Origin of the sequence: Citromicrobium sp. JLT1363, assembly GCF_000186705.1 — a bacterium.
Lineage (GTDB): Bacteria > Pseudomonadota > Alphaproteobacteria > Sphingomonadales > Sphingomonadaceae > Alteriqipengyuania.
Window position 1 is genome coordinate 1 of sequence record NZ_AEUE01000010.1, and the last position, 57671, is coordinate 57671.

Annotated in this window: 42 protein-coding genes (1 of these 42 running past the window's edge); 28 read left to right on the forward strand and 14 right to left on the reverse strand. The window is 65.3% G+C overall.

Annotated features, from left to right (window positions below):
• The 5 genes from ADAD_RS0114295 to ADAD_RS16465 all read left to right on the forward strand — a co-directional run.
• Positions 1–932 (forward strand): FlgK family flagellar hook-associated protein (locus tag ADAD_RS0114295; protein WP_010415171.1); only part of this gene is annotated, 932 nt, incomplete at its 5' end.
• Positions 929–1849 carry a flagellar hook-associated protein FlgL gene (flgL, locus tag ADAD_RS0114300; RefSeq protein ID WP_010415174.1) on the forward strand — a complete coding sequence of 307 codons (921 nt, stop codon included), beginning with the start codon at positions 929–931 and terminating at the stop codon, positions 1847–1849. The genes ADAD_RS0114295 and flgL, both read left to right, overlap by 4 nt.
• Positions 1850–1876: 27 nt before the next feature.
• Entirely contained in the window at positions 1877–2740 is an 864-nt protein-coding gene (gene motA / locus ADAD_RS0114305; RefSeq protein ID WP_010415178.1) for a flagellar motor stator protein MotA, read from the forward strand.
• Between the two features lies 1 nt (position 2741).
• Positions 2742–3563 carry a flagellar motor protein MotB gene (locus ADAD_RS0114310; RefSeq protein ID WP_010415181.1) on the forward strand — a complete coding sequence of 274 codons (822 nt, stop codon included), beginning with the start codon at positions 2742–2744 and terminating at the stop codon, positions 3561–3563.
• 205 nt (positions 3564–3768) lie between these two features.
• Positions 3769–4419 carry a TonB family protein gene (locus ADAD_RS16465; RefSeq protein WP_010415183.1) on the forward strand — a complete coding sequence of 217 codons (651 nt, stop codon included), beginning with the start codon at positions 3769–3771 and terminating at the stop codon, positions 4417–4419.
• A 94-nt stretch (positions 4420–4513) separates the two neighbouring features.
• Here ADAD_RS16465 and ADAD_RS0114320 read toward each other — a convergent pair whose 3' ends face one another.
• On the reverse strand, positions 4514–5341 hold the full coding sequence (locus ADAD_RS0114320; RefSeq protein WP_010415186.1) for a flagellin N-terminal helical domain-containing protein: 828 nt from the start codon (positions 5339–5341) through the stop codon (positions 4514–4516).
• A 233-nt stretch (positions 5342–5574) separates the two neighbouring features.
• Here ADAD_RS0114320 and ADAD_RS0114325 point away from each other — a divergent pair, with 233 nt between their 5' ends.
• The 19 genes from ADAD_RS0114325 (at position 5575) to ADAD_RS0114415 (ending at position 21594) form a co-directional block, all read left to right on the forward strand.
• Positions 5575–6861, forward strand: a complete 1287-nt coding sequence (locus tag ADAD_RS0114325; RefSeq protein ID WP_010415188.1) for a sigma-54 interaction domain-containing protein — start codon at positions 5575–5577, stop codon at positions 6859–6861.
• Positions 6858–7226, forward strand: coding sequence for a flagellar hook-basal body complex protein FliE (fliE, locus tag ADAD_RS0114330; protein WP_010415189.1), 369 nt, complete (start codon positions 6858–6860; stop codon positions 7224–7226). The genes ADAD_RS0114325 and fliE overlap by 4 nt, the downstream gene beginning before the upstream one ends.
• Before the next feature lie 3 nt (positions 7227–7229).
• Positions 7230–8858: a flagellar basal-body MS-ring/collar protein FliF gene (fliF, locus tag ADAD_RS0114335; protein WP_010415191.1), complete on the forward strand. Its 1629-nt coding sequence runs from the start codon at positions 7230–7232 to the stop codon at positions 8856–8858.
• Positions 8855–9874 (forward strand): flagellar motor switch protein FliG, encoded by a 1020-nt coding sequence (locus tag ADAD_RS0114340; protein ID WP_010415192.1) that lies wholly within the window; start codon positions 8855–8857, stop codon positions 9872–9874. Before fliF ends, ADAD_RS0114340 begins: the two co-directional genes overlap by 4 nt.
• Positions 9861–10451: a FliH/SctL family protein gene (locus ADAD_RS0114345; RefSeq protein ID WP_010415195.1), complete on the forward strand. Its 591-nt coding sequence runs from the start codon at positions 9861–9863 to the stop codon at positions 10449–10451. The genes ADAD_RS0114340 and ADAD_RS0114345 overlap by 14 nt, the downstream gene beginning before the upstream one ends.
• A 10-nt stretch (positions 10452–10461) precedes the next feature.
• On the forward strand, positions 10462–11793 hold the full coding sequence (locus tag ADAD_RS0114350; protein ID WP_010415197.1) for a FliI/YscN family ATPase: 1332 nt from the start codon (positions 10462–10464) through the stop codon (positions 11791–11793).
• On the forward strand, positions 11783–12169 hold the full coding sequence (locus ADAD_RS0114355) for a hypothetical protein (RefSeq protein WP_010415200.1): 387 nt from the start codon (positions 11783–11785) through the stop codon (positions 12167–12169). The genes ADAD_RS0114350 and ADAD_RS0114355 overlap by 11 nt, the downstream gene beginning before the upstream one ends.
• 73 nt (positions 12170–12242) lie before the next feature.
• A complete protein-coding gene (locus ADAD_RS0114360; protein WP_010415201.1) occupies positions 12243–13718 on the forward strand; it encodes a hypothetical protein in 1476 nt (491 codons plus the stop codon).
• 30 nt (positions 13719–13748) lie between these two features.
• Positions 13749–14336, forward strand: coding sequence for a flagellar basal body-associated FliL family protein (locus ADAD_RS0114365; protein ID WP_010415204.1), 588 nt, complete (start codon positions 13749–13751; stop codon positions 14334–14336).
• Positions 14333–15229, forward strand: coding sequence for a FliM/FliN family flagellar motor switch protein (locus tag ADAD_RS0114370; RefSeq protein WP_010415206.1), 897 nt, complete (start codon positions 14333–14335; stop codon positions 15227–15229). Before ADAD_RS0114365 ends, ADAD_RS0114370 begins: the two co-directional genes overlap by 4 nt.
• A gap of 3 nt (positions 15230–15232) precedes the next feature.
• Positions 15233–15604 carry a flagellar motor switch protein FliN gene (gene fliN / locus ADAD_RS0114375; protein WP_010415208.1) on the forward strand — a complete coding sequence of 124 codons (372 nt, stop codon included), beginning with the start codon at positions 15233–15235 and terminating at the stop codon, positions 15602–15604.
• Positions 15604–15915, forward strand: a complete 312-nt coding sequence (locus ADAD_RS16135; protein ID WP_010415209.1) for a flagellar biosynthetic protein FliO — start codon at positions 15604–15606, stop codon at positions 15913–15915. The genes fliN and ADAD_RS16135 overlap by 1 nt, the downstream gene beginning before the upstream one ends.
• The gene (gene fliP / locus ADAD_RS0114385) at positions 15912–16688 is read left to right on the forward strand and encodes a flagellar type III secretion system pore protein FliP (protein WP_010415210.1); all 777 of its coding nucleotides are present in this window, start codon (positions 15912–15914) and stop codon (positions 16686–16688) included. The genes ADAD_RS16135 and fliP overlap by 4 nt, the downstream gene beginning before the upstream one ends.
• 8 nt (positions 16689–16696) lie before the next feature.
• Positions 16697–16969 carry a flagellar biosynthetic protein FliQ gene (locus ADAD_RS0114390; RefSeq protein ID WP_010415211.1) on the forward strand — a complete coding sequence of 91 codons (273 nt, stop codon included), beginning with the start codon at positions 16697–16699 and terminating at the stop codon, positions 16967–16969.
• A gap of 9 nt (positions 16970–16978) precedes the next feature.
• The gene (fliR, locus tag ADAD_RS0114395) at positions 16979–17764 is read left to right on the forward strand and encodes a flagellar biosynthetic protein FliR (RefSeq protein ID WP_010415213.1); all 786 of its coding nucleotides are present in this window, start codon (positions 16979–16981) and stop codon (positions 17762–17764) included.
• Positions 17761–18891, forward strand: a complete 1131-nt coding sequence (locus tag ADAD_RS0114400; protein ID WP_010415215.1) for an EscU/YscU/HrcU family type III secretion system export apparatus switch protein — start codon at positions 17761–17763, stop codon at positions 18889–18891. The genes fliR and ADAD_RS0114400 overlap by 4 nt, the downstream gene beginning before the upstream one ends.
• A gap of 45 nt (positions 18892–18936) precedes the next feature.
• Positions 18937–20382, forward strand: a complete 1446-nt coding sequence (gene fliD / locus ADAD_RS0114405) for a flagellar filament capping protein FliD (protein WP_010415216.1) — start codon at positions 18937–18939, stop codon at positions 20380–20382.
• A gap of 2 nt (positions 20383–20384) precedes the next feature.
• Positions 20385–20765, forward strand: coding sequence for a flagellar export chaperone FliS (locus ADAD_RS0114410; RefSeq protein WP_010415217.1), 381 nt, complete (start codon positions 20385–20387; stop codon positions 20763–20765).
• Positions 20766–20934: 169 nt separating this feature from the next.
• On the forward strand, positions 20935–21594 hold the full coding sequence (locus tag ADAD_RS0114415; RefSeq protein WP_010415218.1) for a response regulator transcription factor: 660 nt from the start codon (positions 20935–20937) through the stop codon (positions 21592–21594).
• On the opposite strand, the gene ADAD_RS0114420 is transcribed toward ADAD_RS0114415, so the two are convergent.
• From ADAD_RS0114420 to ADAD_RS0114430, 3 genes are all read right to left on the reverse strand, one after another.
• Positions 21573–23327, reverse strand: a complete 1755-nt coding sequence (locus ADAD_RS0114420) for a BCCT family transporter (RefSeq protein ID WP_010415219.1) — start codon at positions 23325–23327, stop codon at positions 21573–21575. The genes ADAD_RS0114415 and ADAD_RS0114420 overlap by 22 nt on opposite strands.
• A gap of 189 nt (positions 23328–23516) precedes the next feature.
• The gene (locus ADAD_RS0114425; RefSeq protein WP_010415220.1) at positions 23517–24260 is read right to left on the reverse strand and encodes a Crp/Fnr family transcriptional regulator; all 744 of its coding nucleotides are present in this window, start codon (positions 24258–24260) and stop codon (positions 23517–23519) included.
• Positions 24261–24381: 121 nt separating this feature from the next.
• Entirely contained in the window at positions 24382–25182 is an 801-nt protein-coding gene (locus ADAD_RS0114430) for a Crp/Fnr family transcriptional regulator (RefSeq protein ID WP_050803778.1), read from the reverse strand.
• A 157-nt stretch (positions 25183–25339) separates the two neighbouring features.
• Between ADAD_RS0114430 and putA the strand changes: the two genes are divergently transcribed.
• Both putA and dcd read left to right on the forward strand, forming a co-directional pair.
• Positions 25340–28510 (forward strand): bifunctional proline dehydrogenase/L-glutamate gamma-semialdehyde dehydrogenase PutA, encoded by a 3171-nt coding sequence (gene putA, locus ADAD_RS0114435; RefSeq protein WP_010415222.1) that lies wholly within the window; start codon positions 25340–25342, stop codon positions 28508–28510.
• Positions 28511–28592: 82 nt separating this feature from the next.
• Positions 28593–29147, forward strand: coding sequence for a dCTP deaminase (gene dcd / locus ADAD_RS0114440; protein WP_010415224.1), 555 nt, complete (start codon positions 28593–28595; stop codon positions 29145–29147).
• A 42-nt stretch (positions 29148–29189) separates the two neighbouring features.
• On the opposite strand, the gene ADAD_RS0114445 is transcribed toward dcd, so the two are convergent.
• The 6 genes from ADAD_RS0114445 to ADAD_RS16885 form a co-directional block, all read right to left on the reverse strand.
• A complete protein-coding gene (locus ADAD_RS0114445) occupies positions 29190–29672 on the reverse strand; it encodes a hypothetical protein (RefSeq protein ID WP_139020479.1) in 483 nt (160 codons plus the stop codon).
• Between the two features lie 79 nt (positions 29673–29751).
• The gene (locus tag ADAD_RS0114450; RefSeq protein ID WP_139020480.1) at positions 29752–30657 is read right to left on the reverse strand and encodes a hypothetical protein; all 906 of its coding nucleotides are present in this window, start codon (positions 30655–30657) and stop codon (positions 29752–29754) included.
• A complete protein-coding gene (locus ADAD_RS0114455; RefSeq protein ID WP_010415229.1) occupies positions 30654–30980 on the reverse strand; it encodes a hypothetical protein in 327 nt (108 codons plus the stop codon). Before ADAD_RS0114455 ends, ADAD_RS0114450 begins: the two co-directional genes overlap by 4 nt.
• Positions 30981–31176: 196 nt before the next feature.
• On the reverse strand, positions 31177–33135 hold the full coding sequence (locus ADAD_RS0114460; RefSeq protein WP_010415232.1) for a sulfotransferase: 1959 nt from the start codon (positions 33133–33135) through the stop codon (positions 31177–31179).
• A gap of 85 nt (positions 33136–33220) precedes the next feature.
• Entirely contained in the window at positions 33221–35908 is a 2688-nt protein-coding gene (locus tag ADAD_RS0114465; protein ID WP_010415235.1) for a TonB-dependent receptor, read from the reverse strand.
• Between the two features lie 660 nt (positions 35909–36568).
• On the reverse strand, positions 36569–51178 hold the full coding sequence (locus ADAD_RS16885; RefSeq protein WP_010415237.1) for an autotransporter-associated beta strand repeat-containing protein: 14610 nt from the start codon (positions 51176–51178) through the stop codon (positions 36569–36571).
• Between the two features lie 245 nt (positions 51179–51423).
• Between ADAD_RS16885 and ADAD_RS0114475 the strand changes: the two genes are divergently transcribed.
• Positions 51424–52365 carry a LysR family transcriptional regulator gene (locus tag ADAD_RS0114475; RefSeq protein WP_010415240.1) on the forward strand — a complete coding sequence of 314 codons (942 nt, stop codon included), beginning with the start codon at positions 51424–51426 and terminating at the stop codon, positions 52363–52365.
• Here ADAD_RS0114475 and ADAD_RS0114480 read toward each other — a convergent pair.
• The 4 genes from ADAD_RS0114480 to ADAD_RS0114495 form a co-directional block, all read right to left on the reverse strand.
• On the reverse strand, positions 52334–52627 hold the full coding sequence (locus ADAD_RS0114480; RefSeq protein ID WP_029140169.1) for a hypothetical protein: 294 nt from the start codon (positions 52625–52627) through the stop codon (positions 52334–52336). The two genes, ADAD_RS0114475 and ADAD_RS0114480, sit on opposite strands and share 32 nt — an antisense overlap.
• Positions 52628–52697: 70 nt before the next feature.
• Positions 52698–54206, reverse strand: a complete 1509-nt coding sequence (locus tag ADAD_RS0114485) for a PepSY-associated TM helix domain-containing protein (protein WP_010415245.1) — start codon at positions 54204–54206, stop codon at positions 52698–52700.
• A complete protein-coding gene (locus ADAD_RS0114490; RefSeq protein ID WP_010415248.1) occupies positions 54203–54745 on the reverse strand; it encodes a hypothetical protein in 543 nt (180 codons plus the stop codon). Before ADAD_RS0114490 ends, ADAD_RS0114485 begins: the two co-directional genes overlap by 4 nt.
• Positions 54746–54761: 16 nt before the next feature.
• The gene (locus tag ADAD_RS0114495) at positions 54762–56963 is read right to left on the reverse strand and encodes a TonB-dependent receptor (RefSeq protein ID WP_010415251.1); all 2202 of its coding nucleotides are present in this window, start codon (positions 56961–56963) and stop codon (positions 54762–54764) included.
• Between the two features lie 234 nt (positions 56964–57197).
• On the opposite strand from ADAD_RS0114495, the gene ADAD_RS0114500 reads away from it, so the two are divergent.
• A protein-coding gene (locus tag ADAD_RS0114500) for a hypothetical protein (protein WP_139020481.1) crosses the window boundary here: on the forward strand, positions 57198–57671 show its 5' portion. The gene runs 369 nt beyond the window's last position; 474 of the gene's 843 nt are visible here — the first part of the coding sequence; it begins with the start codon at positions 57198–57200; its stop codon lies beyond the right edge, outside the window.

The window sequence follows — 57671 nt, forward strand, 5'->3', positions numbered from 1 at the left end:
CCGAGGCGGAAACGCTGGCCGCCAAATTCAACATCACCGCAGCCAGCCTGGCGTCCGTGGGCGAAGGCCTGCGGTTCGATTCACTCGCCAATGTCGAGAACATGAACACCTACGGCGCCGAACTGGCGCGGGTGAACCTGCGCCTCGCGCGTTCGGGCGTCGGCAGCAACGACCAGGCCGCCCTGCTCGACCAGCGCGACAACCTGCTCGAGAAGATGAGCGCTTTCGCCTCGCTCGACACGAAATTCGCCTCCGACGGGACGGTCGCCGTCGCCATCGGGCCGACGCCCGGTACCGCCTTCGTCAATGGTGGCACGGTCGGCACCATGACTTCCACGGTCGGGGCCGACGGAACGCTGTCCTTCGCCATCGACGGTCAGGCCATCACGCCGGGTTCGGGCAGCCTGACGGGCGCCGCGCTGGCCTTAAGCGATCTCGCCGCGATCCAGACGCGCCTCGACGATGCGGCGAACGCAATCGCAACCACCATGAACGCCGCCCAGATGAATGGCGCGGCGCTCGACGGAAGCGCGGGCCAGCCGATGTTCAGCGGAACCACCGCGAGCACGCTGTCGGTCGTCCTGACCAGCGGCGCGGGCCTCGCCACGGCGCCGGCAGGCTCTGCCGCCAACGAGCGCGACCAGCAGAACCTCGCCGACATGCGGCAGGCGCTGACCGCCGCCAATCCGGCGGAAGGCGTCAATTCGATCCTGTTCGATGTGTCGAGCAAGGTAGCCGGACGCGCGGTGACGCAAAGCGCGCTCGAAACGATCGCCTCGTCCGCACGCATCGCGCTGGAGGAACAGTCCGGCGTCGATCTCGACAACGAGGCCGCCAATCTCATCCGCTACCAGCAGGCATTCCAGGCGTCGGGCCGGGCCATGCAGGTGGCGAGCGACATCTTCGACACGCTGATGGGGATCGGCCGATGATCAATCTGAGCACAGGCGCGTTCTACGAGCGCTCCGCAACCCAGATCGGCGCCCTGCGCGCGCGCGCTGAAAACCTGCAGAAGCAGATCGGCACGGGCGAGCGGCTCGAGAAATCCTCCGACGATCCGGTGGCCGCAGCCCGGCTACGCATGCTCGACCGCGAGGAACGCATCAGCAAGGTCGACACGCGCAATTCCGAGGCGGCCGAGAACAACCTGAAGTTCACCGATCAGGCGCTGAGCCAGATGACGGTCATGATCAGCCGCGCGCGCGAACTGGCGCTGCACGCGGCCAACGCGACCACCAGCGACGAACAGCGCGCCTCGATCGCGACCGAACTGGACGGTCTGCGCGAAAACCTGCTCGGCCTTGCCAATGGCCGCAACGCCTCGGGCCATTCGCTGTTCGGCGGGCAGGCCGTGGGCAATGCCTACGATGTCGATCCCGTCACCGGCGTTGCAACCTATATCGGCACCGCGACGCTGGACGAGGTCGAGATCGGCGAAGGCCAGACCATCACGCCGGGAAATACCGGTCCGCAGATCTTCTCGCTGGAGGCGGCAGACGGAACGCAATCCGATATCTTCGCCGAGCTGGCGGCGCTTTCCACCGCGCTGCGCGGAGGTGGCCAGGCATCCGCCGACGCGGCGCGCGAAGGGCTGAGCACGCTCGACACGAGTTTCGAAAAGGTCACCACCGCGCAGACCGTGCTCGGTTCACGCATGGCGTGGCTGGAGCTCATGACCGACCGGCGTACCGATAATCTGGAGCGGATCGCAGACGAACGATCGGTCATGGGCGGCGCCGATCCGGCGGTGACGATGACCCGTCTGCAGGAAATGATGACCGTGCTCGAGGCGAGCCAGGCCAGCTTCGTGCGTCTCGCCAATCTCAACCTGTTCACGATGCTGCGCTGACCGCGCGACCTAGGGGGAATTTGATTCATGTACGCGATTATCGGCATCGTTGTCTTGCTGGTCCTCGTCTTCGGCGGCTTCGTGCTGAGCGGAGGCGCCATGGGCCCCGTGCTGCACGCCCTGCCCTACGAAATGCTGATCATCGGTGGCGCCGCGCTTGGCGCGACCATCGCGGGCAACTCGCTCGACAGCCTGAAGGCGATCGGCGGCGCGTTCATGAAGATCTTCAAGGGCCCGCAGCACACCAAGCAGGACCACATCGACGCCATCGCGCTGACCACGCAGCTGATGAAGGTGCTCAAGACCGAGGGGCCGGTGGCGCTGGAAAGCCATGTGAACGAGCCGGAAAACTCCACGATCATCAGCGCCTATCCCAACCTCCTGAAGAACAAGGCGCTGATCGGCCTCATTACCGATACGCTGACGCTGCTGGTCGTGTCGTCCGGCACGCTGGAAACCCACGCGGTGGAAGAGGTGATGGACAATGCGATGAAGACGCATTTCCATGAACTGCACGAACCGCAGCACGCGCTTCAGTCGCTGGCCGATGCGCTGCCTGCACTGGGCATCGTCGCCGCCGTGCTGGGCGTGGTGAAAACCATGGGCTCGATCAACAAGCCGCCCGAAGTGCTGGGCAAGATGATCGGCGCCGCGCTGGTCGGCACCTTCCTGGGCGTGCTGCTGGCCTATGGCATCGTCGGCCCGCTTTCGACCCGCCTCAAGCAGGTGCTGGAGCAGGACGAGCAGATCTTCCACGCGGTCAAGCAGGTCATCATCGCCTCGCTCTACGGCCATCCGCAGCCGCTGGTGGTGGAAAGCGCCCGCTCCGGGCTGGGCCACAGCGTGCGGCCCGGCCTGACCGAACTGCTCGACGCGCTGCGGGGTCGCTGACATGCCGGCCAAGGAAGGCGACAATCTTCCGCCCATCATCGTCAAGAAAGTGACGGTGATCGAAGGCGGGCACCACGGCGGAGCCTGGAAGGTCGCCTATGCGGACTTCGTGACCGCGATGATGGCGTTCTTCCTGCTGCTCTGGCTGCTCGGCGCGACGACCGAGGACCAGCGCAAGGGCCTGGCCGACTACTTCACGCCGACGCTGGTGAAGGTGAAGGACAGTGGCGCGGGCGCCAACGGCCTGCTCGCCGGAGCTTCGCTGACCGATGTCGACGACTATCCCAACCGCCAGGGGCAGACCGGCAACAAGGGCATCACCATTCCCAGGGACGCGAGCGGCGGGCCCAAGGAAGCGGCACGCATGATCCAGCGGATCACCGCGCGCACCAAAGAAAAGCTGGCCCAGAATGCCAAGCTGGCCAAACTGATGAGCCAGGTGAAGATGGTCGATACGACCGAGGGCGTACGGATCGATCTGGTCGACGACGCCGATTTCTCGATGTTCAACCTCGGCACCACGGTGCTGACCGGCGAGGCCACGGCCCTGCTGGGCGCCATCGCCATCGCCATCGAGCCGGAAGAGCGCAAGATCATCGTGCGCGGCCACACCGACAGCCTGAAATGGAAGCATCCCGGCCGGGTCAACAACTGGTCGCTCTCCGCCGGACGCGCGGAAGCCACCCGGCAGACGCTGATGAACGAAGGCATTCCCGATGCGAGCTTCCGCCGGATCGAAGGCGTCGCGGATACCGAACTGCTGATAAAGGACGACCCGTCCGACCCGCGCAACCGCAGGATCTCGATCGTCCTCGCGCACTGATCGCATCGCCAGCCGGATTGGCGGCCGGGGTATCCCGACGGTTTCCGGACGCGAAGAACAGCCGCTCTCCCAAACTCCCTTTCCAAGGATGGTTACCATTCTTGGTGAATGCGCGCGGGCCTGAGGGCTGATGCAAGGCCATCGCTCTTGCCCCGGACGATCCATTCCGCAAATCTCGTGCGGAAGGTCGAGCTGGGAGATCGCAATGAGCTCAGGCAAACGGATCGCTGCGCTGGCTGCGGGGGCCGCCATGTTCGCCGCAGGGCCGCTGCTCGCACAAGACGAGGCGCTGCCCGAGGCCGAACCGCGGACCGAGCCGAACCGCTGGTTCTCTTATCCCATCCGGTCGATGAGTACCGATGAACAGGGCCAGGTCGGATATCGCCTTCTCGTAGGCCCCGGCGGCCGGGTGGAAAGCTGCGAGATTACACACGCCAGCATCTATCCCGCCCTGAACGAGGCGACCTGCGCGCAAGCAACGCGCCGTGCAAGGTTTCAGCGCTTGCCCGCCGACGCGAAAGAACCGGGATTGCGCGTATTCGAGAGCCGGGTCTCCTGGGCCATCGCCCCCGAACTTGTCTCGGGCCGCAGCGTAACCTCGCAAGACCTGCCACGGCCGCAATCGGAAGATGGCGCGAGTCAAATCTGGTATCGGCTGACGATCGATCCCGAAGGCAACGCGACCGCCTGCGCGATCGGGACGGGAGGGCAGGATGAGCTCTTCAAAGCCGCCGCATGCGAAGCGATCATGCAGGTTGCGAAGGACAGCCGCTTCAGCCCCGGATTTTACGGCATTGATGGCGAGCCGGTGATGCGTACCTTCGCCGATCTCGTGGTCTGGCCGCAGAAGCCCTGAAGGCCGCAGCTTTCTGCCCCAAGGTCATATGCAAATGGCCCGCCGCTCGGAAGCGACGGGCCATCTGCCTTGTTGTTGATTGGGAAGCTGAAACTTAGCGCAGCAGCGACAGGACGTTCTGCTGGCTCTGGTTGGCCTGGGCCAGCATGGCGCCCGAAGCCTGGCTGAGGATCTGCGCCTTCGCCAGCGCAGTCGTTTCGGCCGAGTAGTCGGTATCTTCGATCCGCGAACGCGCATCGGAGAGGTTGGTGATGTTGTTGTTGAGGTTGGTCACAGCCGATTCCAGCTGGTTCTGCGAGGCACCCAGACCCGCACGCACGGTCGAGATCGTTTCGATCGCGGTGTCGAACAGGGCGATATCGCCAGCTGCCAGAGCCGTCACGTCAACCGCAGCGGCGGCAGCCAGATCGGCGTCGCTGGTGAGATCGGTCGACAGGTCGATGTCGACCGTATCGGATTCGTTCGCACCGGCCTGGATCGTCACGGTGCCGGCGGTACCTGCAGACGCGTCGAACAGCTTCTGACCGTTGAACTCGGTGTTGCCGAGGACGTTGCCGATCTGCGTGTTGAGGGCGTCCATTTCCGACTTCAGGTTGGCAAGGTCGCCAGCCGAGTAGGTGTTGTTCGAAGCCTGGACCGTCAGTTCGCGCTGGCGCTGCAGCATGTTGGTCACTTCGCTCAGCGCGCCTTCGGCGGTCTGAGCCATGGAGATGCCGTCGTTGGCATTGCGGATGCCCTGGCTCATGCCGCGGACCTGTGCGGTCATGCTGGTGGCAATGGCGAGGCCGGCCGCATCGTCCTTGGCCGAGTTGATGCGCTTGCCGGTGGAAAGGCGCTCCATGGCAGTGCCCAGGGCCTTGTTGGCCTGCGACGACGCATTGGCCGCCTTCATCGCGCTGATGTTCGTGTTGATAACGCTCATTTCAAAGTCTCCCTGACAAAAAAGATCACTGCCGTGGGTAGGATCGGTTCGCAGCAGCTGGGACACAGACCGGCAGGGTGCGCGGGGAATTAAGGGCTTAGGCCGAAAACATTTCTCGAATGGGTATTTATACCCATGGGGAAAACACGCCGACTAAAAGTAACCAAGTTTTGTACGTCCACCGGCAAAAACGTGCCTAACGAAAGACGTTAAAGGCTGAACGGGGGGCCGACATGATTGGGGTTGACGAGAGCGCGCGATTCAGGCGGCAACATGGTGCCGTCGCATCGCGGCTCACAGGGATCGCCACATCGCTCTTCTTCGACCGGCCGGTTCAGCTGGTCGACGCGGACGATCCGAAGGCCAGCCACAGCGGTCGCACGATCGTGCTCGAACGGGCAGAAAAAAACGCCATCGAGCTTGCCGGCAAGGGTGGTACCATCCGCTACGCCGATCCATCGGGGGAAACGACCACCGCCGCGCTGGTCGCACTTCTCTGCGCCAATGGCGGGCCGGTGGCAGCCGACCCGGTTTCGCTTGCGGTCATCTCGCTCGCCGACCGGCTGGCGCAGACCGACATTCCCGTGCTGATCCACGGGCCGACCGGCACCGGCAAGGAAGTGCTGTCCAAATTCATGCACCAGCGCAGCGCGCGGTCGGACAAGCCGTTCATCGCGGTCAATTGCGCCGCCATTCCGGAAACGATGCTCGAAGCCCTGCTCTTCGGTCACGAGAAGGGCGCCTTTACCGGAGCCAATTCCTCGGGCGAAGGCTTCTTCCGGGCGGCCCACGGCGGCACGCTGCTGCTCGACGAAATTGCCGAAATGCCGCTGCCGCTGCAGGCGAAACTGCTGCGCGCGCTGCAGGAAGGCGAAGTCGTGCCGATCGGTGCGACCAGCCCGATCAAGGTGGATGTACGGGTGATCGCCTGCGCCAACCGCGATCTGCCATCCGAAGTGGCCGCCGGTCGCTTCCGCGAAGACCTGTTCTATCGCCTCAACGTGTTCCCGATGACGCTTCACCCGCTGGCAGAGCGCACGGGCGACATCGCTCCGCTCGCCTTCGCGATGATCCTGCGTCATCACACGAAGGGCCAGCCGATTCCCTGGCTCTCCGAAAGCGCGCTCGCCGTGCTGCGCGCCCACAAGTGGCCGGGCAACGTGCGCGAACTGGAAAATGTGATCCGCCGCGCGCTGCTGCTCGCATCGGGCAAGACCGCTATCACCACAGAACACATCGTGTTCGACACCGCGGTCCGCTCGGTCGCCGCGAGCGAACGTGCGGCTGTGGTTCCGATTGCCGAGACGGTGGCCCAGCCGGTTGCCTTGCCCGCCAGTGGCTCGCGCAAGCTGTCCAAGATCGTGAAACAGCACGAAGCCAACGCCATCATGGAGACGCTCGACGCGTGCAACGGACGCCGCGCGGAAGCCGCGCGCCAGCTCGGCATCAGCGAACGCACGCTGCGCTATCGCCTCGCATCCTTCCGTGAGGCCGGGATCGCCGTGGGAGGCTCCCGATGAACCCGCTTTCCGGGGCCGGAGGAGCCGGCTCGATCAATCAGGTCATGGCGCTGCGCCAGCAGATCATCGACCGTTCCAGCGTGCTGCAGGAACTGCACCAGAACAAGGACGCCGCCCCCGCAGAGGCCAAGCCCGCGCAGGAAGCCGGTGGCTTTGCGGATTCGCTCAGAACCGCGCTGGACGGCGTCAACGCCGCGCAGCAGCGTTCGGGCGACATTACCGCCGCCTACGAGCGCGGTGAAGTGACCGATATCGCCAAGGTCATGCTGGCCCGCCAGGAAGCGGGCGTTGCCTTCGAAGCCACCCTGCAGGTGCGCAACAAGCTGCTCAGCGCCTACCAGGAAATCATGCGGATGGGGGTTTGATAAATGGCCGGTCTGGTACCCGCTAACGGCGCCCCGCAAGGGCCTGCGCCGGGCCAAGGCTCCATCCTCGAACCGCTTACCTCGGGCACGGGCAACGTGGGCGAGCGCGCCCGCGCCTTCGCCGCACAGCCGCTTGTCCGGAAGGTGCTGCCCTGGTTCGTCGGAATGGCGGGCCTGGGCATTGCAGCGCTGCTCTGGGCGACGCTCGCGCCGGGGCCGCAGCGCGTCCTGTATTCCTCGCTCGACGATGCCAGCCGCGCCTCGGTGGTCGCCAGCCTCGACCAGGCGGGGATCGGCTACAGGATCGACAACAACACTGGCACGCTGACCGTCAGCGAAAGCGATCTGTATCGCGCGCGCATGCTGGTCGCCTCCGACGGCGCCATCGCTGCGCCCGAAACCGGCGCCGACATGATCGCAAACCTGCCGCTGGGTGCCAGCCGGACGCTGGAAGGCGATCGCCTGCGCGCCGCGCAGGAGCGTGAGCTGATGCTCACCATCAAGGAAATCGACGGTGTCGAGAGCGTGCGCGTCCATGTCGCCAAGGCCGAACGCTCCGTCTTCGTGCGCGACGACGTTGCGCCTTCGGCCTCGATCATGGTGCGCATGGCCAATGGCCGGCAGCTGGCCGACAGCCAGGTTTCCGCGATCGTCAATCTGGTTGCGGGATCGGTACCGGGTCTTTCCATCGACGCGGTGCGCGTGGTCGACCAGCACGGCAAGCTGCTGACCGGCAGGCGCGAAGGCGCGAACAACGAACGGCTGGATCTGCAGTCCCAGATGGAAGCCAAGCTGACCGCGCAGGTGGACCAGCTACTCGCCCCCATGATCGGCGCGAACGCTTTCTCCAGCCAGGTCCAGGTGGAGCTGGACATGAACGAGGTCACCTCGGCGCGCGAAAGCTACGACAAGGATGGCGTGGTCCGCCGCGAGACGACGCAGGAAACGCAGATGCCGCAGACGCAGGCAGGCGGCATTCCGGGCGCCACCGCGAACACTCCGCCCGCCGATCCCGAGCTGGCCGACCGTGCACCGCAGGATACCCCGCCCGAACAGGCCACGCAGGGGCCCGCCGATGTATCCGCCTCGCGCACCTACGAACTGGGCCGCGAAGTCTCGGTCTCCAACCTCACGCCCGGCGCGCTCAAGCACGTGTCCGTCGCGGTGGCGATCGACAAGAACGCGCTCGCCAATGCCAGCCAGGCCGATATCAAGAATATCGAAAAGCTGGTTTCCGCCGCGGTCGGCGCGCGCGAGGAACGCGGCGATATCGTCACCGTCGTGACCCGTCCCTTTACCGAGGTGACGGTGGAAGAGCCGCCGTTCTACGAAACCGGCTGGTTTGCCATGGTGGTCCGCAACGCGGTCGCCCTGCTGGCGGTGCTGCTGGTGCTGCTGCTGGCGGTTCGCCCGGCACTCAAGATGCTGCGCGGCAAGGGCGGCAAGTCCAAGAACGAGGAGAACGGCCCGGCGACCGCGCAGCTTCTGCCGCCGAATGGCGAGGTCGACCGCGAGGGGCTGGATGCACAGATCCAGCTCGCCCAGCGGATCGCGCACGAGCAACCGCAGGATGCGGTGATGGCACTGCGTCGCATGCTGGCCGAGCCGATGCCCGAAGGAGCCGCAAGATGAGCGATGTCGCCAGCGAACCGCGCGCCGGGATCGACCACGCGGCCATCATGGTCATGCTGATGAGCGAGGAGGACGCGACCGGCATCCTCTCCCAGCTCGATCCGAATGAACTGCGTCAGCTCGCCACGCGGATGTGCGCGCTGGGCGAAATCGATCCGCACGCGATTTCCGATGCGATCTCGGGTTTTTCCCGGTCGATAGACAACGGCGCGATCTCCGCGCACGGCCGGGTGGACAATGTGAAGCGCATGCTGACCAGCGCGGTCGGCGACATGAAGGCGGACAGCCTGATCCGGCAGGTCGCGCCCGATCAGAAGCAGGAACCCTCACCCACGCTCGCGGTGCTGCGGTGGCTTGATCCCGGCGTGATCGCGGAGATGCTGGCAGACGAGCACCCCCAGGCGATTGCCGTGCTGCTGCTGCAACTGGATACGGATACCGCAGCCGCCGCCCTCGCCGCGCTGCCGCGCGAACTGCACACGCCCGTGCTGCACCGGGTTGCGCGGCTGGGCCCCGTCTCGCGCCAGGCCATCGCGATTCTGGAAGACACGATCGAAGGCATGATCGAACGCCGTCACGGATCGGTTCCGCTGACCATGGGCGGCGTGAAGGAAGCGGCCGAGATCATCAACCGCGCGCATCGCAGCGTGGAAAAGGAGGTCATGCCGAAGATCAGCAAGATCGACAAGGCGCTCCACCAGCAGCTCGAACACGAGATGTTCAAGTTCGAGCACCTGTTCGTGCTCGACGCCCGGCAGATCGGCACGCTGCTGCGCGAGATCGAGAACGAGACGCTGATCAACTCGCTGCGCGGGCTCGACCCCGACGACCGCGAGATCTTCTACGGCGCCATGTCGACCCGCGCGGCCGACGGCCTGCGCGACGAGATCGAGACCATGGGCCGCATCAAGCGGGCCGAAGTCGATGCCGCCCAGCGCGAGGTTATCGCGATAGCCAAGCGCCTGATCGCGGACGGCGAACTCATCATGGGCGAAGCCGACGATGACTACGTATAGGCTGCCGGTCAACGAACTGCGCGAACGGCGCGGGTTCACCCCGAACGTCACCTTCCACGCAGGCTACGTTCCGTCCGAACCCGCCAATTCGGATGGTCCGGGCAAGGCCGATCCCCTGGCAGACGCTTTCGCCCGGGGCCGCGAGGAAGGGCGCGCGGAAGCAATGGCCGAAGCGGCGGCCCAGCGTGCGGAAGAGGATTCCGCGCGGGAGGCGATAAGCCTGGCCTTCGCGCGTTTCGATGAAGACAGCGCCCGGCAACTGCGCGAACGCCTGCAGGAAACCGTGCGCGCGCTGTGCGAAGACGCGGTGCTGCCGCTGGCCCTCGATATCGAAGGCCTCGCCCGCCGGGTCGAAGCCGCAGCCGCGCTGCTGCAGCGCAAGACCGATGAGCGCGTGATCCACCTCAACCCCAGCGACCACGCACTTGTCATGCCGCTGATTGATCCGGCGCTGACTTTGGTGCCCGATCCCACGATCGAGCGCGGCGGGCTGCGCATTGATACAGAGGACGGCGGCGTGGAAGACGGGCCGGCGCAGTGGCGCCAGGCCATCGCCGAAGCGCTCGGCCAATGCTGACACCGGCACCATGCTGAACCTGCTCGACGAAACCCTTGCCCCCCTATCCGGCGGATCGGTCGATCTGGCGCCGCGCCGCTTCGGCCGGGTGGTCGCATGCGATGGCGGGCTGATCGAGGTCAGCGGCCTCGGCGTGCCCGTGGGCAGCGTGTGCTCCATCGTCCATGGCGGCGGACAGCAGCACTACGCCGAAGCCATCGGCTTTCGTAACGGCCACACGATCATGATGATGCTGGGCGACACCGTGCTGCTGCGCCCGGGCGCCATGGTCCGGCCCGACGGCAAGCCGGGCATGCTCACCGTGGGGCCGGAATATCTCGGACGCGCGGTCGATGCCTCGGGCCAACCCATCGATGGCCGCGGCCCGGTGCGCGCCACGCGCGAATGGCCCGCTGGCGGGTGGCGCACCGGCGCACTCGACCGGACCAGCGTGACCCAGCCTTTCGATACCGGCATCCGCTCTCTCAATGCACTGACCACGCTGGGCATCGGCCAGCGTGTCGGTATCATGGCCGGATCGGGCGTGGGGAAATCCGTGCTGATGGACATGATCGTCGGCGGCGCGGAAGCGGACGCCATCGTGGTAGGCCTGATCGGCGAGCGCGCGCGCGAGGTTTCCGATTTCGTGGCGCGGCACATGAGCGGGCCCGAAGGCCAGCGCACCGCCATCGTCGCGGTACCGGCGGACCACGCCGCGAACCTGCGCCTGCGCGGCGCGATGCTGGCGACCTCCATTGCCGAGGAACTGCGCAGCCAGGGCAAGAAGGTGCTGCTGATCCTCGACAGCCTGACCCGCGTTGCGCACGCCGCACGCGAGATCGGCATGCTGCTGGGTGAACCGGGCGCAGCGCGCGGCTATCCGCCCTCTGCCCTTTCCACCATCACCAAGCTGATCGAACGCGCGGGCAATTCCGCGCAAAGCGGCGGCGCGATCACCGGCATCTACACCGTGTTGGCCGACGGGGACGACCAGAACGATCCGGTGGTGGACACCGCGCGCTCCATCCTCGACGGGCATATCGTGCTCTCGCGCGATATCGCGCAGCGCGGCCGCTACCCGGCGGTCGATGTGGGCGCATCGCTCAGCCGCGTGATGAACGACATCGTGCCCCCGGCCCACGTGGTCGCCGCGCGCAAGTTCCGTGCGCTGAACGCGGTCTACGAAGAGAACCGCGATCTGGTGCTCATGGGTGCCTACCGGCCCGGTCAGGACGCAAGCCTCGACAAGGCAATTGCCATGCACGAGCCAATGTCCGCCTTCCTGGGGCAGGATGTCACAGAACACGTTTCGCTGTTCGAAGCGGTCGGCCAGTTGCAGGACCTGATGACCGATGACGGCTGAGCAACGCCGCCTCAAACGCACCCGGCTGATCGAGCGTGTGCGCACGGTCGAGCAGCGGCAGTCCGCCCTCGCCGCCGCCGAGGCGGAGACGCAGCGCGCCCGGCTCGACGCAGTGTCCGCCAAGACCCGCGCACTCGCTGCGCACTACGCTGCGAGCAGGGATGCAACCGATGCCCAGAGCCTGCGCCGCAGCGGCACGATGAGCAGCCACCTGCGCGATCTCAGCCACATGGCGGAACGGCATGCGCAGGATGCGCGCGACCAGTCCGAAGCCTCGATGGCCGCGCTGGCCCGGAACGAGCGCCGTCGCCGCCGGGCCGAGGAAGACTATCGCGAAGCGGCCTCCGTCCTGCGCGAGAAACTCGCCGCGAGATAAGCGGACAGAGTGCCCGGACAGCCGGTTGGCACGCATCTTGAATAGCGGGATGCGATCAACCCACGGGGCCCTAATGACCGCGCTATCTCTCAATCTGTCCGCTACCGTATCCTCCGAACACGCGGGGCTCCCGCTTGAGGGGCTGCCTCCCCTGGAAGCGGGGCGAACGCTGCCGCAAGCCTTCGCGCAATTGCTCGGCCAGGCTGTCGGCACTGGCGGTAAAGAGGCCGGGGATGCGCAGGAAACCACCGATGCCGGGGCCGGAGATACAGCCGTCTTGCCACCCGCCTCCAAAGGCGCGGCGCAGAACGGGCAACCGGGCGCCGATCCGCTTGCGACGACCGGCAAGGCCTTGCCGCAAGCGCGGCCCGAAACTGCCGGTCTGGAGGCAAACGGCCGCGGCCATGTTCCGGGCCTGACGCGCGAGCAGCTTGCAGCGAACACCGAAGCCGATGCCGGATCGGCCCAGCCCGTCTCCCGCGAAGACGCGGAGACCGGGATTCTTCCGGAGAGCGACCCGTCGAGCCCGACTGCCGATGACGCTGAAACCCGGTCGCCGGAGGCAGGCGCGCAGGGCAAATCCGAACAGACGCCCGAACCGCCCCTGCCCGATGCCGCCTTGGTGCCCGGGCACCCTGCCCCGGCAAGCATCGTCGCACAGCTCGTGGCGCCCACCGCAGGCGCGCCGGCCAGTACGGGAGGGGGCATCCGGCCCGAGACAGGCGACAGCGCGGTTGCCAGAGTGCTTCCCGGGACGACCGGGCTCCAGAATATCGCTTCGCAGGAAGGTGGCGACTTCGCTCGCGGCGATGGCGGGGGCAGCGAAGAGGCTTCCTCCGGGAATGCCGAGCGTCAGGCCGCGCAGAGAACATCCGCCGCTCAACCCGCCAAGAACGATCGGGACGGCGCGCAGACCGGTATGAGCCTGCAGATCCGCGCGGCGGAAAAACCGGCCTCTGGCGTCGACCAGGCCCAGCCCGCCATGCTCTCCGCCGGTTCGAATGCGGGAGCGAGCCCTGCTTCCGCTACGTCGCCCCTCGCCGCGCCGCTACCGGGCGGCCCTTCACCAACCGCTCCGCTGGGAGTGGCAACCCCGTCCAGCTCCCTGCCCCATTTCCCCGAGCTTGCAGCGCTGGTGGACAGGATTGCCGCCGCGCGCGACAGCGCGGGCAGCGCGTCGGCCACCATCTCCGTTGCACACAAGGAACTCGGCAACCTGTCGCTGACCTTCGAGACGAGCGGGCGCACGCTCGACGTCGAAGTCGCGGCGCAGGACAGCGAGACGCAGCGTTCGGTCGCTGCGGCCATTGCTGCCGACCGGCCGCAGCTGCGCGGCAGCGAAGCGCAGGCGACCGGCTCCGCGCAAAATCAAGCCACCCAGTCAGGAAGCTCCGGCGCCGGCGCAGAGGCCGGGGCGCGCCAGTCCGGCGATGCAGGCGCCAGCCAGTCCGACCGGCGCGAACAGTCCCGCCAGGGGCGCAACCCGTCATCCGCAGGCGACCCGCAGGGCCAGCGCAATCCGAAATCCGACGGCGGAATTTACGCCTGATTAACCACCACCCCATAGACCGGATTAACCATGAGCAAAGACGCCGAAACGACTGACGACGCGCCCAAGAAGAAGAAGGGCGGTTTCATGAAATTCCTGCTGATCGGGCTCGTGCTGATCGGTGCGGGCGGCGGGGGCACCTATGCCGCCTTCGCCACCGGCATGATCGGCGGCGCGCACGAAGAGAAGGAAGACAAGGGCCCCCAATACGTCCTCAAGGGCGAGACGGACCCTTACGAGATCAAGAGCGAGAAGGATTCCAAGGGCGGCAAGGTCGTCCATGGATCGGGCGGCAGCAAGTACCGCACCGCCTATTACGAATTCCAGGAGGAGTTCACCTCCAACCTCGCCGGGGGTGCCAACCTCGTGCAGGTCAGCCTCGCCGCATCGACGCAGAAGGACGGCCGCGTGCTGATGTGGATCCACGATCACGAACTGGCGATCCGTTCGCGCATCCTCACCGAACTCGCCTCGACCGATATCGGCGCCATCTCCAGCGCCGACGGCAAGGCCAAGCTGCAGAAGCGGCTGGCGGCTGCGATCAACGAAGAGCTGATCGCGCATGAAGGCTTCGGCGGGGTCGACAACGTCTATTTCCGCTCGCTCATCGTTCAATGATCGAAACGTCCGCCCCTTCCGGCGCGGCACGCGCTGCGCAGCACTGCCCGGAGCTGCTGGCGAACACCGTGGACACGGTGGATCTCGCGGGCGAGTTCGCGCGCTTCGGCACGCGCTTCGCCCGCGCGCTGCAGCCGCGCCTCGCCAGGCTGTTCGACGCGCGCAAGCTCGAAACCGAAATGGTGGAGAGCGAGAAGGCGCCGGCTGCCGCACTGGGCGAAACGCTGGGCGCAGGGACGCACCACGCGCGCTTCGCACTGCCCGGCAAGGTGCTCGGCGTGCTGGCCAGCGCCCGGGTCGACGCGCTGATCGGTGAATTCGACCGGATGCTGGGCGGCAATGGCCAGGGTTTCGAAGGCGCAGCAACGCTGCCCGCATCGGCGGACCGCTTCGCCCGCCAGATCGAGGCCGAATTGCTCGGCGCGGCGGCCGAGGCAAGCGGGCAGGACAATCTCGTGGTGGCCGAGCGTGGCAGCAACCTCGCCGAGATCGTGCCGGACTCTGCGCGCGCACCGGTGCTGGTTGCGACCCTTGCGGTGAACCGGCCCGACGTCCCGACGCTCCACTTCAGGGTCGGCGTCTGCGAGGCGACCTTTGCCCAGTTCGCGACGCACGCTCCGGTCAAAAAGGCAGCCCGCCGCAGCATCGGCGAACGCGGGATCGAGAACTCCGCGCTTGCCCAGGTGGAACTGTCGACCACCGCCACGCTGGTCGACATGCCGGTTCCGCTGCACCGCATTGCAGGCCTGCAGGTGGGCGCGATGCTGCCGGTGTCGATCCACCGCAGCGTACCGCTTTCCGTTGCCGAGACGATCATCGCCCACGGCGCGGTGGGCGCGATCGACGATCGCGTCGCGCTCGAAATCCATCACACATCCCTGAGGAACACCTAAGCCATGACCATGCCATTCGATGGCTACGGCCTGATCCAGGAAATCGACGTCCGCCTGACGGTGGAGCTCGGCCGCAAGAACCTCCCCTTGCGCGAAATCCTCGCGCTGGGGGAAGACAGCGTGGTCGAACTCGACCGGCTGACCGACGAGCCGCTCGACATCATGGTCAACGGGCGCCTGATCGCGCGCGGCGAAGTGGTGGCGCAGGGCAATCGCTTCGCCATCCGCATTCTCGAACTGATCGGCGCGAATGCCGGGGCCGGCGCTTCGGCCGCCACCGCACCGCAGGTTCCCGCCCAGCCCGCAACGCAGGGCGATGGGCACGCGCAGATGGAAGAGCGGCGCGCACCGCCGCCGATCGTGGAACAGATCTGATGCTGCTCTACATCCTCAAGCTGCTGATCCTGCTGCCGCTGATCGGCCTGATGATCTGGGGCAGCCTGAAGCTGGCCAAGCGCATGCAGGGCCAGCTCGGCGGGCCGAGCGGCGGCGGCACCAAGGCGGTGCGCATCGTGGAGACGACCATGCTTTCGCCCACGCTGCGGCTCGCGGTGATCGAGTTTCACGGCAAGGAAATCCTCGTGTCGACGTCCAAGGGCGGGCTGACCCGCCTGGCAGAGGCCCCCGCACGCCCGAAGCCCGCCGCCACGGACCCGGTCCAGATCGCGCAGGATGAAGCCGCATGATCGCCAGACTGGGCAGATGGGCCGCCACGCTCGGCGCGCTCGCCTATACCGGCGCCGCGTCGGCTGCGGCTGCCGTACCCACGGATAGCGCCGCCGCAGGCGCGCTCGACCGGGCATTCGGCGAACTCGGCGGCGCAGGCGGCGAACCGCTGAGCCTGTCGCTCCAGCTGCTCCTTGTCATGGGGCTGCTGACATTCCTGCCTGCCCTTTTGCTGATGATGACCAGCTTCACGCGCATCATCGTGGTGCTGGCGATCCTGCGCCAGGCGCTGGGCCTGCAGCAATCGCCGCCCAATCAGGTGCTGATCGGGATTTCGCTGTTCCTGTCGCTGTTCATCATGGCGCCTACGCTCGACAACGTGAACAGCGCCGCGATCGAGCCCTATTCGGCAGGCGAGATCAATGCCGAGGTCGCGATCGAACGCGCCGGGGGCGAGTTTCACAAGTTCATGATCCGCCAGACGCGCGAGAACGACCTTCAGATGTTCGCGGACATCGCCGATGCGCCCAAGTTCGAAAGCCCGCAGGACGTTCCCTTCTCGATCCTGCTGCCCGCCTTCGTGACAAGCGAACTGAAAACCGCCTTCCAGATCGGCTTCATGCTGTTCCTGCCCTTCCTCGTCATCGACCTCGTCGTCTCCTCCGTGCTCATGAGTCTGGGCATGATGATGATGAGCCCGATGCTCGTCTCGCTACCCTTCAAGCTGTTGCTGTTCGTCCTGGTGGACGGGTGGTCGCTGCTGATGGGGTCCCTCGCCTCAAGTTTCATGTGAGCCGTTCGATGGACGAAATGTCTCTCCTGCTTTCCATGGCCGACCGCATGCTGTGGACCACCGCGCTGGTCGCCGCGCCGATCCTGCTTGCGGCGCTGGGCCTCGGCCTGGTGATCGGGCTGATCCAGGCAGCCACCTCGGTGAACGAACAGACGCTCACCTTCGTCCCGAAGCTGGCGGCGGTCGCCTTCGTCCTGGTCGTGCTCGGCGCGTCGATGATGGCGCTGGTGACGGATTTCACGCAGGACATCTTCGTCGAGATCGCCCGGATCGGGCACTAGAGAAGGCCGATGATCGCGCTCGACTTCGGGCTTGGCGGATTCGAGGCCGAGATATGGCGCGTCGTCTTCCTGATGACGCGGGTGGGCGCAGCGCTGCTCGCCGCACCGTTCTTCGGCGCAACCAACGTGCCCGTGATGGTCCGCGTGTCCTTCACCGGGGCGATGGCGATCTTCATCTCCATCTGGCTGCCCGAGATTCCCACGCCCGAGGCGCTACTGACGCTGGAAGGCATGCTGATGCTGGCAGGCGAGGCGCTGATCGGCCTGCTGCTGGGCTTCGTGTTGCAGCTCGCCTTTGCTGCCCCCACCATTGCCGCAGAGGTGATCGGCGGCGCCATGGGGATGAGCATGGCACAGACCGCCGATCCCGGCACCGGCGGCACCACCACCGCCTTCGGCCAGTATTTCATCATCGTGCTGACGCTGATCTTCCTGGCGACCGGCGCGCACCTGCACTGGATCGCGCTGGTGACGGAAAGCTATCGCGCATTTCCGCCGGGCGAGACATGGCTGGGGCCCGAGCGGTTCCAAGCGATTGCCGGTTTCGGCGCCGCCACCTTCGAAACCGCGCTGCGGATCGCACTGCCCGTCACGCTGATCCTGCTGCTGGTGCAGATCCTGACCGGCATTCTCAGCCGTTCGGCCCCTTCGCTCAACCTCTTCGCGCTCGGCCTGCCGGCGGGCGTTCTGGCGGGGATCGCCGCGCTCATCATCAGCGCGCCGCTGATCTATGACCAGTTCACCGATCTGGTCGAACTCGGCCTCGCGCAGGCGGAAAGCGTGGTGACGCCATGAGCAACGAGACCGCGGGCGAAAAGACATTCGCACCAACCGAAAAGCGCCTGAAGGACGCCGCCAGCAAGGGCGACGTGCTGCGCTCCAAGGATCTGGGCACGGCGGCGGTGATGCTGGTCGGCGCAGGCTGGCTCGCCTTCGGGGGGCCCTGGCTGCTGGGCGACATGTCCAGCCTGCTGCGCGAAAGCTTCAATTTCGATCACGGCGAGCTGACCGATTTCAGGCCCGGCCGGATGCTGATGCAGGGGCTGGCCGCCAGCTTGCCGCCGATCCTCGCGCTGGCCGTGCCGGTGATTCTGGTGACGCTGGCCAGCCAGCTGGCCTTCGGGCGCGGGCGCTTCGTGATGAAGAACCTGGAATTCAAGCACACGCGGATCAATCCCGCATCGGGCCTGAAGCGCATGTTCGGCCCCAACGGCCTGATCGAGATGGGCAAAGGCCTGCTCAAGATCACGCTGCTGGGCGGGATCGCGGGACTGTGGTGGTACTATTCGTGGGACAGCCTGCTGGGCCTGGGTCGCGGCAATCTCTCTGCGCAGCTCTCCACTGCTTGGTGGTCGGTCATCTCGCTGTTCGTCGCTCTGTGCGGCGGGCTGATCGTGATCGCGGCGGTCGACCTGCCGATCCAGTGGGTTCGCCGGAACAAGAAGCTCAAGATGAGCCACCAGGAAATGAAGGACGAGCACAAGGAAAGCGAAGGTTCGCCCGAAGCCAAGTCGCAGCGGCGCCAGCGCCAGCGCGATATTGCCGCAGGCTCCGTCTCCGGCGCGATGCGCGAGGCGCAGTTCGTGATTACCAACCCGACGCACTTCGCCGTCGCCATGACCTACGACCCGGAAAAGGCGTCCGCTCCCATCGTGCTGGCCAAGGGCCGCGGCGAAAAGGCGCTGGCGATGAAGGAACTGGCGCGCGAATTCGGCCTGCCGACGCTGGAATATCCGCAGCTTGCCCGCTCGGTCTATTTCACCAGCCGCGAACGGCAGATGATCTGCGAAGACCTGTATGGCGCCATCGCATCGGTGCTGGCCTACGTGCTCTCGCTCAAGCGGGGCGAACTGCCGCCGCTGCCTGCGATCGAGGTGCCGGTGGCCCTGCGCTTCGATGCGGATGGACGACTGGAAAACTGACATTTTCCCCTTAACCGCTCGCCCTCGCTGCCGTTCTAGGCGGTGATGGAAACGACCCGCACATCCGGCTCCTCGATAGCCAACAGCCTGGGCATCGGCAGCGGCGTGGACATGGTCTCGCTCGCCGAAGAGCTTGCCCGCGCCCAGTTCGAACCGCGCCAGCAGCGGCTGGAAAGCAAGTCGGAAGTGCTCGAGCGGCAGATTTCGACCGCTTCGACCCTGCGCAACCTGCTCTCCTCTTTCGCCAGCGCGCTGGGCGACCGTGTGCGCACCGGCGATCTCTCCGCGCAGCCCAGCATCGCCAATGCCAGCGTCGCCCGGGTCTCCGCCCCCATCGGCACCTCGGGCAAGGGAACCCATTCGCTCGAAGTATCGAAGCTGGCGCAGTCGCAGACTCTTCTGACCCCCAGCTACGGCGCAAGCGACGCCGTCGGGTCGGGTACGCTGACCCTGCGCTTCGGCACGGTGGCGGGCACCAGCTTTACCGAAGACACCGGACAGGCCGCGGTGGATATCGAAATCCCGGCAGGCTCCACCCTCGCCGACATTGCCCGGGCCATCAACGCCAAGGGCACCTCCGTCAGCGCCTATGTCGCCGACACGGGCAGCGGGTCGCGGCTGGTGCTCCAGGGCGCAGAGGGCGCGAAGAACGGCTTCGTGATCGAATCGACCGAAGACAATCCGGGCAATATCCTTACCGGACCGCAGGGCCTCGAACTGCTCGACTGGCGCCCGCAGGACGGGGATGCCGCGCGTCTCACCTCGAGAGCGCAGGATGCCGAGTTCACGCTGGACGGCGTGGCGCGGACCAGCCCCAGCAACCGGATCGACAATGCTGCCCCGGGCGTCGCACTGGAACTGACGGGCACCAATATCGGCGCGCCCACCACCATCGGTTTCGGCAATCCCAAACAGGCCGTCACCAGCGCGATGACCGATATCGTGGGCGCGCTCAACGAAATCGCCGGGGAACTGAACGCCGCAACCGACGCGCTGACCGGCGACCTGTCGCGCGACTATGGCGCACGCGCGCTGCGCCGCGAGTTCTCCGCGCTGGGCAGCAAGATTATCATGCCCAATGCGCCCGAAGGCAGCCCGAGGACCCTCGCCGAACTCGGCGTGGGCATTCAGCGCGACGGCACGTTCAAGCTCGACAGCGCGCAGCTGGAACGCGCCCTCGCCGAAGACCCGGAAGCGGTCGCCGCGATGTTCACACCCGGCATCAACGGGATCTTCGCGACGATCGACAGGATCGCGCGCAACAATGCCATCTCCACCGATCCCGGCTCGCTTGCAGGCTCGGTCGCGCGCTACACCAACCTGTCGGAGGACATCAGCGAGAATCTGGCCGAACTGGCCGAGAAGCAGGAAGCGCTGCGGGCCGACATGGTCGCGCGCTTCTCCAAGTCGGATGCGCGCGTGGCGGCATCGCAGTCGACGCTGGATTTCCTCAAGTCCCAGATCGACGTCTGGAACGCGCAGCGTAACTGATCATGCTCGCGTCATCCGAACCCCGCGCCGCTTACCAGCAGGCCAACTTCGATGCCCGCGTGCAGGGCGGCACCGCGCAGGATATCGTGGTCTATTGCCTGGACGAACTGGCGCTCACGCTCGGCATGCTTCGCCAGGCGGACATGCGCGGCAACCGCGCCGGGCGCAGCGCCGCCATCACGCGGGGCATCGCGATCCTGACCGCGCTGGAAATGGGCGTGGACAGGGACAACGAACTCTCCGCCAGCCTGCTGCATTTCTACGAAGGCTCCCGCCGCCTGCTGCTGGGATCGATCGGCGAAACGCAGATCGAGGCGATCGATGTCCTGCGCGCCGACGTCATCGAAATCCGCGACGCGCTCAAGATGGCAAACAGCGGCTAAGGGGGAGCCGGGCCGCTTCTCGGGCGGAGGATACCTGACAGGGGATCCAAGGCCTGCATTGACAAACCCCCTCCCGCTCTCCGACATTCCCTCAAGATCCTGAAGTCATTCGTTTCCCCGCAGACACGCGGGCTGGACGAAGCGGCAGGGGGCTGGGGGAAGGGGCTGGATGAAAACTGTCTTCGTAATCGATGCCAAGGCCGAACGGCGGGCTGAGGTCTGCCGGGTGCTGCTGCAGGGGGAACGGCACGCCGAACCCTTCGAGACGGCTGCCGACTTTCTGGCCTTCGCCCGCGAAGAAAGCCTGGCGCTGGTGCATGACGCGGACGGGGCGGCAGCCGGGCTGTGCGATAGATTGCGCGATGCGCCACAGCTGGTTCCGGTGGTCGGGTATTCAGAAAGCCCCAGCTTCTCCCGCGCGGTCACCGCGATGCAGGCGGGCGCGGCGAGCTATCTCGCCTGGCCCTTCACGGTTGACGAGTTTTCCGACGAGATCGACCGGATCGAACCCGCCATGCGCGAAACGCTGGACCGCAAGCGCCGCGTGGCCGAGGCGCGCCGGCTTCTGGCAGGCCTGACCGCGCGCGAACGCGAAGTGCTGGTCAATCTGATTTCCCACGGGACCAACAAGGCCATCGCGAAGGAGCTCGAAATCTCTCCGCGCACGGTCGAGAAATATCGCGCGGCGATCCTCGTCAGGCTGGGGGTGGCCAACACCGCGCAGGCGATCCGCGTGGCGGTGGAGGCTGGCGCAGTCGAGGGAGATTTCACCGACAGCGCCCGCAAAGGGGCTGCCGCCTCGCCCGCTCAGGCCGGCTTGATGGGCTGATCGCCCGCCGGCACCGCACTCTCTTCGCGGTCGGCAGCCTCTGCCTCGGCCTGGATGGCCAGGATCGTTTCGCTATGCGTCGCCACGCCGTGGCGCTTGCGTCGCACGTCGAACACGATCGCCTTGACAAGCGAGCACGCCATCAGCGCGACCACCACGGAAAAGGGCAACGCCCCGAGGATCATTGTCGTCTGCAGCGCATCGATCCCGCCCAGGATCAGCATGCTGGCCACCACCAGGCCCAGCGCACCGCCCCAGAACAGGATGTGCCGCCGACGGTCGGCATCGTCGTCGCCCGCGCCGTTGATGGTGTTGATGATCAGGATCGCACTATCCGCCGAGGTGATGAGGTAGGTCATCAGCAGGATAACGACGAGGCCCGCCATCAGCGTGGCCGCCGGTCCGCTGAGCATCGCCGACAAGGTGGCATAGAGCTGGTCGGAAATGGTCGCATCCAGGATCGAACCCTTGGCGATGCCGCTCAGTTCGAGGTCGATCGCGGTGCCGCCGACCACGGTCATCCAGATAAACCCCATCAGCGATGGCACCAGCACGACCCCCAGCACGAACTCGCGCACCGTGCGCCCGCGCGAGACGCGCGCGATAAACATGCCCACGAAGGGCGCAAAGGCGATCCACCAGGCCCAGTAGAAGATCGACCAGTCGAGCTGCCATTGTACCAGCGCATCACCGACCGGGCTGCCGTCGCTCGAAAACAGCATGAACGCCAGCTCGGGCAGGCGGCGCAGATAATCGAACAGGCCGACGCCCAGCAGCTCCATGGCCAGCAACCCCGAACCGAAGATCAGGAACACGGCGAGCAACAGGAAGGACAGGCCCATGTTGAGGTTGGAAAGGATGCGAATGCCGTTGCCCACGCCCGAAATGGCGGACAGGGTCGACGCGCCGACCAGCAGGGTCACGGCGAGGATGATGGCTTCGGGCGATGCGGTATCGTCGGATGTCATCAGCCATTCGCCCATCCCCAGCCGGTCGAGCCCGGCAACGAATTGCTCGACCCCGAAGCCAAGTGTCACCGCCACGCCGAGGATGGTGGCGACAACCGCGACGATATCCACCAGATGGCCGACGATCCCGGACATGCGCGTGCCGAAGAGCGGGGCCAGCGCGCTGCGGATCGTCAGTGGCAAGCCACGGCGATAGGCAACGTAGCCGACCGCCAGGCCGACCAACGCATAGGTGGACCAGGCGGCAAAGCCCCAGTGGAAGAAGGTGTAGACGAACGAGGGCCTCACATTCGCCTGCGAGGCCGGAGCAATCGCGCCGCTGATGGTTTCCGGATTGGTCTGGACATGTGCGAGCGGCTCCCCGGTCGAATAGGTCAGCAAGCCGATCCCGATCCCTGCGCCGAACAGCATCGCGAACCAGGAGAAATAGCCGAATTCCGGCTTTTCGCCCGGTGCGCCCAGCCTCAGCGATCCCGACTGCGGAAGGATCGCCAGGACCAGCGCGATCAGGGTGAGGAATGCCACGAGATAGACATACCAGCCGGCAAAGGCTTCGATCAGCGTATCGTTCGCCAGCGTCAGCGCGTCCGATGCAGCCTGCGGGAACAGCACGACCCACGCGATCAGGATGGCAACGGCAACCTTGCCGGGGATCGTGACGCGCGTGTTGAAGCCGCGGTAAAAACCGCGGTGCGCCGTGCGGATGGGAAGTTCGGTCAGCGGTTCGGCGATGATCTGGTCATCGCTATCGGTCGGTTCGGCCAAGCCATCCTCCTGCTGGTGGGGCAACGCCGGGATCGCCGCGCCACGATGCGAGGCCACCGGGTTTTGGGATCACCGGCCATGGAAAAAGAGCCCGGATGCCTCCCGCTCGGCTCGAGCTTGTGGCAAATGGCGCCCCACCGGGCAACCGCCAATCCCCGATTTCAGCGATTTAGCCTTGCCGCGGGCCGCTCAAAGCCAGTCCTGGTCGAAGCGCAGCGGGCCGTCCCCATAGAGGTAGTCTGCCTGGAACTGCGCATAGGTGCGCAAGGCGTCCCAGTCGGACGTATAGAGATCGCCCCGGCGGATTTCGGCCAGCTCCAGTTCGCGCAGCTTGCCCACGGCACGGTTGGCATGGATCGCGCTTACGCCGCACATGTCGGCCAGGTCGATCTGGGTGAAGGGCGTGCGCAGGGACCGCGCATTGGCCTGCCCCACAAGTTCGAAGCGACGATGCAGTTCGCAGTAGATGTGCGCGATCCGCCGCGGCGCATCGAGCTGCTCCAGCATCTGGATCCATTTGCGGTGGATCGCGGCATCCAGCAGGGTCGCGAACCACAGCGCGCGGGCGACACGCGGGCGGTGCTCCAGTGCATCGCGCAGCCGCTCATGCGGGGCAATTCCGTAGGTGATCGGGCCCGCTGCGACGATCGAGTGATCGAGCCGCTTGAGCGCGAAACCGTGCAGGTCGACGAAATCGCCGGGCACGTGAACGCCGACGATGAAGCGCCGATCGCCGCTCTCGATCGTCCGGAAGATATAGCCCGAAATCAGGATGGTGCTTTGTTCGGTCACCGCCCCGCGCTCAAGCAGCACGTCGCCGGTTTCGCCCTGCCGCGTTTCGGCGACAAGGGATTCGATGAATTCGAGATCGTCCTGGCTGAGCTTGTCGCGCAGTCTTCCAGCGAGAAAATCGCCGGTGTTAGGAAATTCCATCGCGCCCCCGTCACTCCACCCGTTATCGTTCCGCCTGTGCGCGATAGCCAGCGTTCGCGCGGACCGTCTACTGATGCATGTTAGCTTCAGGCTGTTTGCAAAGGCAAACCCACTGAAAAAACTACGTACTCACACTCGGTCTGACCGCAGCAGGTGCGGGGAGAAGAGAAAGCTGGCCTTCCCCATACAGGTAGTCGGCCGAAAAATCCGCATATTCCTCCAGCCCGGCCCGGTCCGTCGAAAACAGGCGTCCGCGCCTAAACTCGGCCAGGCCGCGTTCGCGCAGCTCGCGCAGGGCCCGGTTGGCATGCACAGCAGTCGATCCGCTCATGTCGGCGAGATCGGCCTGGGTCAGCGGGCTCTCGAACCCGTCGCTCTGCGCCAGACCGACCATTTCGAGCCGCCGCCACAACTCCGCAAAGATGTGCGCGATGCGGCGCGGTGTGGTGAGCTGTTCGAGCTTCATGATCCACTGGCGGTGCATGGCGGCATCGAGCAGGGTCGATCCCCACAGCATGCGGCCGAGATGCGGTCTCTCCTGCAGCACTTCGCGCAGCTTTTCGTGCGGGATGTATGCGAGCTTGGCCGGGCCGATCGTATCGACATTATGGTCCAGCCGCTTGAGCGCGAAGCAGTGCAGGTCCACGAAATCTCCGGGTACATGCACGCTCAGCGCAGATCGCTTGTCGCCTGCACCACTTGTCCCCGCGAGGCCGCGAATGATGAAGCCTTCGACCAGCAGCGTGCTGCGAGCGCAGGCCGATCCCGCCTCCACGATCCGAGAACTGCTCTGATAAGTGGCAATGTCTTCCGGCAGCGCCTCCAGCGCGACGCGCTCCTCATGGCTCAGAGCCTCGCGCAGGCGGCCGAACAGGAACCGCCCGGTCAGCGGGAACGCCTGCAATTCCTCCTCGAGTGTCATCGAACTCCCCTCGCCGCTCATCCCATCGCGGCTGCTGCTGAAACCGCCTAACCGCTCGCCGGGAAAACGTCGAGCCTTCAGCCTTTGCGGCCCACCAGGCAGGCAGACTCCACGCAAAGCTTGATATACGAAGTAGTTAGGGCCACCTCGAAGCAAGATGGACATGATGACGACCAATCCGCCCGCCGACCACGCGCCTATGCCCAGCACCGATCCGCTCGACCGGAGCGCGATCCGCAAGGCCTTCCGGCAGGAGGAAGAAGCCTGCGTCAAGGAGCGGTTGCGCGAAACGGAAGTCTTCTCGCGCGACCACGGCCATATCCATGCCTATGCCGTCGATCTGATCAAGGATGCGCGCAAGCGCGAGGTTGGCGGGATCGACGCCTTTCTTCACCAGTACGGCCTGAACACGAAGGAAGGCATCGCGCTGATGTGCCTTGCCGAAGCGCTGCTGCGGGTGCCCGATGCGCGTACGGCAGACGCGCTGATCCGGGACAAGATCGGCGAGATCAACTGGCGCGAACACCTGAACGAATCGGATTCCACCTTCGTCAACGCCGCCACCTTCTCCCTGATGCTGACCGGTGAGGTGCTGGAGCGCCCCGAACTGCATCACAAGAAGATGGAACGCACCTTGCGCGGCGCGATGAACCGGCTGGGCGAGCCGGTGATCCGCAACGCCACCTGGCAGGCCATGCGCATCCTGGGCGGCCAGTTCGTGTTCGGTCGCAACATGACCGAAGCGCTCAAGCGCGCAGCCCCGGAACGCGACAGGGGGCTCACCCACAGTTTCGACATGCTTGGCGAGGCGGCGATGACCTTCGCCGATGCCGACCGCTATCGCAAAGCCTACATCGATGCCATCGAACGCCTGAAGTCGGAAAGCGACGGCACGCTGACCGGCAGCCCCGGCATTTCGGTGAAGCTGACCGCGCTCTATCCCAAATACGACATCTTCCATGGAGAGAAGGCGGTTACCGCGCTGGTGCCGATCGTGAACGATCTCGCCCGCCGCGCGCGCGACGCCAATATCCACTTCACCATCGATGCGGAGGAAGCGGACCGGCTGGAGCTGTCGCTCGACGTGTTCGAGACGATGGCAGCGGACGATTCGCTCTTCGTGCGCGAGGACGGCTCGCAGTGGACCGGCTTCGGCCTGGCGGTTCAGGCCTATCAGAAGCGCGGCGTCCCCTTGTGCCAGTGGCTGATCGACCTTGCCGAGAAGCATGATCGCAAGTTCATGATCCGGCTTGTGAAAGGCGCCTACTGGGATACCGAGATCAAGATCAGCCAGGTGGCGGGCCTCGACGATTTCCCCGTCTTCACCCGCAAGGTTTCGACCGACGTATCCTTCATGGCCTGCGCGGACGTGCTGCTGTCCGCTCCGAAGCGCATCTACGGCGCCTTCGCCACGCACAACGCCTACACGATCGCCGCGATCAAGCAGCGCGCGTCCGCCGGTACCGAGTTCGAATTCCAGCGCCTGCACGGCATGGGCGAAGAGCTGTACGCCGCGCTGGGCAAGGCGGAAGGCGACGCGAAAACCCCGGTGCGCATCTATGCGCCCGTCGGCGGGCACAAGGACCTGCTCGCCTATCTGGTGCGCCGCCTGCTCGAAAACGGAGCCAACAGCTCCTTCGTCAACCGGATGGCGGATGCCGATCAGACCGCAGAGGATCTGGCTGCCGATCCGGTGGCGGAGCTGGCCGCGATGGAGCCGAAGCGCAATCCGGCGATCCCGCTGCCCAAGGACATCTTCCCGGGCCGCGTGAACAGCGCGGGGATCGATCTGGCCGACCCGCTGGTGCGCGATCCCCTGCTCAAGCGGCTGCACAATCTGCGCGACCGGCAGTGGGAAGCTTCGCCCACTTTCAAGGCCGAAATTCCCGGCGAAATCGCCCCGATTACCGCGCCTTTCGACCATGGCCTGCGGATCGGCACCCGCCGCGATGCCAGCGCCGAGGAAGTCGACATGGCGATCACCAAGGCCGAGGCGATCCAGCCGGGCTGGAACGCGCTCGGCGGAGAAAGGCGCGCCGCCCTGCTGGAAGCGGCGGCCGACGAATTCGAAGCGCATACGGACGAAATCCTGTCGCTGTGCCAGCTGGAAGCGGGCAAGACGATCGTCGATTCCGTGCTGGAACTGCGCGAAGCGGTCGATTTCCTACGCTATTACGCCACAGAGGCGCGCAGGCTCTTCGCCGAACCTACCCCGCTGCCGGGGCCCACAGGCGAGGAAAACTATCTGAAGCTGGCCGGGCGGGGCGTTTTCGCCACGATCAGCCCGTGGAACTTCCCGCTGGCGATCTTCATCGGCCCGGCCGCAGCCGCTCTCGCGGCGGGCAATACCGTGGTTGCCAAGCCGGCCGAACAGACCCCGCTGATCGCGGCGCTGGCGGTGAAACTGTGCCACGATGCGGGCATTCCGGAGGAGGTCTTCCAGCTTCTGCCCGGGGCAGGCGAAGTCGGCCAGCTGATTACGTCCGACACGCGTATCGCAGGTGTCTCCTTCACCGGCAGCACCCAGACCGCGCACGCCATCAATCGTTCGCTCGCCGCGCGCGACGGTTCCATCGCCACGCTGATCGCCGAAACAGGCGGGCAGAACGCGATGATCGTGGACAGCACCGCCCTGCCCGAGCAGGTGACGCGCGACGTGATCGCCAGCGCCTTCCAGAGCGCCGGGCAGCGCTGCTCCGCTCAGCGCGTGCTCTATATCCAGGAAGACGTCTACGACGAGATGGTCACGATGATCCGCGGCGCCTTCCAGGCGCTGGTCGTCGGCGACCCGACCGAATTCGCCACCGATGTCGGCCCGGTGATCGACCATGACGCGCAGGCCGCGCTGGAACGCCACGTGGCGCGTTCGGCCACGATCGGTCGCACGATCTGGCGCGCGGACGACGACCCGGCCTTCGCGCGCGGCAGCTTCGTCCTTCCCACGATCATCGAGATCGAGGGGATCGGGCACCTGCAGCGCGAGAACTTCGGCCCCGTGCTCCACATTGCCAAGTTCAAGAACAAGGACCTGGAAAAGGTCGTGGATGACATCAACGCGCTTGGCTACGGCCTGACCTGCGGCCTGCACAGCCGCGTCGAGGCGACGCGCCGCCTGGTGGAATCCAAGATCAAGGTCGGCAATTTCTACGTTAACCGCAACCAGATCGGCGCCGTGGTCGAAAGCCAGCCATTCGGCGGCGAAGGCCTTTCGGGCACAGGCCCCAAGGCAGGCGGCCCGCACTATGTAGCGCGCTTTGCCACCGAACGCGTGGTGACGGTGGACACGACCGCGGCGGGCGGCAACGCGACGCTGCTGGCCAGCCTCTGACGAAGCGCTTCGGGCGCAAGTTGGCGGATAATTGGCGCGGGGAGGCTTGCACGCCTCGCCCGCGTTCCACATCACGTGGGCCATGGCCATTCTATCCGACCGCTGGATTCGCGAGCAGGCACAAAAGCACGGCATGATCGAGCCGTTCGAGGAGGCGCAGCGGCGCGACGGCTGCATCTCCTACGGTCTGTCCTCCTACGGTTACGACGCGCGCGTGGCCCCGGAGTTCAAGATCTTCACCAACGTGAATTCGGCCACGGTCGATCCCAAGGCATTCGATGCAAGCAGCCTGGTCGACCGGGAGACCGACGTGTGCATCATCCCGCCCAACTCCTTCGCGCTCGCGCGCACGGTCGAATATTTTCGCGTGCCCGAGGATGTGCTGGTCATCTGCCTGGGCAAGAGCACCTATGCGCGCTGCGGCATCATCGTGAACGTCACCCCGCTGGAGCCGGGCTGGGAAGGCCACGTGACGCTGGAGTTTTCCAACACCACGCCGCTGCCCGCCAAGATCTACGCCAACGAGGGCGCCTGCCAGTTCCTGTTCCTGCAGGGCAACGAACGCTGCGAGACCAGCTACAAGGACCGCGCGGGCAAATATATGGGCCAGCGCGGGGTCACGCTGCCCCGGCTGTAGGCCCCATCTCGTCGAGGTTATGCGCGGGCCGGGAGGCGTCCGTCAGCACCCGGCCAGCCAGCCCATCATGCTCTGCATGCCCCGCTCGCTGCCGGCGACATATTCGGCGTAGGTCTCGTCGGCCTGCTCTTCGGCTCTGGCCTCCATCTTGTCGTAATAGGTCGAGCTATCGTCCTCGCGCATATCCCTGCGGGCGAGACGCTGCCAGTAAAGCTTGCGGCTGTTCGCGTTCCCGGCCGACAATTCCTCTCGCAGGCCCTGCCCGAAGGCGGGGTCCGCCGCACTCTCGACCGCGTAGGCCCAGCGATCCCACAGCGCCGAACACTGCAGCATTTCGCCAATCGTCTCGGGCGTGGTGAGAACGGACTCCAGCCCCTTCTCGTAAGCCGCGTTGTGGAGGGCAGCGGAGAATCCCCCGCTTGGTGGCTGGCCCGTCGCGGTTTGCGCAAAGGCGGGAATGGCGAGAGCAGAGCCTGCGATCAAAAACGGAAGAACACGTGCAACAGAGGCAGTACGAAAGGTCATGGCAGCATCTCCGCCTGAGTAGTGAAATCGAGGGTGGGGTCCGGCCCCGGCACTTTCGCCGGACCTGTCTGTGAAGCGATCAATCTTCTTCCTTGCACACCCTGCCCCCGCCGGTGCCCTTGTAGGTCGTGCACACGACCACTCCGCTACCGGTCCTGGGCCTGGTGGAGCTGCCACCCCCCAGCGAGCCGACATAGGGCGCGTTTGCCTGGCGGGCACGCTCTGCCCGGGCGTCGGCTGCACGCTGCGCCCAGCGCTGCGCTTCCGCTTCGGACTGGCGTTTCATGCGCATGCGGCGCTGGTACTCGGCGAAGACCAGCCGCGTGGCGGACGGGTTGTACTGCCAGTAGTGCTTGGTCGCGATGGCGTAGATCGCCTCGTCGCTCCACCGGCGCAGCCCCGCCGCCCCGGTCTCGACGATCAACTGGCCCAGCAGATCGCCGTCCTCGTTCGGCTTGAACAGGTCTTTGCCGTAGGGGTAATAGTAGACCAGGTAATCGGCGACCTCGCCGTAATCGCCCGTGCGCGTGGCGTAGGATCGCAACGCGGCCGCCGACAGCGTACCGAGTGAGTTCAGCTGGCCTTCGGTCACTGCTGAATCGCGCTCCGCGCGTTCGACATAGAGGTCCGAACAGTCCTGCGCGACCGACAGGATGTATCTGTCGAGCGCCTTGCGCCCGTTCTTCTTGCGGTAGTCGTCCCAGGCTGCATCGATGGCCTGATCCGCTCGCGCGCGAAGGCCCGCATCATTGCCGGTGACTTCGCCGAAATGCGCCATGGCCCGGTTGGCGGACACGGGCAGCCGCGTGCCCTTCTCCGTCGCGTAGTCGAGCGCCAGCGCACATTCGTAGATCAGCTCCGCATCCTGCGTGTTCGCGCGGGCGGGAGGAGCGGACAGCAGCACGGCCAGCGATGCCCCCAGCACGATGACACCGGCTGCGCCCGTCCGCAGGCCGGGCCGCGCCATGGACGAACCGATAATCACGACTGCAGCACGCCCATCTCGCGGTCGCACTCCTGCGCGCGGCGAAGCATGTACTGGTAGGCTTCATCCGCCCCCATCACGCGCGCGCGCTTCTTGTACTTCGCCCGGGCTTCGTCGATCGCCCTCTCGCCGTCCAGCCCGGTGCGCTGTTCGAGAATTCCGACAACGCCGATCCAGTCCGCCGAGCCATAGTTCAGCTGGACGTTGCTTCCCTCGGCGACGCCGACGACATAGGCGCAGCCCGCTGCCATCTGCATCAGCTTCTTCGCGCCGGGATCCTTGGCGCTTGCCGGGTTCGCAACCAGCACGAGCGCAGCAGCCAACCACAGCGAAGATGACGACCTGAGTACCATGGAATTCCTCTCTATTGAGCGGAACCGGCATACCGGGCCTCAGGGGCTGGCGGCATGTACGAATGCCGACATAATCATGACAAAGACGGTAAGTCGGGGCGCTGAACACGATCCGGCCGCTCCGGATCGCTCGAAGATCCAGCCCCGTTGATGCCACCGCGCCAGGTTACTGCCCAAGCGCTGCCTTCAGGGGGTCGAGCCAGGCTTCGTAAGGTTTCCATGCACCCTGCCCCGCCCGCGTGATCGGCTGGCGCACCTGCTCGCTGCTGGCCGTGCGGACCGCGCGGCGCGTCTCGTGGAAGGCGAGGCATTGCTCCTCGAACGGCAGGCCGATGTGGTCCAGCATGCGGCGTGTCTGACCTTCGAGATCGTCGAGCACGTCCTCGTGCCGTACCCGCAGGACGCGTCCGGGCAGAACCTCGTCCCAGTGCTCCATCAGGTCGACATAATCGGCGTAGTAACGTCCGATCTGTTCGAGCCCGTAGGTAAATTCCTGCCCCTCGGCGAAGAGCTGCTTGAACCCGGAGAAACAGCAATCCATCGGGTCACGACGCGCGTCGATGATGGTCGCGTTGGGGAGGATCAGATGGATCAGGCCGATATGCCGGAAATTGTTCGGCATCTTGTCGATGAAGAAAGGCGCACCCTGCCGGTGGATGCGGGTGTCCTCGATGAATTGCCTGCCGAAATCGGCCAATTGCTCACCGCTGAGGTCCCCGAGGATGTCGGGATAGCGAGATGCGCCGGCCTTGCGGCCGCGTAGCCGGTGCGCCAGCGCGAGGATGTTGGGCAGTTCAAGCGTGCCGTCCACCTGGCTGTGGCTGGCGAGTATCTGTTCCAGCAGCGTCGAACCCGCGCGCGGCAGACCCAGGATGAAGATCGGGTCGGGTGCCGGATGGCCATCGCCCTCATGGCACGCGAACAGATCGGCGGTGCAGACCTCGCGCTGCCGGGCCAGTTCGGCGCTCATGGCATCCGCGCTGTAGCGGGTCTGGGTGCGCTTCAGATCGTTGCCTTCGCGGTAATGCGCGAAACTTTCGGCATATTCGCCGCGATCCTCGTAGGCCTTGCCCAGAGCGAAGGCGATGTGGACGCGGTCCATGAAGGCAAGATCGGGGCGGGCAGCCTGTTCGCGCATCGCTGCCATTTCCGCGTCGGTGAAGCTGTAGGTCTTCAGGTTTGCGAGCGCATAGTATGCATCGCCCTGGTCCGGCTTCGCGGCGAAGGCGGCGCGGTAGCTCTCGACCGCTTCGGGCTGCTTGCCCATGGTCTTGAGAGCATGGCCGCGGCTCGTCAGCGTGGCGGGATCGCGGGGGAGCTTTTCCAGCACCTGATCGAACAGTTCGAAAGCGCGGTCGTAGTCCCCCGTCTGCATGCTCTCGATCGCAAGATGCGACTGGAACACCGGATTGTCGGGATCGCGCGCGTGCAAGGCTTCCGCTTCTTCGCGCGAACGCTCGAACTTCTGGCGGCGATGCAGCGCGTCGATATAGTCGAGCCGCAGCTGGATATCGTCGGGGGCAAAGGTGACGGCACTCTCCAGCAGGAACTCGGCATCGTCGAAAATGCCTTGCCGGATGCCGATCTGCGCCAGCAGACGCATGCCTTCGGTGTCCCTGGGATGCATGCGCAGGTAGTGGCGACAGATCTCCTCCGCGCGCAGCAGCCGGCCTTCGTGGAGGTGATTGGTGACGGCCAGGAGTTCGTGGGGCAGGGCGGCGATCCGCTGTTGCTGCAGGCTGGCAGCCCGCGCTTCGGCGTCCCGCCCGGCTGCCGCCTGCAAGCGCGCCAGTTCGCGCCAGCTCGCATCCAGTGCCGGGTTGAACCGGACGGCGCGCGCATAGGCGGCAATGGCCGCCTCGGGCCGGTTACGAGCCACGGCGAGGTGCCCCGCCTCCTGCCAGGCGCGCCCGTATTCCGGCGATATCGCACGCAGGCGGTTCTGATAGTCTTCGGCGTCGCTGAACCGTTTGAGATATCGGGCTGCGACGGCCGCGATATAGAGGGTCTGTTCATCGCCCCCGTCCCCTTCGATCAGGGGTTCGACCAACGTCAGCCCACCGGCGAAATCCCCCGCCTGCAGCGCCTTCTGCGCCGACGCCAAGATAGTGTCCTGATCGCTCATCGCCTGGTCTGTAGATAGCGGAACGGCGGAAATGAACCCCGCAAGGAGCCCATTCCCGCCGTCCGGTCCGATCGGATGATACCGATCAGTAGTTGTAGGTGGCGCGCACGCCGACCGTCAGCGGACGGTTCACGGTGATCCGTGCGCGGTCGAAGTTGAAGTTGCCGGAAACCTGGGCGCGTTCGTCGGTCAGGTTCTCGCCGTAGAGTTCGAACTTGTAGTTGGCGGTCGATACGCCAACCGAGAGATCGAACAGCGTGTAGCTGTCCAGCTCCAGACGGTTGATCTGGATGATGTCCGTGAACTTGGACGCCGAGTGGCTGACCTGCGGCTGGATGAATGCTTCCAGCGTGTCCGACAGATCCCATTCGTACCGCACGCGCAGGTTGCCCTGGAAGGACGGTGCGTAGGCCAGTTCGGACCCGACAACGATATCGTCGGTCGGCGTCAGCTTGTCCGTGATCTCCGTGTCGAGAATGGAGATGGCACCGGCAACCGTCAGGCCCGAAATGCTGTAGGGCGCATAGGTGAACTCTGCCTCGACACCCTTGATTTCAGCATCCGCAGCATTGTCCGAGAAGAACAGGTTGGTGATGCCCGGATCGAAGATCGTGGTCTGCAGATCGCTGACATCGACGTAGAACGCGCTTCCGTTCAGACGCAGCTGGCGATCGAAGAGTTCGGTCTTCCAGCCCAGTTCGTAGTTCTTCACATCGTCGGTCTGGAGTTCGAACGGGACCGTGAAGTTGCCCGGGCCCTGTGCGCCACCGGGGCGGTTGAGCAGGCCGGGGCGGAAACCTTCCGAATAGGTCGCATAGAACAGCAGATCGCTGGTCGGCGTCCAGGTCACCGTGCCCTTGAAGATCACGCCTTCGGCGCGGGCCTTGTCCGGATTGCCGAACGTGTTGTCCTCGCCATAAATCAGCGAGAGGTTGGTGCCGCCGCAGCCCGGGATGTTGGTCTGGTCGGCAGGGTCGACACCCACGTTGGCGCCGTAGATCGGGGAGTTCCTCTTACAGAAAGCCGAAGTTGCCGCGCCTTCCAGATCCACCTTCACGTCATAATAGCGCGCGCCACCGGTAACCGTCAGCGTGTCGGGCACGATATCGAACGATACCTCGCCGAAGATGCCGATCTGCTCATCGGTGCGTTTCACGTCGTTGCGGAACGCCGCGTTTTCAGGGAGCGGGCCCGGATCGCTGAAATAGCCAGGGAAGGCGTTGCCGGTGATGCCCGTCACTTCGGTGTTGGTGAACGGATAGATCGGCGCGAAACCGCGCGTAACACCATCCGAACCACGGGACTGCTCACGGCCGTAGAAGTAGTCGTTACGCTCCTTCAGGATGAGGTTCGAATAGAACCCGCCGGCGGTGGCGCGCAAACGGTTCTCGCTGGGCGTGCTGAAGCGCAGTTCCTGCGTGAAGACGGTCGTGTCGGTGTTCGACCCGACCGAGAAATCCGGCGCATAGCAGGTCGGATCGGCAGGTGCCGCGGCGACACTGCCCGGATAGATGGCTGCAGTGTCGCAGGAATAGTACGGAATGTACTGGCCCACGAACAGGTAGTCGGAATAGCCGACACTCTGCTGGGTTTCACGATCGGTGTAGGCCCCGTTGTAGATGACATCGAGCATGCCGAGGCGGCCTTCGACGCTCCAACTGGTGTTCGAGAAATCGTCCTGCAGCTTGTCTTGCGAAAAGCGCTGGATTTCCAGATCGTCGAGCCCGAGATCGGGATCGGCAAAGAACACACCGTCGGAATCGAGACCCTGACGCGTATGCGCCACGGTGATCCGCCAGTCCGGGGTGACTTCGTACAGCGCGGTGGCGCGGAAACCGGAATACTGGGTGTCGTTGAAATCGTCTTCCACCAGCGTGGCGTTGTTCGCCTCGATGAAGGTGACGTTATTGTCGATGTAAGCGAGCGACGCAGCGTCGGACTTGAAACCCGCGCGATCGGCGGAAACCGCCACCCCGTTGTCGCGCACGGTGCCGACAGGGCGGAACATTGCGCTGTCACGCAGCGAGCGCGTGCCCTGGACGTTGTCGATGTAGCCGCCCTGGTCGTCGAGGTAGACGACGCCGCGCAGTGCCAGGTTGTTCGTGACCGGCACGTTGATCATGGCTTCGGCCTTGTAGCTCTGCTCACCACCCTTGGTGAACGAGGTGCCCGCGGTGAAGCTGGCGTCGAAGCCCGCAAGGCTCGGCTTGTTGGTGATCAGGCGCACGACGCCCGCCTGCGAGCTGGCGCCGAACAGGGTGCCCTGCGGGCCCTTGAGCACCTCGATCCGCTCGAGATCGGCGGCATAGACGTCGAGGTTGCGGCCCGGCTGCGCAAGCGGCTGCTCGTCGAGATAGAGCGACACGTTAGGGGCAAGGCCCGCGACGCCGGCAGTGGTCAGGTTCGGCGTGGTGGAGGCGAGGCCACGAATATAGATCGTGCTCTGCGCCGGGCCGGATCCGCCCGCAGTCACCGACGGCAGCTGTTCGAGGTAATCGTCGAAGGTGTTGATATTGAGCTCGTCCAGCTCTTCGGCGCCGATCGCGTTGACGGCCACAGGCACGTCCTGCAGGTCTTCGCTGCGGCGCTGAGCAGTCACGACGATGGTGTTCACGCCTCCGCGCTTGGGCCGGTCGGCCTGTACGGCCTGCTCCTGCTGCGCCGTAGCGGCTGCGGCGGATGCATCGGCAGGCGTGGCTACCTGCGCATACGCGCCGGTGGAAAGTACGAACGAAAGCGCGCCGGACGAAATGCCGGTCAGAAGTCGATTCATTTTTTAAAAAGCCCCGTTGATTTTTCAGGTCCCGCCAAGTGTCTCGGCGCGAGCGACGACGGTGTCGGACGGCCTGGAGACGTGCGAAAAGGAATTCGCGGCGGTGACGGGCACGGTTAACAAGGCATATTGTGCGCAGCCACCCCGATGGGGGCAAACTGCGCGTTAAAAGCAACTCGTGTTGCACAATGACAACATTGCAGTGACGGCTCGAGAATGACCTCACGCAAAATCTCAATCGCGGCCCGGCATTATTTTTGGATAATTCAATATAGAAAGTCCGAGACCGCTACATTCTGCAAACTTCGGATTTATTCAGACGAATATATAATTCTCTACTATACCTCGCAGGCACGGCACGGAAGTCTTCCGATGCCCCTGACTTCGCGCGCTGCCGTGACGTTTTAGCGCGGGCACCAGGCCGCCAGAACAGCCCCAGAAGCGAGCGCAAGGTGGCGCAGCTTTACTTGCGATCCGGCATTCTTGAGCGCGCGCCGCGTTTAGGCTTGTCCGCCCGCCCCTGAACATAGACAGGATGGAGCGACGGGCCGATTGCCTTCCGCAACCGACCCGCCACGCCTCCCCGAAAGTCGGCCCAGGGCCGGCCCCGGGCCGCGATCTCGATCCAGACCGCGCCTGGCGAATGGGCGGTGGCGCGCATCAGAAGCGAATGCGCGCATGCATCTCCACGGTCGCCTGGTTGATACGCTCGCCAATCCGCGTGCCTGCACTGGCACCGATCTCGATCCGTTCGTTCGGGCGGACATCGAAGCCTGCCCCCAGAACGCCGACGGTCTCTTCCAGCGGAGCCCCGATGATCCGGAACGCGCCCATGTCGCCCGCGGCGCCGGCGAAACGCATTTCGCTGACCGCACCCAGATCGCCCCCGTACCGCTCGATCCCCCCGGCAAGATACGGCTCGAACGTGCCGCCCGATACCGGGGTGACCGCGCTCAGCCGCAGCTGTGCGGTGGCGTAGGTGACCTCGCGCGTTTCCTCCGAAACCCGCAGGTTCAGCGGGTCGGCCCCGGTTTCATCGAAGCCGTCCCGCTCGATCCGGATGTTGGAGAGCCCCACCATCGGCGTGAGCACCACTGCCCCGCCGAGCGACGCGCGATACCCCGCGAACGCGCCGAGCGTGCGCCCCGTCATCTCGATTTCCGCTTCGGCGGTCAGGGGACGGGTGTTGGCTGCGGTCACCAGACGCGTGCTGTCGAAGTCGCTGTTCTGATACGCACCGAACAGTCCGGCAAAGGCAGCCTTGCCCTCGTAACCCAGGTAGCCGCCGACATGCACGGTCTCGCCCTGCATGCTCGCCTGCAGCGAGCGGACATCGTAGCTGCCATCGGTATACCCCCCGGCAACGCCTGCCTTGAACTGCCCCAGACGGGCCTCCAGGCCGCCTGCGAAACCGCTTGCGTCGTGGCTCAGCTTGCGGGTGACCGCGTCCCCATCGAGCTGCGTCTCGCCGCCGAAGCCCTGCATCCACATCGAGACCGAGGCAACATCGGGGGCCGCCAGCGCATTGGCCGTCCCCTGCTGAACGGGCGCCAGCGCACGGGCCTGCGCAGGGGCCTTCGTGTCCGCCTTCATCACGGCCTTGCTGTAGATGCGCTGGGTCAGCAGGTCGGCGAAGCGCTGGCCTTCGATGAAGGCACCGGTCGTCGCGCTGGTCAGGCTCTCCCCGCCCAGACTGTCGAACACGCGCAGCTGGTCGGCCTCGTCCAGATCGGCCAGCGGCAGGATCGCATCGGCGAAAGTGTCGCCGATATCGAGCTGGCCGCTACTGAGCGTGGTCGCCACCGCGATCTGGTTGGGTGTCGCACCTTCGCCCAGGTTGGCGCCGAAATCGAACATGCGCCGCACTTCCAGCGCCACACCGTTCTCGACCAGATCGTAGCGCAGGCGCCAGAACAGCTTCGGTGCTTCCTCCATCTGCTGGAAGGTGTCGCCGTTGGCGAAGGTCCCCGTCAGGCTGTCACCCTGCACGATGACGTAACGCTGGACTGCCGGGAAGGTGCTGCGCGCGTCGCCGCTCGCGATCGCAACCTCGGTATCCGCGATCGTAATCGCACCGGTGGCGAGAAGCAGATCGGCGCCGCCGCCGAATTCGGGCGAGCGGAAATCGAACAGCGCAGTCCCGCCGAGCAGGTCGATGGTCTGCGCGGAGATCATGCCGACCGGCGCATCCTCGTACCCCGGCGACAGCGTGCCGCCGGTCATCGTGAGCGCGGATGCGAAGGTGCTGTTGCCGGACAGCGTGCCGCCCGAGATCAGCGCGCCGCCCCCGCTGTTTCCGAAGTACCGCAGCGTGCCGCCAAGCACTTCGAAATCGCCGGTCCAGCCTGCCTGATCCCCCAGCAGCGTGAAGACGCCGCTGCCGGCCTTGGAGAGCGTGCCGCTGCCGGAAAGCAGGCCTTCGAAACCGGAATCCAGCCCCGTTCCTCCTACCGTCAGCTGCCCCACGCCAAGCTCGACCGTGCCCATGCCGTACAGAGCAGCGATCGTTTCCGTCGCGGCCGTCAGGTCGAAGGTGGCGTCCTCGGCCACCTGAACGCTTGCCGTGTCGGCAAGGCGCTCGCTCGCGCCGAGGCGCAAGGTGCCCGCATTGATGGCGACAAGGTCCGCTGCCGAGGTTCCGTCCATCACCGAGGTGCCGCCGGTCTGGAACAGCATGCCGGTGCCCAGGTTCGCAGTGACCTGCGCCGTATCGAGCTGATACTCGGCCGCCGTGAGCGTGCCCGTCCCCGCGAGCGTACCTTCGACCAACTGGAAGAAACCGACCGTATCGGAATTGTCCCCCAGATCGAGAATCGCCTCCTCGACGGCGACGAGGGTTTCGTCCGAAAGGACATCCGAGGCGCCGAGAACCAGCGCCCCTTCCACGACTGCGGTGGTGCCGGTGTAGGTATTGGCACCGGTCAGGGTCATCGTGCCGGCACCGGTCTTCACGAAGCTGCCGGCGCCGGAGATTACCCCGCCGAAGGTCGTGTCGTCGCCATTGAGCCCCGCAATCAGCATGTTCTCGCCAAGCGCGACCGTGGTGGCCGCGCCGCCGTCGAGCGAGCCGATCGCTTCGTCGTCGGTAATCTCGAACGCGGCATCGCCGCGCAGGACAAGAGCGGAGGCGTTGGAAATCGCCGACCCGCCGATTGCGCGCAGCGTGCCGTCCAGCACCGCCACGGTGCCGGTGAGCCCTTCGTTGTTGCCCGCCAGTTCCAGCGTGCCCGCGCCGTCGACGATCAGGCCGGTCGCGGCGGTGACGCCGGCAATTCCGGCCTCGATCCGCGCGGTGCTGCCCGCATCGGCCACGGTGATGGTGCTGGCGATCCCGTCGGCGCTGCTGGCGATACCCGCAAACACGTTGGCAGCGGTGCCATTGGCCCCCAGATCGGGGGCATCGTCACCTGCCGCTTCGGCGATGACATAGCCATCGCTGTCGAAGCGCATGCCGCCGAAGCCGATATACCCCGCGCTGGTATCGACCGAGACCACGCCCGCCGTTCCGGCGAATACCGCGGTGACGGGCGGATTGATCGTACCCTGCCAGGAATTGTTGAGCGCGCCGGTCGCACCGGTCCAGTTCGTCCGGCCGAGCGCATTGGTCCACACGCCCGTACCGCCCTCGACGGCACCGTTGCCCGCATTCGCGCTGCCATCCCAGTACTGGGTGGAAATGGCACCGACCTGCACGTTGAGGTAGCGGCCGTTGCCCGTCGTGTAGATGCGGGAGCCTTCCGCCGCATTCAGCAGGGCGTATTGGCCAACGGCGATGCTGCCCTCGCCGCCCGTGTTGATGAGGCGATATGTGCCCGCGCCCGCATTGTTGAGATCGAAGGTACCACCGTCGATCACTGCGCTGCCGGCAAGGACCAGATCGTTGGTGGCGCCGCCGATCACATCCGCCGTGCCGAGATCGTAGCTGGTCGTCCCGCCAAGGCCGAACATCCCTGCGATGTCGATCGTCGCCACAGTGCCCATCGCACCGGGGGCGAAGATTGCATCGGCCAGGATCATGACGTCGCCATCGAAGGCCCCGCTGCCCGAAACGGCACCGCCATTGGCGACGAGGTCGCCCGCGATGGTCCCGTTGTTGGTCAGCAGGCCCGCAGTCTGCTCGACCCGCCCCGTGAGAGTGCCCGCGATCAGGATCTCTCCGCTATTGCCGATCAGGTCCGCCGCCAGCGTGCGACCGGCAGCGATACGCAGCCCGGCATTACCGCCCGCGCCATCCGCCCCGAGCGAGGCGTTGACCAGCGTGCCGACCCCGGTGAGGTCGCCGCCCGACACCGCCAGCACCGCAGTGCCGATATTGGCGACGTCCGAACCGTTCGACGCAAGATCGCCGGTGACGGTGAACAGCCCCGCGCCTTCGTTGGAAAGCTGGCCGTTCAGTAGCCCCCGGGCAGTGATGGCCCCCTCGTTGACGACGAACCCGCCCAGCGTGCCGGTGGACGACAGCGTGGCCCCGGCCCGGTTGGCGATCCCGCTGCTTGCAAATATCGCGCCGGTGCTGACGATCGAGCCGCCGCTTGCGTTGACCAGCGTGTCCACGTTCAGGATGCCATTTTCGGACAGCGACACCAGGCCTGCGTTTCCGAGCACACCCGCAACATCCAGGCGCCCCTCGTCCACCAGCAGCTGTGCATTGGTGAGGTTGGACACGTCGTTGCCGCCATTGCCACCGATGCTGACGACCTGCGTGTTGTCGCCAGCAAGACGGACGGTGCCCGCGTTGACGAAGGCTTCGTCGCCGCTGGCGTCGGTGTCGGTGTCGATCGTGGCGGCGCCCGCGAAGGCAAGCGTGCCGGTGGCGAGGTTCTGGATCGTGCCGCTGTCGATCAGGGATACGCCGTCTGCGGCATTGGTGGTCCCGCCCAGCGCCATGGAGTTGCCGGTGCCGATCAGGCTCGCGCCCTCGCCCAGCGTAAGGATCGTGCCTTCCGCCGTACCGAGCGAGGCGAAGGTCAGCTGGCCATCGCTGCCGATGGTCAGGGTACCGCCCTGCAAGGCGATATCGCCGGACAGGCTCGCATTCGTCGCGACTGTGGTCGCGCCGCCAATCTGCAGCAGGCTGCCTGCCTGGCCGCCAAGGGCCAGCGTGCTGTCGTTCTCGATCGCGCCGGTCACGATGCTGGTGTCGGCCAGCGTTGCATTGCCCTTATTGAGCAGGCTGGCCAGCGTGCCTTCGTTATTCAGCGTGCCGGTATTGCCCACATCGCCTGCAGTGCCCGTATTGATGAAGGTGGCGCGGTTGATGACGGCTGCGACGGCGCCGCTGTTGGCCAGGGTGCCCGCCTGCACGTCGATCGTGCCGGAATAGGTGTTGGCGGCGGTCAGGCTCAGCGTTCCGGTGCCGACCTTGGCCAGCGTGCCCGAGCCCGAGATGACGCCGTTCTGGGTGATGCTGTTCGCACCCGTGTCGAGCGTGAAGGCGCCGCCCAGCGCCATCGCGTTGCCGATGGTGCGATCGCCGATGAAGCCGATCGCCGTACCGTCGGTCGCGGTCAGCATGCCCGTGCCCAGCGCGCTATCGCTGCCCAGCACCAGCGCGCCGCCGTTGAGGGTGGTACCGCCCGAATAGGTATTGTCGCCGGTCAGGGCAAAAGTGCCCGCGCCGACCTTGGTCAGCGCCAGCGTGCCGCCGAGCGCCTCGGTAAGCGTGCCCGAGAACGTCGTCGAGCTGTCGTCGCCCCCGGTGGTCAGCGTCTGATCGCGGAAGATGCCCGCGATGGTGAGGCCCGAGCCCGAGATCGACCCCACGGTTTCGCTCTGCGCGAGGGTGATCGAGCCACCTGTGGCAAGGATCCGGGCGGTATCCCCGATAGTGCTCGCGCCGCCCGCATTGATGCTGAGCGCCCCCGAAACCATCGCCAGATCGCCGGTAAAGCTGTTGCCGGACAGGAACGACACGCTGCCGCCGTTCGTGTCGATGATGACGTCACCCGAACCGGTTGCGATACCGCCGCTGATCGTCGTCGACCCGGGGCCGTAGAAGAACAGATCGGTATCATTGCCCTGGATTGCGCCCGTGAAGGTCAGTCCGCCACCCGAAGCGCCCCCGATCGCCGCTGCATCCGCGAGCGTCACGGTGCCGTTCAGGACACCGCTGCCCACCAGCGCTCCCTTGCCGTCGACACCACCGCCGACGATCGAGATATTCTCCGACGTCACGAAGGTATCGATCGCCAGGGTCGCGCCGTTCCGCACGATCGTGCCGCCCGCCGTGCTGCCGAGCGCGTTGCTGCTGGCAACCGTCAGCGTGCCCGCCGCGACAGTGGTGGTGCCCGAATAGCTGCTGGCCCCGCTCAGTGTGAGGTTGCCGCTGCCGATCTTGACGAGCGCGCCCTCGGCGCCGCCGGAGATGCTGCCGCTCTGCGTCACGCTGGCGGTGCCGGTGTCGAAGGTGACGAGCCCGCCCAGGGCGATTGCATTGCCGATCGTGCGGTCGCCGACAAAGCCGATACCGGTGCCATCCAGCGCGGTCAGCGTGCCAGTGCCCAGCGCGCTGTCATTGGCGAGGATCAGGGCGCCTTCGGAAAGCGTCACGCCGCGCGTGAAAGTGTTGTCGCCCGAAAGCAGCAGCGTGCCGCTGCCGGTCTTGGTGAAGCTCGTCGCGCCCGCGATCACGCCACTATGGGTCGCGACGCCGCCCGTCTGGTTCAGGGTGAAGCGGTTGTTCGTCTCGATCCGGTTGGCGATGCTTACGCCCTCGGCGTAGTCCACCGTGGTGCCGCTGCCCAGGCTAAGCCTTCCGGTCCCCAGAGCACTGTCATTGGCAAGCCTGACCGTACCGCTGATGAGTGCGGTTCCGCCGGCATACGTGTTCGTGCCGGTCAGGATGAACGTGCCGCTGCCCGCAAGTCCGAGGTTGCCCGCACCGGAGATGGTCCCGGAGAGCGTTACGGTGTTGTCCGTGCTGCCAACATTCAATCCGCCCTGAAGGTCGATATCATTGGCCAGCACGATGCCATCTGCACCGATGGTGAGTACGCCGCCCGCCGCGGTGATCGTGCCGGTACCCAGAGCGCTGCCGTTGGTGATCGTGGTGAGGCCGCGCAGCGTGGTACCGCCGCTGTAGGTATTTGCGCCAGTGAGTGTGAGGTCGCTCCGGTCGGTCCGGATCAGCGCGCCGGTGCCCGAGATCGTGCCCGAGATCGTGGCGGCACCGGGTGCTCCCAGTGGCAGTACCTCGGTGCCGAACGCGGTATCGCCGTCCAGCGTGATCGCATTGGCAAGCGTCACCCCGTCGGCCATGGTAACGGTGGTACCGGCGCCGGTGGTCAGCGTGCCGGTGCCCAGCGCATTATCGCCCCCCAGCACCAGCGCCCCGTCTTCGAGGCTGGTCCCGCCGGTGTAGGTATTGTCGCCCGACAGGACGAGCGTGCCGAGATCGGTTTTGACGAGCTGCGCCGTGCCCGCGATATCGGCCGCGATGGTCGCGGTGAAGGTTTCGCCCACAGCGCTACCATCGCCAACCCGGATGGTCGCTTGGGCCCCGCCGTCGAGCGTCAGGGTGTCGCCATCGATCACATAGCCGCCGGTGGCGAACTGCAGGCCCGACGCGGTGACCGCGCCCAGCGAATTGTCGATGGTGACGGTGCCTGCCGCACCCTGGAAGATGGCGAAGGTCCCATCGTCGTAGCCGCCGTTGAACTCGCCGTTCGCGCCGGTCCAGTTCGTGTTGCCCGCGCCGGTCTGCCAGATGCCGTCGCCACCATCGACATTGCCGTTGTTCGTCCCGGCAGCGCCGTCCCAGAAGCTGAAGGTTACGCCCGTCGTATTGATAAGGTTGATCTGGTTCGCGACCGAGGTCTGGACGAACAATCTGTCTGTCGGCGTGGTGCCCAGCGTCAGCCCGTTATCGGTCAGCGTGCCGCCATAGTTGAACAGGCGGTACACGCCCGCGCCGAAGGTGCCGCCCGCCGAGGGGGAGACGTTAAGCGTGCCGTCCAGCGTCAGGTCACCGCCCACGTTGACCAGATCGTTGAGCGCGCCGCCCGCGACACCGGCTTCGCCGAACTCGAAGTTGAGGATCGAGCCGCCCGAGAGCGCGAGATTGCCGTTGATAGTCAGCGTGCCCGGGCTCGTGCCCGGATTGAGCGAGGCCCCGTCCGCCAGCGTCACGTCGCCGCCGATAATACCCGTGCCGCCCAGCGTCGCGCCATCCGCTACACTGGTCAGGCCGGTCGCGGCGCTCTGGTCGCCGTTCACATAAAGCGTGCCCGCCTGAACATTGGTGCCGCCGGTAAAGGTATTGGCACCTCTTAACGTCAGGGTGCCGGTGCCGGTCTTGGTCAGATTGCCGTTGCCGGAGACGACGCCCGACAGCGTCCCGCTGTTCGTGCCGGTATCGACTGTGAACGCGAACGGCATCTCGATCGCATTGGCAACCGTGAGGTCTGCCGCTGCGAAGCCCAGCGTGCCGCCCATTGCGGAAAGCGTGCCCGTGCCGAGCGCGCTGTCGTTGCCGACCAGCAGCGTCCCCTCGGTCATCTCGGTGCCGCCACTGTAGGTGTTCGCGCCGGTCAGCGTCAGCGTGCCGGTGCCATACAGGCTGAGCGTTCCAGTGCCTGAAACTGTGCCGCTTTGCGTGGCCGAATAGTCTCGGTCGCCACCAAGAAGGGCCGTCCCGTTCAGCGTGAGAGCGTTCGCCAGGGTAATGCCGTCTGCGTACTCGATGGAGGTGAAATCGCCCATCGTCACGGCGCCGGTGCCCAGCGCGGCGTTGTTGCGCACGGTGACCCCGTAGCTTTCGATCGTCGTCCCGCCCGAGAACGTGTTGGCCCCGGTAAGGATCGTCAAAGCGTTGATGCGCAGGCCGCCCGATCCGGAAATTACGCCATCCTGCAGCGCCCTGCCATAGGCCGTGATTCCCAACTCGCCGTTCAGCACGATGGCGTTGGAAACCGCCTGCCGGTCGGTATCGTAGCGCAAGGTGGTGCCATCGGCCGCAGTCAATGCACCAGTGCCGAGCGCGCTACCGTTGCCCAGCGTCAGCGTGCCTTCGGAAAGCGTCACGCCGCGCGTGAATGTGTTTGCGCCCGAAAGCACCAGCGTGCCGCTACCGGTCTTGGTGAAGCTCGTCGCACCCGCGATCACGCCGCTATGGGTGGCGACGCCGCCCGTCTGGTTCAGGGTGAAGCGGTTGTTCGTTTCAATCCGGTTGGCGATGCTTACACCGTCGGCGTAGTCGATCGTGGTATCGCTGCCCAAGGACACATCCCCGGTGCCAAACGCCGCATTGTTGGCAAGCCGCGCGGTGCTGCTGACGAGCAAGGTTCCGCCCGTATAGGTACTCGCGCCGGTCAGGATGTAAGTGCCGGTCCCCGTCAGTCCAAGGTTGCCCGAACCGGAGATGTTACCTGACAGCGTTACGGTTTTGTCCGTGTTGCTGAGGTTCAGGCCGCTTTGCAGGCCGATATCATTGGCCAGCACGATGCCATCTGCACCGATGGTGAGTACGCCGCCCGCCGCGGTGATCGTGCCGGTACCCAGAGCGCTGCCGTTGGTGATCGTGGTAAGGCCGCGCAGCGTGGTACCGCCGCTGTAGGTATTTGCGCCAGTGAGTGTGAGGTCGCTCCGGTCGGTCCGGATCAGCGCGCCGGTGCCCGAGATCGTGCCCGAGATCGTGGCGGCACCGGGTGCTCCCAGTGGCAGTACCTCGGTGCCGAACGCGGTATCGCCGTCCAGCGTGATCGCATTGGCAAGCGTCACCCCGTCGGCCATGGTAACGGTGGTACCGGCGCCGGTGGTCAGCGTGCCGGTGCCCAGCGCATTATCGCCCCCCAGCACCAGCCCCCCGTCATCGAGTCTTGTCCCGCCGGTGTAGGTATTGTCGCCCGACAGGACGAGCGTGCCGAGATCGGTTTTGACGAGCTGCGCCGTGCCCGCGATATCGGCCGCTATGGTCGCGGTGATGTTTGCGCCCGCCGCCGTGCCGTCGCCGACGCGGATGATCGACTCCGGGCTGCCGTCGAGCGTCAGGGTGTCGCCATCGACCACATAGCCGTCGGTGGCGAACTGCAGGCCCGACGCGGTGACCGCGCCCAGCGAATTGTCGATGGTGACGGTGCCCGCCGCGCCCTGGAAGATGGCGAAGGTGCCATCGTCATACGTGCCGTTGAGCGCGCCGGCCGCATCGGTCCAGTTGCGATTGCCCGCGCTGTTCTGCCAGATACCGCTACCGCCATCGACGGCGTCGTTGTTCGCCCCGGAACTGCCGTCCCAGAAGCTGAAGGCGAGGCCCGTGGTGTTGACCAGGTTGACCTGGTTCGCGACCGAGGTCTGGACGAACGCGTTGTTGCCGGGGACCGAGCCCAGGGTCAGGCCATTGTCGGTCAGCGTGCCGCCATAGTTGATGACGCGATAGACGCCCGGGCCGAAGGTACCGCCTTGGGTCTGCGTCACGTTCAGCGTGCCGTCGAGCGTCAGGTCGCCGCCCACGACCACCAGGTCGTTCAGCGGGCCGCCCACGACCCCGGCTTCGCCGAATTCGTAATTGAGATAGGAGCCGCCGGAAAGCGACAGGTTGCCGTTGATCGTCAGCGTGCCCGGGCTTGTTCCTGGGTTGAGCGAGGCGAAATCGGCCAGCCTCACATCGCCGCCGATCGTGCCCCGGCCGCCCAGCGCCGCGCCACCCAGGACGCTGGTCAGCCCCGTCGTCGCGCTCTGGTCCCCGTTCACCACCAGCGTGCCCGCCTGTACGGTGGTCTCGCCCGTATAGGCATTGCTCCCGCTCAATGTCAGCGTCCCGTTGCCAATCTTGGTCAGCGCAAGGTTGCCGTTGGACGTATCGGCCATTCTGCCCGAATAGGTCGTGCTTGTGCCGTCGGTACCCACGGTGAGCGTACTGTCTGCCGTTGCCTGCAGTGAGCCGCTGCCACTAAGCGAACCGATCGTATTGGACTGGCCAATGGTCAGGAGTGCGGCGGCCCCGATGGTGACGCGCGCGTCACGATCAAGTCCAGTCGACTGGCTGACGTCCACCCTACCACCGGTGATGACGAGGCTCCCGTAATCATTGTTCGCGCCATCGAGCCTGAGACCCCCGGGTCCGGTCTTGGTGAGAATTCCGGCACCAAGTGACAGCTGCCCACTGATTCGAGACAAGCCTTCGGACGAGAAGGTAAAGTCGGTATCGACACCCGTAATGCTGCCCGCCAGATCCAGGTAGTTCGCCCCGCGGGAAGTGGAAACGAGTGTATTACCTGCAAGTGTGATCGCGCCGGTTACGGTTCTTACTCCCGGCCCCGATGATACCAGCGCGCCCGCGCCATCCACTCCTGTCCCGGTAAGCGTAAGTGCTTCGCCGACCGAAACGATGCCGGAGCCGCCCAACACCAGCGTCGCACCATCTTCGACGACGGTTCCAGCGGAAAGTGAGCCAAGCGCGCCGCCGTTGGTAATCGTCAGCGTACCTTCGGCGACGGTCGTTACGCCGGAATAGCTGTTGTTCCCCGACAGCGTGAGGTTGCCGCTGCCGCGCTTGGTCAGGGCGAGCACGCCACCGGATGGGGTGTTTTCGGTAAGCCGGCCCGAAAACGTGGTAGAATCGCTGCCCGCGATCGTCAGGGTGCGCAGCGCGTCGCGCGCTTCTACGTCTCCGCTTCCGACCAGCGCCCCGATCGTCTCGTCCTGGTCGAGAGAAACGATGCCCGCACCGTTGATCGTCAGACGGGCGGCATCGTCGATCGCATTGCCCGGATTGGACGCGCGGCCAACGACCAGCTGGCCGGAATTGACGATCACATCGCCGGTGAAGCTGTTGTTCGCCCAAAGCGACAGTATGCCGGTACCGTTCTTGGTAAGCGTGCCATCGCCAATGTCGAGGTTTGAGGCGATCACGGTGATGCCGCCCCCCGTCGTCGTCAGGTCGTGCGCGCCGGTGATTCCGCCATTAAGGTCAAGAATGCCGGCACTGTTGGCAATCGTCGAAGCGCCCGTCAGGGTCACAAGTCCGTTAATGTCGGTCGCCCCGAAGAGGTTGCGCAGTGCACCATTCCCCGAAACGCCATCACCGGCAATCGAGATGTCCTCACCAACAAACAAGATGGAGCCATCGATGGCCAGCGTCGCACCATCTTCGACGATGGTTCCAACCGAAAGCGAGCCAAGCGAGAAGTCGTTGGTAATCGTCAGCGTGCCCTCGGCAATCCTGGTCGTGCCGCGATAGGTATTCGATCTCAGTGTGAGGTTGCCGGTACCGGTCTTGGTGATTGCGGCGTCGCCTGTGATCCGGCCACTTTGCGTCGCGCTGCCGCCCGCCTGGTTGAAGGTTACAAGTCCGCTATCGAGATTGATACTCCGCGCATTCGTGATCCCGTCCGCGTAGTCGATCGTGGTGCCCGCAAACGCATCAAGACCCAAAAGATTCAATGCCTGGTTGTTGGCAATGCGCAACGTACCCTCGGTGAGATAGATGCGCCCATTGTGGGTATTGGCACCGGCCAGTGAGAGAGTCCCGGCGCCGGTCTTCGTGAGATCGTTGAAGCCCGAGATCACCCCGCCGAAGGTTGCGGTAGTCCCTGCAGCGGTGTCGATGGTGCCAGCCTGGTTCAGCGCGACGTTGCGCGTACTGGTAATGTCGGCCAGCGTCCGAAGGGTCGCGCCCGCGCCGCCGAAGGTCAGCGCGGCGGAATCCGCGCCCAGGACCCGGTCCGCCGAAATGGCGAGGGTACCGCCCGCAATAGTGAAGCCACCCAGAAACGGGTTGTTCTGGAAGCCGTAGCTACGCGTCAGCGTCATCGTGCCCGTGCCGGTCTTGACTACCGACAGGGTGCCGCCCCCGGTAATGAATTCGCCGCCGAAGCTGGTGCTGGTGTTGTCCCCGCCCAGCGTCAGCACACGGTTTCCATTCCCGGCGGAGACGAGGCCGCTGGTGCCAGCAAGCGAACCGATGGTCTCGTCCTGATAAAGCGTCAGCCGCACGAACCGGCCCGAAGCGGTCATCGTCAGACGCGCATTGTCGTCGATCGTGCTCGCGCCACCTGCCGCCAGCTCCAGCGTGCTGGAATTGATCCTTACGTCCCCGGTGAAGCTGTTGCCGGCGTAGAATGCCACGGTGATATTGTCGGCGATCAGGTCGCCGTCACCAATATCGAGATCGCCGCTGAAGGCGACCACGCGCTGCAGGTTGTTGAGCCCGTTGAGCGTGAGATCGTAATCGCCGGTTACGCCCCCGCGGAAATTGATCCCGCCCTCGTTCACGACGACCCTGCTATCCCCCGCCAGCGTGACGAGGCCGTTGAGCGAAGTATCCCCGTTCTGCAGCCGGAGCGCCCCTGCCCCCGAAGCGCCGGTGCCCGTGATGCTGATCGCGTCGGCTATATTGAGAACTGGCGCATTGAACGCCAGCGTCGCCCCGTCCTGTACGATGGTGCCGCCATCGGCCGTGCCCAGGGCTCCATTGCTGGCAACGGTCAACGTGCCTTCGGCAACCGTGGTGGTGCCCTGATAAGTGTTCGCACCGGAAAAAGTGAGATTCCCGCTGCCGGTTTTGCTGATGTTGGCGGAAGAGCCACTGATGACGCCCGCGATGGTCGCGTTGCCGGAGGACTGTTGGAAGGTTGCGGTCGAGCTGGAACTGCTCGGATCGTTCGAAAGCAGCACATTGTTGGCGATGGTGACCGCGTTGCTCAACACGAGGGTCGTGCCGGTGTCGACGATCAGATCGCCGCTGCCCAGCGCGTTCGACCGACCGACGCCGAGAATCCCCTGATCCAGATAGGTGGTGCCGGTCCTGCCACTACCGTCACCGCTGAGTACAACCCTGCCGCGGCCCGTCTTGATGAACCGCCCACCGCCGGTGAAGGTGCCGCTCAGAAACGCGCTGGTCCCGCTGGACATATCGATCGCGCCATTGCCGAGAAAGCGTATGTCGCGCGCCGTGTTGAGGTTGTCGTAGCTCCTCAAAACTGCGGTGAATTCCAGCGCGGTGTCGGGGTTGTTGAAAGTCAGCAGGCCCGTATCGGCGCCCAGCGCCCCGGCGCTCAGAATTTCGAGTACGCCGTCCGAGATCGTCCACGGGGTGATCTGTGTCGTCGTTCCGCCGAGCGTGAAGGTCGAATTGCCCGTCTTCTCGAAGCTGCCGAAGCCTTGGTAGGTCGATCCGATCAGAGCGAGGTCGAACGTACCGTCCGTGTTGCCGCCCAGCCGGAACAGATCGTCGCCATCGCCGACGACATTGCCGGTGACAGAGCTTCCGGACTGGTATTCGAACACGTTCTCACCCGCGCCGAACGTGACAGCATTTGCGCGCGGCGCGCGGCTGCCGGGGCCGGACAGCCCGCCGGTGATGGAGCCTGAATTGATGACGGTAAGGCCCGCCCCGGAAACGCCCACGCCCCCCGCACCGGGAGTTCCGGCGGACGAGAGGCCGCCCCCCGCCCCGCCGGCGATTGACCCTGAATTGACAAGCAGATTGCCGGTCCCGGTAAAAAGGACGCCGGCACCACCCGTGCCATGCTGACTATAATTGAAATCAATGTCGTCTCCGGCTCTCCCACCGGTGCCGCCCTGGACAGTCCCCGTAGACCCGACCCGCACAGTGCTGCTGTTCGCGAAAGCTCCGATACCGCCGTCGCCGCCCGCGCCGCCTGTCCCGTAAAAGGCAAAGCCGCCATTGCCGCCATCGCCGCCAGCCAGATCGCTATTGACGACAAGCGTAGCATCGGCGGCGTAGTTCGCGTGGCCATACCCGCCTGCGCCACCCCCGCCGCCGCCGCCGCCGCCGTCGTACGAGGAGGCGAAGCCTCCATCGCCACCACGACCGCCGGTCTGCGTTGCGGTGAGAGTGTAGGTGGTCGCATCGTTTCCGACCCCGCCATGCGCGCCGCCGCCGCCGCCGCCACCGGCCGCCTCGAACGGGCCATACTCGCCATTGGCACCGTCTGCCCCCGGTGTCGCACCGCCCGCGCCGCCTCTCGATGCCGGATTGGCGTTGTTGGCACCGCCATCTCCGCCGTCACCACCGGTCGGTCCGGCGGCCCCGCCACCACCACCGCTGCCAAATGTGCCGCTGGTACCGTCAAACGTTCCAGAAACGCCGTCGGTACCCGCCTCGCCATTCGGGCCGACACCGCCAGCACCCCCGGCGGTGCCATTGCTGCTTTCGCCACCATCGCCGCCGGACGTCTGCGCGAACGCGGGCGCGGCGATCGTCAGGGCAAGGGCCGATGCACCCCCCACCAGCAGAGCGCGGCGCAGCGCGCGGGCCTTGCGATCTGCGGAATTGCCGTTGCTACCGCTTTGCGCGACCGTGAGTCCCATCGAAAATTCCCTTTTAATCCAGCCAGTTACCCGTTCACGACTCATTGGAAGTCATTGGGCGCGCAGGTATTTTTGCGTGCGCGGTCAAGCACTGGAGGGAGAAAGGAACAACCGATGAAATTGGAATAGGACATATTCCAATGTCGAATATTAACGAGAATTCACCCCGAAAATGCTTGATTCAGAGGGAAAGTGGCCGCACCACCTCGATCCCACATGAACGAACAATATTTGCAGGCGGAATAATGGAAGATATCGCGCGCGAGCAACGGCACCGGGAGAGCCGCGATCTGCGCAAGCTCGATCTGAACCTTCTGATCATTTTCGAAACTGTCTATCAGACCGGCAGCGTCAGCCAGTCGGCGCGCGTGCTGGGGATGAGCCAGCCGACCGTCAGCAACGCACTTTCGCGGCTGCGCGGGCATTTCTCCGACCCTCTCTTCGTCCGGATGGATCGTGGGATGAAGCCCACTCCCAAGGCGATGAGCCTGCTGCCGCCGATCACCGATGCGCTGGGCGCGCTGCGCAGGGGCCTGGCTTACGACAGCGATTTCGACGTCGCCACGGCCAAGCGGCACTTCCGCCTGCTGCTTCACGATTTCAGCGTTCCGTCGGTTCTGCCTCCGCTCGTCAGGGCGCTCGACGAGGCGAAGTCGGCCTGCACCGTGGAGGTGATCACACCCGATTGGGAACGGCCGCATGAAGCGCTGACCCGCGGGGATGCGGACCTCATCATGGATATTTCTCTGCAGGAGCAGCCAGGCGTCACGCTGGAGCCACTGATGGACGCGGATGCGGTCTGCATCGTGCGCGAGGGGCATCCCAGGATCGGCCACGAAATGTCGCGCGAAGATTTCGCCAATAACGGGCACGCGGTCCTGCCCAGGCAGATGCGCCTCCATCTGCCCACCGCCCGACAGGTGCGCGCGGCAGCGATCGACCGGCGGGTCGGCGCGATCCTGCCCAACGCCGCGAACCTTGCGACGACCGTCGCCACGACCGACCTCATCGCCATCGTGCCCCGGCGCTACGCTGAGCTGGTTTCGCCGATCTATCGCCTGCGGATCCTGCCCGTGCCCTTCGAGTACCCGACATCCAAGGTCTTCCTGGGTTGGGCGACGGACAAGGAAGACGATCCCGGCGTACGCTGGCTTCTCAATCATATCCGGGCGACGTTTTCGAATTGAAGCCTGCCGGGTTCATCGATGCGCGGACGCATCGGGCAGCGCGCGTGACGGTTCGGCTTTCCGGCGCGGCAGTCTTCAGCCGAGCATGGAAATGACCATGATCGATGCAATCGCCGGCGGCACGACGAAGCGCATAACGGGCAACCAGCGGCAGGAAGATGTTCGCCGCGACATAGTCCTGAACCACGTAGATGGTCCGGCCCGGCAGCACGCCGAAGGTTTCGAGCGGATGGAATTCAGCCCACCGATCGAACGACAGCACCGATCCGACGCTGACCTTTACGCCCGACGTCCTCGACTGACGGGCCGGAGCTAACCCGGGGCGGCCTGCCTCACTCGCCGCGGCCCCGAATGCCGGCCACGGCCAGGGCAATCCCGAGCGCAAGAACGGAACCGTCAACTGCGGTCGGCACGATGCCTTTCACCCCGTGCTCCACCAGCCACAGGCCGGCCGCGACGACCAGACAAGTGCCCGAGCCCAGCAGGAGCCGGGGATACAGCACGCTCGCACGGGCCGGCAGGGAAAGAAACAGCGCGAACGCGGCCGCCCATCCGCCAAGACAGGCGGCCAGCGCCAACTCACCAAGGCCGCTTGCCGCAACAAGCGTGGCCGCCGATAGTCCGAGAGTCAGCCCTGCGGTCATGCCTTGCCAGGCAGCGTTCAGACGCGGGACCGGACGCCCCTGCTGCCGCCGCCGGGCGAACCAGATTTTCATCCCCGAACTGGTCACCCAGGTCAGGGCCAGCGCCATTACGAAATAGAGCAGCTTCACCGGATAGCCGCCGAAAGTGCCGTAATGCAGCGGCTGGAGCATCGCCAACGCTCTGATGCCGCCCGGCGCTCCCGCCCCGCCATAGGATTCGATGAACGCTCCCGAGTTCCGGAAGATCAGCGACTGGCTCTGGTCCAGCAGACGCTTGTCCAGCACGTTGACCGTCGTCACCCCGCCCGCGTTGGCCGGTTTTTGCACGACCAGCAATTCGACGGGCCGACCGTCTGTGCGGGCGGTTTCCACCATCGACGCGATCAGGGGGAATTCTTCGAGTGCACGTCCCTCCACCGGCATCGGCCCCTGGATGCTGGCCAGAGCGCGCTCCTGATCGCCCTCGTACGCGATCATGGCCACGGCCCCCACGATCAGCCCGGCAAGACCGAGAAAGCCGCCGGTGAAGGTAAGCACGAGATGGAACGGAAGCCCCCAGACGGACAGGCGGTTGTGCACGTCGGTCCAGGCGGTTCGCTTGTTGCGGTCCACGCGCAGCTTGAAGGCATCCTTGAAAATCGTCGGGTGGGCCAGGATTCCCGAAATGACGAGGCTGAACATGCACACGCCAAGCAGCCCGACAAGATAGCGCCCCCAGGGCGTGGGCAGATGCAGGGCGACGTGCAGTTCCTCGATCAAATGAGCGAGCGGCGCCTCTGCCTTTCCGAGAAGCGCGCCGGTCTGCGGGTCCGCTATCCAGTTGGTCTGCTGGAAGTTTCCCTGCTCGTCGGTTTCGTTGAGCCGCACGAGCAAGGCAGGCGCAAACTCGCTCGGCCCATAGGCCACGAGGCTGTCCAGATCCCCATCGGGGTCTCTTGCGGCATATGCTCCTTCCAGTGCGTTCTGATAGACCTCGCCGCTCACGGAAGCGACGGTCGGTGCCCACGCATTCTCCCACAGTTCGATCTCGTGGGCGAAGACCGTGAAGGCTCCGGTCAGAGACACGATGTAGATCAGCGCAGCGAAGGCAAGGCCCAGGATCGAATGGGATTCGATCATCCGTGCCACGAAGCGGCTGTTGCCGGCCTTGCGCGGTGTGTTCGCTTGCGCGTCCAGTGCAGTTTCCGGGTCGGTCATAGCGCCAGATACAGCCCAGCAAACACGGTGAAGACGACGATTGGTGCGCCCAGCACGCGGAAGAGCCTCAGGTCGGCAGTCGCGTGCAGCGCGCCGAGGGCCCAGACCGCGGGGACGACGAAGCCCCCCATCATCAGGCGATTGACCTCCTCCCACGGCAGCTTGGTGGCCAGCACCGCACTGACCGAAAGCGAAGCCGCAAGGTAAAGCGGGCCAGCCGCAACCAGGCGCAGCGCCAGGCCCAGCTTGCCACCGCGCGCTGCCCTGGTCCTGCTCTTGCGCGAACGCGCGACCGGAGTGCCGATCTGCCGGGCAGTCAGCAAACGCGGCACAAGGAGAACGTAGGCGACCAGCGAGACCGACAAGAATGCGCGGCTAATCCCGAGGGCCGCGCCAGAGCCGGAGACGAACGCCGCGACCGACGCGGCCAACAAGGCCAGGCCGATGACGAACAGCGGTCCCGGAGCCACCCCGGAGCGCGCCCTCGACCAGGCGTACAGGCCGGCGAACTGGGCTCCAATTCCTGCAAGGGCGAGCATGAGCGCGGCGTGCCCCCTAGAAGTCTACGTCGAGCCGGACTGCGACGGTGCGCGGATCGCCCAGCCGGGCCACTTCGTCACCCGGAACCGAGAAATTGACGAAAGAGTAGTATTGCGCGTCGAGCGCGTTGCGCACGTATGCGCTCAACCGGAAGTTCCGCCACGCGAAGCCGAGGCGGGCATTGACCAGCACACGCTCGCAGCATTGGTTGACCGCGAAATTCTCGGCCAGGGCATAGACGCTGGACTGGTAGCTCGCATCCACCCCTCCGAAAAATCCGTGGTCCGATCGATAGGCGACCCCGAGATTGCCCGACCATCTGGGGGCGAAGGGGAACCGATTGCCCTCGAAATTCTCCTGGTTGGATTCGCTTTGCGGCAGGCCCGGATCGAAATTGCCGTTGGGAAAGTCGTCGAATTCGGTGAAGGAATAGCCGACGCCGCCGTAAATCTCGAACGCGTCGGTCACATCGAAGGAAAGATCGGTCTCGAAACCGTAAAGCGTCGATTCCCCCGCATTCACCGTCCGCGCGAAGGTCGGGAAACCGGGGATGGGTTCGCTTACCTGCTGGTCCGTCCAGTCGGAGTAGAAGAGGTTGGAGTTCCAGCGCAGGCGTCCGTCCATCATCGTGGTTCGCGCTGCGAGTTCGTAGTTCCAGAGATATTCCGGATCGAAGGTGTTCACCGAACCGTCGATCACGCTGATTTCCCCGCCGCCCGCGCGGTAGGCGCGCTGCACGACGAAGGAGAGGTTGGTATCCGGATCGAGATTCCAGCGCACACCGGCCTTGGGCAGCCAGGCATCGTAGGCTGCATCGATCGTGCTGGTTTCCGTGCCTAGCAGCGGGGCGAGATAGCCGAACTGCGGAGGAAGAGGATCTACGGTGTCGGTGGTTGCGCTGGCGATATTGCGCAGCTCTTCGTTGTCGTACCGAAGGCCGAAAAGCAGATCGAACCGGTCCGACAGGCGAAACTCGCCGTCTGCGAAAAAGGCGAAGTTTTCGGTTTCGTTATCCGTATCCGACACGCGCGAAATCAGGATGCTGGCGGGCAAGGCCGGATTCAGGATGGTGGCGGGCACGACGAAGCTGTCGGTAAAGCCGTCCTTGTTGGTGAAATAGTAGAACCCGGCCACCGCCGACAGGCGGTCGCCGAAGTACTTCAGTCGCAGCTCCTGCGACCAGGCCTCGTCGTCCCCCGTCCTGTCCAGCGCTGCGACGGGCGCTGGCGTGACGTCGAAGTCTTCCTGGCGAACATAATCGGTGTTCTGATAGGTCGTGATCGACTGCAGCTGGATCGCCGACGATACATCCCATGTGGCATTTACCGACTGGATGAAGGTATCCGTGCCCTCGAGCCCCGGGGTGTCGTACGCGACTTCGCGGACCACATCTTCGGCGGCAAGCGGGTTGCCCGGATTGCCGTTCGTGGGATCGAGGCTGTCTTCGCCGGCAAAGTTCTCCGTGTAGGAGGTGGTGGTGATGATCGAGAGATTGGCTGCCGGTTCGATCAGCAGCTTGAATCGGCCCGTTTTCAGTTCGGTCCTGTCGGCCTCGGCATCGAGGAAGGTGTTGTAGATGAAGCCGTCGCTTTCGCGGTAGTTCGCAGAGGCGCGGAAGGCCAGGAGGCCGTCGATGATCGGCCCACCGGCCGCAGCCGCGATCTGGCGCTGGCCGTTGTCGCCGATCTCGCCACGCAGGCGCGCATTCCATTCGTAGCCCGGATCACGCGTCCGCAGGTAGATCGCTCCCGCCAGCGCGTTGCGTCCGAAATTGGTCGATTGCGGGCCACGATAGACCTCGACCTGGCCGAGATCCCAGCTGTCGGTCGGGCCGAAGAACGTGGTTGAATTGCCGAGCGGGGAATCGTCGACATAGACCGTCAGCGTCGCCCCGTTGCCGCCAATGCCGCGCTGGTCGATACCGCGAATGGCAAAGCCCTGCTCGCCGAAGGCCGCTGTCACATTCGGGACCCGGGTAATAATGTCGTACAGATCGCTGACCGGTTCGCGTTCTATTTCCTCGCCGGTCGTGACATCGACGCTTGCCGTCACCTCCTGCAGGGACTGGTCGATCTTCTGCCCTTCGACAATGATGACGGATTGATAGTCCGAAGCCTGGGGATCGGGGCTTTCCCGATCACCGATGTCCGCAGTCTGAGCCGATGCCGCAGTGGCGAATGCGAAGGTCGATACCCCCAGAAGCAAGGCGAGGCGCATGGATTTCCCTGTTCATCCCGAGTCGTTGCGCGCGCCCTAGGACTACTTCCGGTGAATGTAAATGCGACTTACTAGCATTTGCGAAAAGGCATCGCTGGAGACTGGACAGCGGTTTTTCCTCCGCTGCCTGCACGAGCCCCACCGGCACCCGCGCGACTATCCCATATGGGATATTCAACCCGCTCGCTCCGCACAGCATTCCCTGCCGACCATTCACAGCAAGGGATCGCTGCAATGAAGCACTCAATCATGACTGCCATGGGCCTCGCGCTCGTGGCGACCTCCTTCACCGCACCTGCGGACGCCAATCCGTTCAAGCGGCTCAAGAACAAGGTCGAGGAGGTCAAGAAAGAGGTCGAGGAAGTGGAAGAGGCTGCCGATGCGGTAGGCGATATGGTCGACGCCGTGTCGGGCGATCGCCGGGTGGGTGGCCCGGTCATCGGATCGAATGGCCCCACCACCCGCACGCGCTACCCCAAGACCGCAAGCCACGGCGACTGGAAGGGCCGCGCACCGGCGGCTCCGGCGAAGTATGCCGGGATGACCCAGTGCGAGAATCTGAACCTGGGTAATGCCTTCATCGCAAAGGCGGGCGAATACACCTTCTCCAAGGGCCTCAACACGGAAACGCGCAGCGGCTTGATCGAACGCGAGCCCGTCCAGCCCAACGGCTGCACGCTGCCCGGCGTGGGCTCGGGCGACGTCATC

What these genes read in the sequence shown, in the direction of transcription:
- flgL (WP_010415174.1), top strand. Translation starts at nt 929, where the DNA reads ATGATCAATCTGAGCACAGGCGCGTTCTACGAGCGCTCCGCAACCCAG.
- motA (WP_010415178.1), top strand. Translation starts at nt 1,877, where the DNA reads ATGTACGCGATTATCGGCATCGTTGTCTTGCTGGTCCTCGTCTTCGGC.
- ADAD_RS0114310 (WP_010415181.1), top strand. Translation starts at nt 2,742, where the DNA reads ATGCCGGCCAAGGAAGGCGACAATCTTCCGCCCATCATCGTCAAGAAA.
- ADAD_RS16465 (WP_010415183.1), top strand. Translation starts at nt 3,769, where the DNA reads ATGAGCTCAGGCAAACGGATCGCTGCGCTGGCTGCGGGGGCCGCCATG.
- ADAD_RS0114320 (WP_010415186.1), bottom strand. Translation starts at nt 5,341, where the DNA reads ATGAGCGTTATCAACACGAACATCAGCGCGATGAAGGCGGCCAATGCG.
- ADAD_RS0114325 (WP_010415188.1), top strand. Translation starts at nt 5,575, where the DNA reads ATGATTGGGGTTGACGAGAGCGCGCGATTCAGGCGGCAACATGGTGCC.
- fliE (WP_010415189.1), top strand. Translation starts at nt 6,858, where the DNA reads ATGAACCCGCTTTCCGGGGCCGGAGGAGCCGGCTCGATCAATCAGGTC.
- fliF (WP_010415191.1), top strand. Translation starts at nt 7,230, where the DNA reads ATGGCCGGTCTGGTACCCGCTAACGGCGCCCCGCAAGGGCCTGCGCCG.
- ADAD_RS0114340 (WP_010415192.1), top strand. Translation starts at nt 8,855, where the DNA reads ATGAGCGATGTCGCCAGCGAACCGCGCGCCGGGATCGACCACGCGGCC.
- ADAD_RS0114345 (WP_010415195.1), top strand. Translation starts at nt 9,861, where the DNA reads ATGACTACGTATAGGCTGCCGGTCAACGAACTGCGCGAACGGCGCGGG.
- ADAD_RS0114350 (WP_010415197.1), top strand. Translation starts at nt 10,462, where the DNA reads ATGCTGAACCTGCTCGACGAAACCCTTGCCCCCCTATCCGGCGGATCG.
- ADAD_RS0114355 (WP_010415200.1), top strand. Translation starts at nt 11,783, where the DNA reads ATGACGGCTGAGCAACGCCGCCTCAAACGCACCCGGCTGATCGAGCGT.
- ADAD_RS0114360 (WP_010415201.1), top strand. Translation starts at nt 12,243, where the DNA reads ATGACCGCGCTATCTCTCAATCTGTCCGCTACCGTATCCTCCGAACAC.
- ADAD_RS0114365 (WP_010415204.1), top strand. Translation starts at nt 13,749, where the DNA reads ATGAGCAAAGACGCCGAAACGACTGACGACGCGCCCAAGAAGAAGAAG.
- ADAD_RS0114370 (WP_010415206.1), top strand. Translation starts at nt 14,333, where the DNA reads ATGATCGAAACGTCCGCCCCTTCCGGCGCGGCACGCGCTGCGCAGCAC.
- fliN (WP_010415208.1), top strand. Translation starts at nt 15,233, where the DNA reads ATGACCATGCCATTCGATGGCTACGGCCTGATCCAGGAAATCGACGTC.
- ADAD_RS16135 (WP_010415209.1), top strand. Translation starts at nt 15,604, where the DNA reads ATGCTGCTCTACATCCTCAAGCTGCTGATCCTGCTGCCGCTGATCGGC.
- fliP (WP_010415210.1), top strand. Translation starts at nt 15,912, where the DNA reads ATGATCGCCAGACTGGGCAGATGGGCCGCCACGCTCGGCGCGCTCGCC.
- ADAD_RS0114390 (WP_010415211.1), top strand. Translation starts at nt 16,697, where the DNA reads ATGGACGAAATGTCTCTCCTGCTTTCCATGGCCGACCGCATGCTGTGG.
- fliR (WP_010415213.1), top strand. Translation starts at nt 16,979, where the DNA reads ATGATCGCGCTCGACTTCGGGCTTGGCGGATTCGAGGCCGAGATATGG.
- ADAD_RS0114400 (WP_010415215.1), top strand. Translation starts at nt 17,761, where the DNA reads ATGAGCAACGAGACCGCGGGCGAAAAGACATTCGCACCAACCGAAAAG.
- fliD (WP_010415216.1), top strand. Translation starts at nt 18,937, where the DNA reads ATGGAAACGACCCGCACATCCGGCTCCTCGATAGCCAACAGCCTGGGC.
- ADAD_RS0114410 (WP_010415217.1), top strand. Translation starts at nt 20,385, where the DNA reads ATGCTCGCGTCATCCGAACCCCGCGCCGCTTACCAGCAGGCCAACTTC.
- ADAD_RS0114415 (WP_010415218.1), top strand. Translation starts at nt 20,935, where the DNA reads ATGAAAACTGTCTTCGTAATCGATGCCAAGGCCGAACGGCGGGCTGAG.
- ADAD_RS0114425 (WP_010415220.1), bottom strand. Translation starts at nt 24,260, where the DNA reads ATGGAATTTCCTAACACCGGCGATTTTCTCGCTGGAAGACTGCGCGAC.
- ADAD_RS0114430 (WP_050803778.1), bottom strand. Translation starts at nt 25,182, where the DNA reads ATGACACTCGAGGAGGAATTGCAGGCGTTCCCGCTGACCGGGCGGTTC.
- putA (WP_010415222.1), top strand. Translation starts at nt 25,340, where the DNA reads ATGGACATGATGACGACCAATCCGCCCGCCGACCACGCGCCTATGCCC.
- dcd (WP_010415224.1), top strand. Translation starts at nt 28,593, where the DNA reads ATGGCCATTCTATCCGACCGCTGGATTCGCGAGCAGGCACAAAAGCAC.
- ADAD_RS0114445 (WP_139020479.1), bottom strand. Translation starts at nt 29,672, where the DNA reads ATGACCTTTCGTACTGCCTCTGTTGCACGTGTTCTTCCGTTTTTGATC.
- ADAD_RS0114460 (WP_010415232.1), bottom strand. Translation starts at nt 33,135, where the DNA reads ATGAGCGATCAGGACACTATCTTGGCGTCGGCGCAGAAGGCGCTGCAG.
- ADAD_RS0114465 (WP_010415235.1), bottom strand. Translation starts at nt 35,908, where the DNA reads ATGAATCGACTTCTGACCGGCATTTCGTCCGGCGCGCTTTCGTTCGTA.
- ADAD_RS16885 (WP_010415237.1), bottom strand. Translation starts at nt 51,178, where the DNA reads ATGGGACTCACGGTCGCGCAAAGCGGTAGCAACGGCAATTCCGCAGAT.
- ADAD_RS0114475 (WP_010415240.1), top strand. Translation starts at nt 51,424, where the DNA reads ATGGAAGATATCGCGCGCGAGCAACGGCACCGGGAGAGCCGCGATCTG.
- ADAD_RS0114485 (WP_010415245.1), bottom strand. Translation starts at nt 54,206, where the DNA reads ATGACCGACCCGGAAACTGCACTGGACGCGCAAGCGAACACACCGCGC.
- ADAD_RS0114490 (WP_010415248.1), bottom strand. Translation starts at nt 54,745, where the DNA reads ATGCTCGCCCTTGCAGGAATTGGAGCCCAGTTCGCCGGCCTGTACGCC.
- ADAD_RS0114495 (WP_010415251.1), bottom strand. Translation starts at nt 56,963, where the DNA reads ATGCGCCTCGCCTTGCTTCTGGGGGTATCGACCTTCGCATTCGCCACT.